This window comes from Pseudoalteromonas sp. Z1A2, assembly GCF_011378755.1.
Taxonomy (GTDB): Bacteria; Pseudomonadota; Gammaproteobacteria; order Enterobacterales; family Alteromonadaceae; genus Pseudoalteromonas; species Pseudoalteromonas distincta.
Genome location: NZ_WTKX01000005.1, coordinates 1 through 57,671, shown reverse-complemented (window position 1 = coordinate 57,671; position 57,671 = coordinate 1). Strand labels below are relative to the sequence as shown.

Genomic DNA, 57,671 nt, shown 5'->3' with positions numbered 1-57,671 from the left:
CGGTGATGGAGTGGCGACAGTGGACTTTAATACTGAACGAATTGCTAATATAACACACTATAAAATAGCCGTAAGCAATCTCATAGTTACTCATCCAAGCAGTTCGGATGAAGGAGTTGGTCTTGGTAGCGTAATTTGCGATGTAGTTGCTCAGTTTCATCAAGGCGAATTTGTATTAGCTATTGATGAGCTGACCCAAGTAGCGACAGCAATACTTAGCTGGAGTGCAAAGAATGATTAATGTATTGGTGCTAGAAGACTCACCTGCATTGCAAAGTTTTTTAAAAACATTACTAGGTGCCAGTGGCTATAACGTATCAATTAGTGCGAAAGGGCTTGATGGTTTTTCATTAATGAGTGAGCAAAGCTTTGACTTAGTGTTACTTGATTTGGGATTGCTTGATATGGATGGACAAGCTTGGTTACTTGAAGTACGACAATGGAGCCAAATACCAATATTAGTGCTTTCGGCTCGCGATGGCGAGGTGGAAAAGGTTACAGCCCTTGATAATGGGGCAAACGATTATATAACCAAACCTTTTAGTGCAAACGAACTTCTGGCAAGAATGCGTGCGCTACTAAGAGTAAATACACAGCCCAGTTTGGCACTGCAATGCGGTAACATCATTATAGATCCGCATAAGCACACAGTTACGCTTAACAGCAGCGATGTAAAGCTCACTAATAAAGAATATAAAATTTTGCTTATGTTATTTCAAAATAAAGATAAAGTGCTTACTCATAATGCTATTTTAAGTCAGGTATGGGGGGAGCAATACATTAATAGACCTGAGTATATTCGTGTACATGTAGCGCAACTAAGACAAAAGCTTGAGGTAAACCCTGCAAGCCCTATTCATATCTTAACTGAGCCAGCGGTAGGTTATAGATTAGTTGGGTAGGCACTAAAAAATTATCGTCCTAAATTTAGCTATTTAGGACGATAAAGTTACACGTTTTCTAGTTTCGTTCCTTTGGTTTCAGTTACTAAGTAAATAACAAAAAGTACCGATATAAATGCGAAAAATGCATAGAGCGAATACGCGAGTGCAAGCCCTCCACCGGCTAGCAATATTGGAAAGGTCATAGTAACTAAAAAGTTAGCCAGCCATTGAGCAAGCCCTGCAACCCCTAAGCCTAATCCTCTCATGCTATTTGGAAATATCTCGCCGAGCATTACCCACATTACGGGACTCCATTAAAGGTTAAAAAAGAATACATATAAGTTGGCCTTTACAAGAAAACCAAAGCAGCCAAATCTTGATTACATACAAAAAATTAGTAATAACCGCTCATGGACATAGCCGAAGTTGATATAAAAGCCAAACGTTCGGCTAACCCAATACAAAGCAGATTAAACCTGCTCTAAAAAGTAAATCACTAAGGTAAAACCTCAGTAATTAGCGAGTACTCCTTTTATTTCAGTCTGAGATACCCAAGTTAGCAATACTTATTTCTGATATACTCAGTCAGCACTTTTACTCAAAAGGTAATAGGCTTCAGCTTGCAACTCAATGCAAGTTAACTCACTGCTCTTCATTATTTATTGTCAAAATTACACCTTTGTAAAATAGAGTTGGTTCATCCGAGCCATAAATGTACAGAAAAAACACCGCCTAAGTTTATTGGCGAAGTACGATTATTCGTTGATGAACTCAAGCGTACTTACTTTATAAACAGGACTTAGCATGAGTGAATTAACTATCGGCGTTATCGGAACATCCCGCAAGACAGATGAAAGACGGTATCCTATTCACCCAGAGCACTTATTACGAATTCCCGAAAATCTTAGAAAACAAATGGTGTTTGAACAAGGCTATGGCACCGCTTTTAATGTTAGCGATGAATATATTGCGACGTTAACGGGTGGCATTGCATCTCGCAGCGAAATACTTACCCATATTGGCACTGCCATTATCGCAAAGCCTGTACTTGCTGACTTAGAAGAAATGCGCGAAGGAGGCACTATTTGGGGCTATGCCCACTGCGTTCAACAGCATGAAATAACACAAGCGGCGATAGAACGTAAACTTACCTTAATTGCTTTTGAAGATATGTATGTGTGGTCACCAAACGGAAATGTAGGGCGCCATACTTTTTATAAAAACAATGAAATGGCAGGGTATTGCGCTGTAATACATGCTTTGCAACTAAAGGGTATTGATGGTCATTATGGCGATCAACGTAAAACGATTATATTTAGTTTTGGTGCAGTGAGTAGAGGCGCTATTTACGCCCTTAAAGCGCATGGCTTTAGAGATATTATAATTTGTATTCAGCGTCCTGATCACGAAGTGCGTGAAGAAATATTAGATTGTCATTATGTTAAGGTACGAGAAGGTCTTGAAGGGGAGGCGCGCATGATGGTTGTTGAGCATGATGGGACTAATCGACCACTTGGCGATCTTATTAGCGAAGCCGATATTATCGTCAACGGGACTTATCAAGAAACAGCTCATCCGGTTAACTTTGTCATTGAATCAGAAGCCGAGTGTTTAAAACCAAACAGCTTAATTATTGATGTTAGCTGTGATGAGGGGATGGGATTCTTTTTTGCAAAGCCGACAACGTTTAAAAACCCTTTATTTCGATATAACAACACGGATTATTATGGCGTTGATCATACACCGAGTTATTTATGGGAAAGCGCGACGCGTTCAATCTCTGCGGCGCTCATAGTTTATTTACAAACGATACTTAAAGGTGCTTTGCAGTGGCAAAAAGATGAAACCATTCGCCGTGCAATAAACATTGAGCAAGGAATAATTAAAAATACGGCTATTTTGGCATTCCAAAACCGAGAAAATATTTACCCTTATAACGTAATAACACAATGATTAAATCTATCTCTAATCTAATTTTACATTAGGGGTGTGCACTTCGTCTTAATGCTAGTAATTTTAAGGCGAAGTGTTTGTTGACTGATAGTAAAACTGGAGAACTTAAATCTTAAAAGTTTTGATAAAACGAACACCCACAATTTATAAGGCTACCTGATATGCCTAACGATTCTAAAAACATACTAAATCGTGGCTTAGACTATATGCACGACCCATTTTCTAATTTTATGCGTGCTCAAACCACCTCTAGTTTGTTTCTTCTGGTATCTACGATCATTGCACTATGGTGGGCAAATTCAGCTTATTCAGCTACCTATCTGAACTTAGTGCATACGCCTATTGGGATCTCATTAGGAAACTTTGAGCTAAAAACCTCGCTTAAACACATTATTAATGATGGTTTGATGGTGATATTTTTCTTATTGCTTGGGCTTGAAATAAAACGAGAGGTACTTGCTGGAGATTTAGCTGAGCCCAAAAATAGACACATGCTCATTTTTTGCGCCATAGGCGGAATGGTCGTGCCGGCTGGTATTTATTCGCTGTTTAACTGGGGGCAAGATTCACTGATTGGTTGGGGTATACCCATGGCAACCGACACTGCGTTTGCATTAGGTGTGCTTACAATTGTAAGAAAACATATACCAACAAGCTTGTTGGCTTTTATTGTAGGTCTTGCGATTGTTGACGATGTGGGGGCAATACTCGTTATTGCCGTGTTTTATACCCAAGAAATATCGGTGATGTATTTGTCATGCGCCGTTGTTCTATTTGCTTTTTTAGTAGCCGCCAATTATGCCGGAATAAGGCAGCCGCTTTTTTACATTATCATTGGTCTTGCCACCTGGTGGATGATGTTACAGTCAGGTGTGCATCCTACTGTAGCAGGTGTTGCTATTGCTTTAACGGCTCCTGCACGCTCAATGTTGGGCTCAGGAAGGTCGCTTGAAAAGGCAAAAACAACCATTACCTCTATGCAAAAAGAAATTGAGAAAGTAGATGTTCTGGCTAGCAGACAGGATCATAAACAGGTACTCGAAATTCGTGATTTAGCCGAAAATGCAGGTACACCTTTGCGTCGGTGGGAAGATGTGCTGCACCTGCCTGTCGCACTGTTTATTTTACCGCTATTTGCTTTAGTTAATGCGGGTGTGGTTTTTAACTTTAGTTCATTTGTTGAGAGTCTCAGTGATCCCGTTGGCTTAGGTATTATTAGTGGTCTTGTTGTTGGTAAGTTTATTGGTATTTCGGGTGCGTGTTGGCTTGCTTTACGCTACAAAATAGGTTGCTTGCCAGAAGGTATCAATCTTCAGCATGTTATCGGTGCTTCACTTATCGCCGGGATTGGATTCACCATGTCTACTTTTATTGCTACGTTGGGGTTTGATGGGCAAGCCGAGCACCTTCATAACGCAAAAACATCGGTTTTAGTGGCTTCGGTTCTTTCTGCAATACTTGGGGTTTTATATATTCGAGTGGTTGCCTCAAAAAAGAGCAATAAATCAATTAATTCAACGCCAAAATAGGGCGTGAAGGGGCTAATTGGTATTCAATAATGTGTACTCATTAGTTGTACTTAACCCTTTATTTATCAATTAAACCTATTGTTTAAAACACGCTATGTGTTGTAGCGAACAGACCAATTAAAATAAATACGCTAATGTCTTACTAAGGTTTTTTGGCTTTAAATTAATCTATAAATATATGAATTTAAATCTTAAAACTATTCCTTAAAGCATTACCCCTAAATTATTACCCTTAAATTATACAGAGGAAGTTATCACCTAGATTGCGAAGCACGCTAGGGCTTATGAGAATCTAAAGTAGTAATAAGGCTCCATATTTTTGGTTTCTTAAAAAGGAGAATATTATTTCTACACAAAACGAAAATAATCCAAATTCTAAAAGTAAAAGCGGTCCGCCAGATATCGATAAAGTGATGAGCGGTGCGTTTAAAAAGTATAAGAAGTTGCTGAGTGGAAAATTTAGCACTAGTTTAACCATAGTACTGTTTTTGGGATTGATTGCTACAGGCTATAGCGCAGTCTATACCGTTCCCAGTGATTCAGTTGCTTTGGTATTAAGGTTTGGTAAGTTTCAAGAAATTCTGCCTGCGGGCTTACATGTAAAAATCCCATTAGGTGTTGATCACGTCACAATAGTGCCTACTAAGCGGCAATTAAAGCAGGAGTTTGGTTTTTCTACTCCTGGAGCCTCCGACCCAGATCAAAATATTAATCCTGAAAATAATATTCGCTCATTTGCGCCAAAAATTTCACCTGCAACAAATCAACGCGAAGAAACCCAAATGGTAACTGGCGATTTAAACACTGCGCTGATTGAATGGGTAATTCAATATCGGATAGCCGATCCCCAAAAGTACTTATTTGAGGTGCGCGACCCGGCAGGCACTTTACGATATGTGTCTGAATCAGTTATGCGTGAAGTTGTAGGCGATAGAACTGTAGATGAAGTAATTACCATTGGCAGGCAAGGGATTGAAATTGAGGCATTACAAAAAATGCAGGCATTGGCAACCAAATATGTAATGGGGATTAGTATTGATCAGGTTCAACTAAAAAACATTAATCCACCCGTACCAGTACAAGGGTCGTTCAATGAAGTTAATCAGGCTCAACAAGAAAAAGAAAAGTTGATTAACGAAGCGCGTCGCGAATATAACCGCGTTATTCCGCTTGCTGAGGGGGGGCGCGACCAACGAATAAGAGAAGCCGACGGTTATCGCCTTAAGCGAGTTAATGAAGCTGAAGGCGACGCTCTGCGTTTTAATGCGCTGTTTGCACAGTACCAACTGGCACCTGAGGTAACACGCAGACGAATATATATAGAAACAATGACTGATGTTATGCCAACGATAAAAAATAAAATTATTATCGATAGCGAAGCACGCGGTGTATTACCTTTACTCAATTTAACGTCACTAAAAGGACAGCAGCCATGAAATCTTATTTAATCTTTGGCAGCAGTATTTTAGCTGCACTTGTAGGGGTTACTTTATATAGCGCTTTATATACGGTTAACGAAGTAGAGCAGGTTGTTATTACTCAGTTTGGTAAACCGGTTGGTGAGCCAATTAGAGAGGCGGGTATTCAACTCAAAATGCCATTTGTTCAGCAAGTTAATTTTATTGATAAGCGCGTGCTGGAATGGGAAGGAACACCTTCTGATATGCCGACCAAAGATAAGCTTTATATTTCTGTAAGTCTTTACGCGCGGTGGCAGGTTACCGATCCGTTGCAGTATTTTTTACGCTTAGGTGATGAGCGAAGCGCACAGTCTAGGCTCGATGATATTTTTGGCAGTGAAACGCGTAATGCAGTAGCCACACACGAATTAATCGAAATTATTCGTACAACGAAAGATCGCCAACCTTTGCGTGACTCGTCACTCACCGAGGCTGAAAAAGAGCAAAATATTGGTAGTTTAGTGCCTATAAGCATGGGACGCTTAGTTGTCGAGCAAGATATATTTAATGAGGCGGCAAAAAAAGTAAAAGTATTTGGTATTGAGCTTATGGATATTCGCTTTAAACGTATTAATTATAATGAAAGTGTACGCCCTAAAATCTATGAACGTATGATCAGCGAACGTCGTCAAATAGCAGAACGCTTTTTGTCAGAAGGAAAAGGCGAAGCTGCCCGTATACAAGGTAACAGAGAGCGAGACTTAGATAAAATTCAATCTGAAGCCTACCGAGCAGTAACAGAAATTAGAGGTAAAGCTGATGCTAAAGCAGCCGCTATTTACGCCTCAGCCTATAACAAAAATGATCAAGCAGTCGCATTTTATGCATTTACCCGTTCGTTGCAGGCGCTTGAACTTGCCCTTAGCCAAAACACAACATTGGTATTATCGACCGACAGTGAGCTATTTCAGTATTTACAACACACTCAGGCGAGTGAGCCTAATCCCAAAAATTAGCATGCTTCATATTTAAATATTGTATAGATATCATCAAACTTAGGAGCAATAAATGCAAATTGAAACAATTAGAGATGTACTCAATTGGACCGTTTTATTTCACAAAAACTTAAAAGATAGCCTAAACCAGAGCTCTGAACAAAATAAGGAAGAGGGAGCACGAATGATGCTTCGCTACCTATCTGAGCATGAGGAGAGTTTAGAGAATATTGTACAAGGATTTGAAAATACGGCAGACGTAAAAGCCCTAAACACCTGGTGTTTTGATTACATCGAAAAGCACTCAATTATTGAGCGCGTTGATTGCAACTCACTCTTTGAAGAGCTAGATATCTCAGACATTATGGATAAAATAGTAAACCATCATGAACAAGTTATTGAGTTATACATTCATATATATTCTCGTGTAGATATCGAAAGCGCAAAAACGTTGCTTGATACAATAAAAGATATTGAAGAAAATGAGATAAAAAGAATTGTGCAATCGGCTAACCGATTTTCAGATATGTAATCGACTGATTGAACTGGCAATATTTCTGCAAAATGTCAGTTTGACCAAAAATATGCTTAGCTAATTTTTTGTACTATAGCGCAACCAGCTAAATTTATTTTTTTACTGGAATATCATTTAATAGCTTTATGATAGCGCTGTTATTACCGAGTTTAGCTAAGTCTAACAGGTAGCTTTTTTCTAGCTCTTGCATTGACTGATCTGCTAATAATTCTTTTACCGATTGTTCTTCCCCATTTGCTATTGAAGTTTCTAAGGCTGCAAAGTTTGCGATTGAGTGTTTAATTTCATTAGTCATAATAAGTCCCGTTTGTTGTGATGCAAGGTGCAGCGAGTAATTGGATTAATTTATCATCGCTATCGACTAAATGCTGGTACCAAGACGACATTGTTTGCTTAGAGCGCTCATTGTTAGCTGGACCAACTTTACACCTACTGAATCAATAGCGCACCATTAAAAATGTTCATAAAGTTTATCTTATTGCTGAATACATACACCAACATATATCAAGCAACGTTAAGGGTCGGTTCGTCAACCCACATAGTCTAATTGTAGAGTTCGATTTTTTTATAACAGGGAGTTATCGCTATATTGTGGTGTAGATTATCTTTAACCCCCATCAATCATTATGGATATATATCAACTAAAGGCAGATAAATTTAAACTATGTGTGTTAGCGTACATATTCGCCTTGTTGTATTGAACATTTTATTATTTCAGTGAAGTACAGCGGGAGTGTCGGCTTATATTAAAAGTGAATAAGCGTAAAAAGGCACCTTAAAATTCTTTAATAAAAATAGAACAATTTTTATTATCAAAAAGCAACGACCTTTCATTTCTAGCGCCCAATAACTGTATAAAAAAATCCGAGTTTATTATTAAAACATCCTGACTTACATGCTTTTAAGCCATTACTTTGAGGTTTTATTAGTTATAAGTTGGGCATATAAAAAGGAAATTCACACTCGATGGGTCAATTGAAGAACACACTGCTTAATGCTTTAACTACTGATGCACAACACCGCATGTTTCCGCTTTTACAGCGAGTCAATTTATCCCTTGGAGAAGTTATTTATGAAACAAGTGAAAAGCTTGATTACGTTTATTTTCCAATAGATAGTATTGTTTCATTATTGTATGTGATGATTGATGGCTCATCTGCTGAAATATCAGTTATCGGTAATGAAGGGGTTGTAGGTATAGCTGTATTTATGGGGGGAGAGAGCACCCCTAATCGGGCTATTGTGCAAAGTGCTGGGACCGCTTATCGCTTACCCGCTTGTGAATTACGCAGGCAGTTTAACAGCGAGCCTGATATGCGTATGCTCATGTTACGTTACACGCAATCATTGATTACCCAAACGGCGCAAACCGCAGTTTGTAATCGTCATCATAGTATAGTACAGCAACTAAGCCGCTGGCTTTTGCTATCGATTGACCGTTTACCGAGTAACAATTTAATAATGACTCAAGAGCTAATAGCAAATATGTTAGGCGTAAGACGTGAAGGGGTAACTGAGGCCGCTGGTAAACTACAAAAACTGGGTATTATCACTTATAAACGTGGTCATATTAGTGTGATAGACCGACCTCAGTTAGAGTGCCAGTCTTGCGAGTGTTATGAGGTTGTAAAAAGAGAAGCAGACAGGTTGGAGTCTTATATGGAAAAAAAACCTAACACGAAAGAACCATCAATTATCAGTTAATATATTCTGGTATCTAATAAGTTTATTTATATAAAAATAAAATTCAGTAATAGCTTCAAAAAACACAGCCTAGCAAGTTGTTCACTGAGTCTGGGCTCTAAAATAAATTTATTAAATGACACGAACAAGTTTAGGTTACTGGTCACTTAATCTTCAATTGCAAAGTGGTAAATTTGTAAGGTAGAAGTTGAGTTTTTAGTGAGATTAAAGGCTAAAAATATGGTTTGGACGTTTTAGGTAAATCGATAAAACTATAATTTTTACAATGATCTTTTAGGTCTTAGCTTTAGTTTCTTTTGTGAAAAGTAAACGAGTAGATTGGAGGCGTTTTAACTATCTGAAATGTAAACTTTAATTGGTACGCCTGAGTGAATTCGAACTGCTGACCTTTGGATCGAGTGATCAAGAGTAGGGAGTGCTTTTTCTTTGATTTTTTTATTACTTTGAAGTGGTACGACTGAGTGGATTCGAACTGCTGACCCTTGGACCGGGTGATCAAGAGTGGGTAGTGCTTTTTCTTAGGTTTTTTTCATTACTTTGAAGTGGTACGACTGAGTGGATTCGAACCACCGACCCCTACCATGTCAAGGTAGTGCTCTAACCAACTGAGCTACAGTCGTACAATTTTTTGAGTTCTTAAATAGATTTACTCTTTAAGTTAAGAATAAATGTTGGTACGACTGAGTGGATTCGAACCACCGACCCCTACCATGTCAAGGTAGTGCTCTAACCAACTGAGCTACAGTCGTATTACTTTATTTAAGTAGGTGTTAATTGCTTAACAACGGCGGCTAATATATAGCGTGGCGGTTGGTGAATCAAGCAAGTTTGTTGTTTTTGAGTTTATTTGCCGTTTTTTTATTCATATTGGGCTTATTTCACACGTTTTATAAAATACTTGCCACCAAACCACATGTTTTTTAGCTGAGCTTTTTAGTAAGTTCAGTAAGTTACTTGCTGAGTCCGTTTTGACTAAGTTATTAATTTGAGGGCTTGAGATACTTTCGTTAAACCAAAGCTCATTATAAAGCGGTTGTAGTACCTCTAGATAACCAGTTAATTGCGCTTGATAGGGCTGAATTTCTTTTAGGTAAAACTTTTGAAATACGTTGCTTATGATTTTTGCGTTTTTATTATTTTTATCCTCTGGGCACAGCGTATTAAAGTTTAGTGTTTTTACAAACTGTGTAGCGTTGTTATTTAATACGACCTGCATGCGGACTGATTGAATGAGTGCTTGGTTAAATTGAAATTTATTAAGCTGCTCGAGTGCACTAAAAATAGAGTCGCTATTAATTTCACTAAATTCTTTAGCCTTAATTTGCTGCTTAATGAGTGCAAGTTGCTTTAGCGCAAATACGGTATCGCGAAAACCAGCGGGTTCAGTAGTGAGCTCGTTTGAGGTGAGTTGCCAGGTACGATTTAACTCAGGTTCTTTAAATAACATGGTATTAAAAAAGTACATTAGGTGTGTTTCTTTATAGTTTTTGGCTGCGAGTATTTTTGTGTAACTAGGGCTATTTTTATCAAGCGTATTTAAGCAAACCTGTGCACTTTTAATAAAGTTTATTTGATATTTTAATTGCCCAGCAGCACTGGCTGTTTTCCCTAATTGGTTGTTGTGCTCACTTATAAGTACGTTAAGCTTACATTGGCTAATGCCTGCAAGCTCAACAATACTCAGTGTTAAGTCACTTTGTGCTATTGGGGGAGGCTGCAGTAAAGGGAGTTGCTTGAGTGGCGTAGGCTGTGTTGGGCTTGCATTAACTGTGCTACTTAAGCGTTCAATATAAGTAGCGTTTACAGTACTTTGTGGCTTGTTGCAGCCAGTAAGCATTAAAAAACACATTACCAGCAAAGTAACTGGTAATGATTTAAGGCTGAGTTTATTAGTTTTGATTGAATGCATCACTGTTAGCAAATTCATATTTTAGACGCTTTCTTACTGTTAGCATTAATAAAATAGCAGCGACACTAAGGCCTACTATTATTCCAACCCAAAAGCCATGCGGTCCCATAGCTGGCACAATTATGTCTGTTCTTGCCAATACGTAACCTAAACAAAAGCCGATTAACCAATACGATATAAACGTAATATACGATATAGGCGTGGTGTATTTTAACCCACGAAGCATGCCATTTGCAGCAACCTGTAATGCATCGGGTAACTGGTAGACACACGCTAGTATCATAATTGATGAAGCCAGAGCCATTACAGCGGGGCTGTCGGTATACAGTTGGCTAATTAAATCACGACCTGTAAAAGTCATAAGTGCCAAAAATAGTGCAATTACAATAGCTAATATGTAACTAGTCGATACGGCAACTTTTAACTGCTGTAAATTATTTTGACCATATAGATTACCAATACGAATACTTATAGCGATAGAGAGGCTCAGCGGCATCATAAACAGCAATGTAGTTACACTCGCTGCTATTTGATGCCCGGATACAGCCACTGCACCTAAATGCGCAATAAATAGCGGTATACACGCAAATAAAGTGACTTCAAAAAAGGTGGCAAGTGAAATTGGTATACCTAGCTTAATAATAATACCAATGGTAGTGAAATTAGGTTTTTCGAATGATGAAAGCAGGCCTTTAGCATCTACCTTTTTACTCATTTGGCAGTAAGTAACTTGTGCTATTGCCATAACAGTTAAAACAATTGCTGTGGCAATGCCACAGCCTGCGCCGCCATAAGCAGGAAAACCAAATAAGCCATTTATGAAAATATAATTTACCGGAATATTAACAGCTAAACCTAATAGGCTTATGTAAAAAGCGGGTTTGGTCATCCCCATGCCTTCGGTAACGTTTCTGTATACCGTAAAAATTAAAAATCCAAATACACCCCATTTCACAAAGTGAATGTAGTCAATGGCAAGGTTTGCAATTGCAGGCGTTGTATCGAGCTTAAAAATAATAGCATCTGCTAAATGGGCAATTCCAAAGCCTGTAAAGCTCAAAATAGCGGTTAAATAAAGCGCTTGTTGAAAATAGTGGCTAATGCCTTTGCGGTCATCGCTGCCCGAAAACTGCGCAATAATACCAGTAAGCGCTAATAAAATACCTTGCAGAGCAAGTAATAATGGGTTCCATATTCCTGTTGCAATAGAAAGTGCAGCTAAGTCAGTAGGGCTAACTTGGCCGGCCATAATTGTGTCGACTACCGACATTAAAATAAGTGTAACTTGTGCTAAAAAAACAGGTAAAGCTAGGGAAAGTAAACGCTTGGCTTCCCAATTGCAAAAGGTCATAAAAAAAGCTATTAAATAAAACAGGCGGCAATTGTAATCTATTGCGTTTCAAATAAAAATCACAGTAGTGAATGATTTTATGAGTTGATACGTTAAACTAGCACTTTGTAATAATTTTAAGTGATTTTATGTTTACAGGAATAGTGCAAACACAAGCAACAGTGGTCTCTAAAACTCAAGCTGATGGTGTGTTACGCTTAGTTGTATCGGTGAGCGATGAGTACGTTAAGCATTTAGATTTAGGCGCAAGTATTGCTATTAATGGCTGTTGTTTAACGGTTGTGCAAGTTGAGCTAAGTAATCATGATGTGGTGGCGCAAGTGCATTTTGATGTGATTGACGAAACCCTAAAGTTAACTAATTTAGGCCTGCTTGAGCTAGGTAGTTTAGTAAATTACGAACGCTCTGTTACGTTTGGTACTGAGCTGGGTGGGCATATAGTGTCTGGGCATATTCATTGTACGTCACAAATCTCTCAAATAGTGAAGCTTGAGAATAACTGCAAAATACAATTAAGCTTGCCAAAAGAGTGGCAAAAGTACGTGTTATATAAAGGCTTTGTTGCTATAAATGGCGCAAGCTTAACCGTAGGCGAAGTTGATGAACAAGGTTTTTGGATACACCTAATTCCGGAAACGCTCGCCATTACAAACATTGGTGCAGCGCAAGTGGGTGACAAGTTTAATATTGAAGTTGATCAGCAAACTTACACTATTGTAAATACGGTAGAGAAGTACTTACGCCATCAGGCTTAAGTTAAAATATTTGTTCGTCGTCACTGTCTACGTGTAGCTCCAATTTATTATTAGCATGGTCTATATGCATATTTAAATGAATTGGGTTACAGCAGGCAGTGCAATCTTCTATATAGTCTTGATCGCCGCTGCTTGCGTCTAAGTCTAGATGTATGTGGTGTCCGCAGTGTGGGCACGTTATTCGTTGTGATAAAAAATCTTTCATAATCACTCCAGTTATAAATAATTAAGTTAGGTTCAACTTAATCGCTTACAGATGAACGCCTACTTACTCATTAAATATAGTGCTGAAATGCAGCTTATGACACTTATTTTATACCTTCAAATACCAGCTTTTCTATATGTTGTTTAGCTTCAGTAAGATAGTGACCGGCAAAGATGTTAGCGTGATTTAAAATAGGGTATAGCTGGTATATTAACTTACGTTTTTCGTAATTTTGAGAAAGCGGGTAGTGCTGGTTATAGGCGCTATAAAAGTCTTTTGGAAGTGGCGAAAATAGTTCGCTCATTGCAATATCCACTTCCCGATCACCATAATAACAAGCGGGGTTAAATACCGTTGGCTCTGCTTTTAAAAAGCCCATATTTCCTCGCCAAAAATCGCCATGCAGTAATGAGGGCTCGACTTGATGACTATGCAGCTGTTCTTTAACGGCATTAATTAAGCGCTCGGGCTCAATAAAGCTAATGCCTTTTTCAGCGAGTAGTTGTAATTGCCACCCTATACGCTCTTCGGCGTAAAATACATCCCACTTTTTGTGCCAGCGGTTTGGCTGTATGGTCGTGGCTAGGTAATTGTCTACATCAAAGCCAAACATAGCTTGGTCATGTTTTTGATGCATTTTAGCGAGGTTGCGACCCATATTAGTCCACGTGTCGTGGGGTTGTTTATCTAAAACAAGCCATTGTAAAACAATAAACGAAAACTCTATATTTGCACCAGTTGTAATACATTCAGGTACTTTAAAATTACTATTTTGCGCCAAAAGCTTTAAGCCAACAAATTCACTTTCTAAACGCTCGAGCTCGCTTTTTAGTGCTATTTTAACGAAGTAGTTATGCGTACCATTGGTAATATGAAATAGTTTGTCGGTGTTTGTACTTTGTAATTGGCGTTTGTAGGTGTGCTTAAAGTCAAAATTAATGGCTTGGCTGATGTGCTCATTTACTGTTTTCCACATAACAATTGCTCGCCTTTTAAACAGATACTTAAACTATGGCAAAAAGGTATTAATTTAACAATCTAAACGTTGTAAAATTAACGGCTATATTGAATAAAATTACACTTACTGTAGTGGAGTTAAAATGAACAAAAGTTTAATAACCAATTTGCTAGCGGGTTTATGTGTTGTTGTAGGTTTTATGTTTAACCAAGCAATTGTGTTGTCTGTTGGTTTATTTGCACTTTCTGGCGCGGTAACTAATTTATTAGCTATTCATATGTTATTCGAAAAAGTCCCGTTTTTATATGGTTCAGGTGTTATAGCGCTTAAGTTTGAAAGCTTTAAAGTCGCTATACGAAACTTAATATTAACGGAGTTTTTTTCAGAGCAAAAAATTAATAATTTACTCAATAAAGCACAGCCCAATATCGACTTTGAGCCAATAATTAGCAATGTTGATTTAAACCCTGCATTCGACAATTTGTTAGAGGTAATAGAGCAGTCTCAGTTTGGTAGTATGCTTGGGATGTTTGGTGGCACAGCAGCAATAGAGCCGATGCGTGAAAAGTTTATTGAAAAAATGCAATTGTCGCTTAGTGAGATTTCTCAAACTGACGATTTTAAAGCATTAGTAAGCCAAACACTTTCACAAGGTAATAGCGCAGAAAGCCTACATGAAACGGTGCTTAAACTAGTTGATGAGCGCTTAGATGAGCTTACTCCTAAAATGGTTAAAGAGATTATTCAGACCATGATCCGCGAGCACCTAGGCTGGCTTGTAGTATGGGGCGGTGTGTTTGGTGGTTTATTTGGTTTAATAGCGGCCGTTATTTAAATCTAGCGACTAATAAAAAACATAATCATTCTATTGCATTAAATAGTGTACTTACTGCGTTAAAAATTATTTGTATAGAATAACTACACGTTGTTATTTGTGCCTGTTATTGCACTACTTTTTAGCGAAATAATAGAGCACTAATTTAATGCAATTGGTATAACTTATTTTTTCAGGCTGTTATTATCGCCTCCATAATTTAGTCGTGTTTTTTCAAGGAGCAACGGTGAGCAAAACGTTAGCCAGTTATTATCAGCAAGCATACGCGTGCGATCAGCAGCATTTTAATCAGTGTTTTTATTGTGGCTGCGAAGCGACAGAGCGCGATCATTGTCCGCCACTGCATATGCTACAAAGTATCGTTGATTTAGGTGAAGAGGCTGACTTTATCTCAATCCCTGCGTGTTATGAGTGCCACGCACTTTTACATAACGAAAGACTGATGACGATTGATGAGCGCTTTACCAAGCTTAAAAAAAAGCTCTCAAATAAATATGCTAAACCACTGCGCGTTTATAACATGTGGGAAGAAAGCGAACTTGGCGACATGAGCGACGAGTTTGCCCATAGTATTCAAGCGGGTATGAAATTAGGCAAAGAAGCCGCTGAGCGTTTAGCCTTTACGGGTTTTAGCTATGCCACAGAAGATGCCAAAGTAGCAGTGCGCGAAAAAACAAAAGAGTTTGATGTAGAAGGCATGATATTTACCGACTTTAAAGAGGCGCTAAATTACTGTATTAACGATTTAAATGTTCAAAAAAGCGACTTTTATAAAATTTTGGTTGAAGACTACCAAGGCGATTTTAATAAAGCATTGAGCCAGTATCGTCATCGTCATGACAAAGTTACTGCGGCTAAAGACGGTAATACACTTATTAAAGATTTTTCTAAGCTACACAAGCAAAACTCTGATTTTGTAACGCGTACGGTTAAGCACTTTATTAGTAAAGATCCCTCGCTTACCACCGAAGGTGCGCTTGAAAAGCTATATAACAATTATATAAAGAAATAATTACAGAAATTCATCTTAATTAACTGCGTTTTCACCTGTTTTTTTGGCTTTATCCTTTAGGTTTCGCTAAAGTAGCAAAAAAACAGGAGATCCAAACAACATGCAAAAATTTGCACCTTCTTTATTAGCGGTTGGCTTAGCTGCTGCACTTGTAGGCTGCCAAGAAAACGGCCCACAAGACGATAAAATAACAATTAACAAAAATCCTTACCCAAGTACTTATCAGCCACTTTCTACATCAAGCACGCTTATTACAAATGCAACAGTACTTACAGGTACTGGTGAACGTTTAGATGAGGCTGATGTATTACTTGTTGATGGTAAAGTACAACAAGTCGGTAAAGACTTAACAGCCACTGCTGATATTACAATTGATGCACAAGGGAAATGGGTAACACCGGGTATTATTGACGTACATTCACATTTAGGCGCATACCCAAGTCCGTCAGTCGAGTCGCATCAAGATGGTAACGAAATGACCAGCCCTAACACTGCAGAAGTGTGGGTTGAGCATTCTGTTTGGCCACAAGATCCAGGCTTTAATCGTGCACGCGAAGGCGGCATTACTTCTCTACAAATTTTACCAGGCTCAGCTAACTTATTTGGTGGACGCGGCGTTACGCTTAAAAATGTACCAGCGCACACTATGCAAGGGATGAAATTTCCAGAGGCGCCGTATGGTTTAAAAATGGCGTGTGGTGAAAACCCTAAACGTGTTTATGGTCGTCAAGGTGTATTGCCTTCAACCCGTATGGGTAATATGGCTGGTTACCGTATGGCCTGGGCTGAAGCCGCTGAGTACAAACGTGCATGGGATAAATACGATGCCGATTATGAAGCCGGTTTAAACCCAGAAGCACCAGTACGTGATATTAAACACGATACGCTACGCGGTGTGCTTGAAGGCGAAGTACGTATTCATAATCATTGTTATAAAGCAGAAGAAATGGCAATGATGATTGACCTGTCAAAAGAATTTGGTTACCACGCAGGTACTTTTCATCACGGTGTAGAAGCATATAAAATTGCTGACTTACTTGCGCAAAATGGTTCGTGTGCTGCACTTTGGCCTGACTGGTGGGGCTTTAAAATGGAAGCCTACGACATGGTTCAAGAAAACGTGGCTATTGTTGATGCGGTTAAAAACTCGTGTGCAGTTGTTCACTCAGATTCAGATACTACTATTCAGCGTTTAAACCAAGAAGCGGGCAAGGTTATGTACCGAGCTAACGAAAATGGTTTTGATATTTCTGAGCAACACGCTATTAAATGGATCACGTCTAACGCTGCTAAATCGCTAGGTATTGATGACAAAACAGGTTCACTAGAAGCGGGTAAGCAGGGCGATGTTGTTATTTGGAATCAAAGCCCATTTAGTGTCTATGCTAAAGCTGAACAAGTGTTTGTTGATGGTGCAAAAGTTTACGATAGAAACGACAGCGCGTACCAAGCAACAAGTGATTTTATGTTAGGTCAACAATAAGGAGCACCCAGAATGAAAAATTTATCACGTTCGTTTTCGCTTTCTCTGGTTGCTGCAGGATTATTAGCATCTGATGCTGTAAGCGCACAATCACTAGCAATTATTAATGCAACATTGCATACGTCTTCTGATCAAGGTGTATTAGAAGCGGCAAGCATTGTAATGACAGATGGTAAAATCACAGCGATTAACCCAACTGAAATTAAAGTAGATCAAATTATTGATGCAAAGGGGCAAATTGTAACCCCAGGCTTTATAGCAAGTATTAATCAACTTGGTTTGGTTGAAGTAAGTGCAGTTGCAGGCTCTCGCGATGCAGGGGAAGAAAAAGCCGGTATTGATTTTGATGTAAGTCTTGCTTACAACGCACATTCAAGCTTAATTCCTTACGCTCGTAAAGGCGGCGTAACACGCGATGTAATTACTCCTCATGGCGGCGATAGCATTTTTTCAGGCCTTGCGAGTGTTGTTGATTTAAGTGGTAGTTTTGACAGCGACATGCAAAAACAAGCGGCTTTAATTGTTTACTTAGGTGAGCGTAGTAAAGGCTCACGTGCTTTTACTTTGCAAACACTTATTAATAAGCTTGATGAGCACAAAACTAAAGCCGGTAAAAAAGCGAAAAAAGATGACGACAAGCCAAGTACTGAAGATAAAGTAATGGCTAAAGTACTCAGTGGTGAAATGCCATTAGTGGTTGGCGTTTCGCGTGCGGCGGATATTATTGAGCTAATTAAAGTAAAAGAGCAATTTGGTATTAACCTAGTACTTAATGGTGCGCAAGATGCTGTTGTAGTAAAAGAGCGCGTTGCTAAAGCAAATATTCCAGTGATTATTAGTGCAATGGATAGCTTACCAGGAAGCTTTGATTCACTTCATGCGAGTTTAGATAATGCTAGTGTGCTTGAAAAAGCAGGCGTTAAAGTATTATTAACGGTAGGTGGTGATGCAAGTCACAATATTTATCAGCTGCGTTTTGATGCTGGTAATGCAGTGTCGTACGGTATGAGCCAAGAAGGTGCGTTAAAAGCGCTTACATCGAACGTTGCTGATGTATTTGGCATTAATGCAGGTAGCCTTGAAGTAGGCAAAGCTGCTGATGTAGTAATATGGAGTAATGACCCGTTTGAGCTAAGCAGCCATGTGAGCAAAATGTTTATTAATGGCGTTGAGATATCTACACAATCTCGTCAAGATAAACTGCGTGACCGCTATACGACAGATTCAAAAATGCCACGTGCTTATACCAACCCGCAATAATACTTAATCAATTTGAGGGATTAAATCTGACGGTAACTGCGTTAAAAATTTCTGATATAGAGCAACTAAATAACGAAATTTTTGCCTTGTTATCGACAAGATTTTCTTGCCTCAAAGTTGATCACTTAATTAAGCGAATTGGTATGATACTAAATAATTAATTAAATAAATAAATTTAATTATTCAAAGGCCGCTATTTTATAAATAGCGGCCTTTTTTTGTAAAGTTTAGACATAAAAAAGCCGCTTACTTTTGCAAGTAAGCGGCTTTTAAATTTAAACCGATATTTATACTAATTTAGCAAGAATATCGTTAAATGTAGTGCTTGGACGCATCGCTTTAAAGGCTGCATCATCGTTAGGCTGGAAGTAACCGCCTAAATCAACTGCAGGGCCTTGCGCATCGTTAAGCTCACTTACGATTTGCTCTTTATTAGACTCAAGGTCGCTAGCGATTTGAGTAAACTGTGCTTTAAGTTCACTGTCATCATTTTGCTTAGCAAGTTCTTGTGCCCAGAATAAAGATAGGAAGAAATGAGAACCACGGTTATCAATTTCTTTCACTTTACGTGACGGCGATTTGTTTTCAGCAAGGAACGTACCTGTTGCTTTATCTAGGGTATCAGCAAGTACTTGTGCCTTGTTGTTACCAGCAGTTACGCTTAAGTGCTCAAGTGATGCAGCAAGTGCTAAAAATTCACCTAAAGAATCCCAACGTAAGTGGTTTTCTTTTTCGAATTGTTGAACGTGCTTAGGTGCAGAACCACCCGCGCCAGTTTCAAATAAGCCACCACCGTTCATAAGTGGAACAATTGAAAGCATTTTAGCACTCGTACCCAACTCTAAAATTGGGAATAAATCTGTTAGGTAATCACGTAGTACGTTACCTGTTACAGAAATCGTGTCTTTACCTTCTTTAATACGCGCTAGTGAGAACAATGTTGCTTCAAGCGGTGCTAAAATTTGAATATCTAGACCCGCTGTATCGTGCTCTGGTAGGTATTTATTTACTTTTTTGATTAGCTGCGCATCATGTGCACGGTTTTCGTCTAACCAGAAAATAGCTGGAACGCCTGTTGCGCGTGCACGATTTACTGCAAGCTTAACCCAATCTTGAATTGGTGCGTCTTTAACCTGACACATACGCCAGATATCGCCTTGCTCAACACTGTGCTCAAGTAATGTATTACCATTTGCATCAACAACACGGATAGAACCGTCCGCTTTTGCTTCAAATGTTTTGTCGTGTGAACCGTATTCTTCAGCTTTTTGAGCCATAAGGCCAACGTTTGGAACGCTACCCATTGTTGTTGGATCAAACGCGCCATTTTCTTTACAAAAATCGATAGTTGCTTGGTAAACACTTGAGTAACAGCGATCAGGAATTACAAAGCTAGTGTCTTGTAATTTACCATCGTTATTCCACATTTGACCGCTTGAACGGATTGCTGCAGGCATAGATGCATCGATGATCACGTCACTTGGTACGTGTAAATTTGTAATACCACGGTCAGAATCAACCATAGCAATAGCAGGGCGGTTAGCGTAAACAGCTTGAATGTCTGCTTCGATTTCTTCGCGCTTAGCATCGTCTAATGTTTGAATTTTAGAATATACGTCGCCTAAACCATTATTTACATCAACACCTAGCTCTTCAAAAAGCTCACCGTGTTTAGCAAATACATCTTTGTAGAATACTTTAACAGCGTGACCGAAGATGATTGGATCAGATACTTTCATCATTGTCGCTTTCATGTGAAGCGAGAACAAAACACCTTTTTCTTTAGCAGCGTCAATTTCTGCAGCTAAGAAAGCTTGAAGCTTAGAAGCGCTAATGCTTGATGCATCAATAACTTCGCCAGCTAAAAGAGGTGTGCTTTGTTTAAGAACAGTAACGTCACCGTTAGTTGCAACATGTTCAATACGCACATCAGTGGCTGTATCAACAGTTACTGATTTTTCTGAACCGAAGAAATCGCCTTCGCTCATACTTGCAACGTAAGACTGAGAATCTTTGCTCCACGCACCCATTGAATGTGGGTTGTTACGTGCATATTCTTTTACAGAGCCTGGCGCGCGACGATCTGAGTTACCTTCACGTAGTACAGGGTTTACTGCACTGCCTTTAATTTTGTCGTAAGCCGCTTGAATTGCTTTTTCTTCATCATTTTTAGGTTCAACAGGGTATTCTGGAAGAGCGTAACCTTTTGCTTGAAGCTCTTTAATTACAGCGCGAAGCTGTGGTACAGATGCACTGATGTTTGGTAATTTGATGATGTTTGCTTCTGGTGTTTTAGCAAGCTCGCCAAGTTCAGCAAGTGCATCACCGATGCGTTGTTCTTCTGTTAAATAATCAGGGAAGCTAGCAATTACACGACCTGCTAATGAAATGTCGCGAGTTTCAACTTCAACACCGGCCGCATTTGTATATGCTTGGATGATCGGTAGCAACGAATAAGTTGCTAGTGCCGGAGCTTCGTCCGTTTTTGTATAGATAATTTTTGATGTCATCATCATTCCTAGATAGTCGACCGATAAGGTCTTATTCAACAATGCAAAGAAAATCATTACTTATGAGTGAGTACATATTATTAAACAAGTTAATGAACACGTACGCTCGTAATGAATAGTTTGTTAGGTGTTGGTACTCAGCGTTGCTCTTTTATAAAAGCAGAATAGTCACACCTGACGAACTGGAATCGTATTTATAGCTAAAAAATTAACAAAAATAAATCAGCCTTTAGCCTAGTACATATAAAAGAGGCGATAAGGTGTTATGCGCAATTTTTAGCACCAAGAGTGTAACAAGCTTAAATAAAAAGGGCTAGAGTTTGAGCATGCCCAATAAGCAGTTAAACAATCAACTCTTAGAACATTGGGGTATATAAAATAAATTCAAGGAAAAGGGTTGAATTTGAATGAAAAGAGGCAATAAATAAGGGAAGAAGAGATAAGTTAGTATGCTTAAGGAATTAAGCGAGGATCTTAAAAGGTCGCTCGCTTTAGTCGAACAAAACAATCGTCACTCAATAATGTCACCATCTGGGGCAATATTTTTAGCGTGTAGGCCTTTAGGCCCTTGTTCTAATTCGAATGTTACATCTTGACCAGCTTTAAGCGTTTTATAGCCGTCCATTACAATTGTTGAGTAATGAGCGAAGATATCATTCTCGCAGCCGTCTTCTACGATGAAACCAAAACCTTTGGCGTTGTTGAACCATTTAACTTTACCACAAGCCATACTTCTACATCCTTCAATAAGTTGACTAATTTAGTTATTCTAAACCGTATAATTTGCTAGACTGACTAAGGTTTAATCAATCTATGTTTGACTGTAGTTTATTTAGCCAACCAGTCAAGTGTTTTGAGTTATTTTTTAACATTTTATTTATTTTTTATTCAAGTTTGCTTGAGTTACAAAGACAAGACTATATTTAATTATGAGTGGTATGAAAGATTCAGGTGTTATCGACACAGTTCGCGACAGTGAAAAGCAAAAGCTACAGCCGCCGCGAAAATATAAAGTTGTTTTAAATAACGACGACTACACGCCGATGGACTTCGTAATTGAAGTTTTAACGACGTTTTTTAATATGGATAGCGATAGAGCAACCGATGTGATGCTTCAGGTTCATGAAAAAGGTAAGGGTATTTGCGGTGTTTACAGCGCCGATGTTGCCCACACCAAAGTTGAACAAGTTAACCGTTACTCACGGGATAACGAGCATCCACTGCTTTGTAGTTGTGAGCAGGAATAATACCAATTTAATACAATTGGTATAAATACCAATTAGGGTGATCAAACATCCGATTGTTGTGGTATAAATTATTATCTCAGTAAGGGGTTGCCAATGCTAAACAAAGACTTAGAACTCACTTTAAATGCCGCGTTTCGTGAAGCGCGCACTCGCCGTCATGAGTTTATGACCGTAGAGCACCTTTTACTTGCGCTATTAGATAATCCTTCTGCAGGAGAAGCCTTAAACGCGTGTGGTGTTAATCTTTCAGGCTTAAAAACCGAATTATTAGAATTTATTGACGAAACAACACCCGTCATCCCAGATTTAGAAGAAGAGCGTGAAACTCAGCCAACGCTTGGTTTTCAGCGTGTATTACAACGTGCTGTGTTTCATGTGCAATCGTCAGGAAAAAACGAAGTGACGGGTGTCAATGTGCTGGTTGCTATTTTTTCTGAGCAAGAGAGCCAAGCTGTTTATTTACTTAAAAAGCATGATGTATCGCGCTTAGATATTGTTAATTTTATTTCGCACGGTATTTCAAAAGCTGATGATGAACTAGGCGACGACAGCGATGATATACATGAAGAAGTGCAAGAAGTTCAAAACGAAGAAGCAAGTAAGCTAGACAGCTTTACAACTAACTTAAACGCTCAGGCTCGTGAAGGTAATATTGACCCACTGATTGGGCGCGACAGCGAAGTAGAGCGTACGGTACAAGTATTGTGTCGTCGTAAAAAGAATAACCCATTACTTGTTGGTGAAGCGGGCGTTGGTAAAACAGCCATTGCTGAAGGTTTAGCGTACCGTATTGTGAACGAGCAAGTACCAGAAGTAATTGCAGATGCAGTTGTGTACTCACTAGATATGGGGGCATTGCTTGCAGGTACTAAATACCGTGGCGATTTTGAAAAGCGCTTTAAAAGCTTATTAAAAGAGCTTCAGGCACAACCTGGGTCTATTTTATTTATTGATGAAATACATACCATAATAGGTGCTGGCGCAGCGTCTGGTGGCGTTATGGACGCTTCAAACTTACTTAAACCACTTCTTTCAAGTGGTAAGTTACGTTGTATGGGTTCAACCACTTACAATGAGTATAAAAATATTTTTGAGAAAGACCGTGCATTAGTACGTCGTTTTCAAAAAATTGATGTACTTGAACCAAGTGTTGCTGATACCACTAAAATTTTAAATGGATTAAAAGAGCGTTACGAAGAGCACCATGGTATTCGCTACACTCAAAAAGCATTAAAAGCAGCTGCTGAACTTAGTGCTAAATACATTAATGAGCGCCACTTGCCAGATAAAGCAATTGATGTAATTGATGAAGCGGGCGCTAACCAACGTTTACAGCCTAGTTCTAAACGTAAAAAAACCATTGGTGTGGCTGATATAGAGCTAATAATATCGAAGATGGCACGTATTCCACCACAAAATGTGTCTTCAACAGATAAAGAGACGCTTAAAAATCTAGACCGTAATCTTAAAATGCTTGTGTTTGGACAAGATCAATCTATTGATGCACTTACATCGGCTATTCGTTTATCCCGCTCGGGTTTATCAAGCGAAGAAAAACCAGTGGGTTCGTTCTTGTTTGCAGGCCCAACAGGTGTTGGTAAAACAGAAGTAACTAAGCAACTTGCTAAATGTATGGGTGTTGAGTTTATTCGTTTTGATATGTCTGAGTATGTAGAGCGCCACGCAATCAGCCGATTAATTGGTGCTCCACCAGGATATGTTGGTTTTGAGCAAGGCGGGTTATTAACCGAGGCGGTTATTAAAAACCCACATGCGGTTGTACTTTTAGATGAGATTGAAAAAGCGCATCCAGATATTTACAATATTTTACTACAAGTTATGGATCACGGTACGTTAACCGATAATAACGGTCGTAAAGCTGATTTTAGAAATGTAGTGGTTGTAATGACTACCAATGCGGGCGTACAAGAAACCACGCGTAAGTCGATTGGTTTTACAGAGCAAGATCACACGCACGATGCAATGGGTGAAATTAATAAAGTATTTTCGCCAGAATTTAGAAACCGTTTAGATAACATTATTTGGTTTAACCACCTTGAACGTGAAGTTATTTTACTGGTGGTTGATAAATTTATTGTGGAACTGCAAGCTCAGCTTGATAAAAAATCGGTTAATCTTGAGCTTACGCCTAAAGCGCGTGAATGGCTCGCAGATAAAGGTTATGACAAGGCTATGGGTGCACGACCAATGGCACGTGTTATTCAAGAAGAGCTTAAAAAGCAATTAGCTAATGAAATACTGTTTGGTGAACTTGTTGATGGCGGTACAGTTAAAGTATCGGTTAAAGACAAGAAGATTCGCTTTGATTACGAGAGCAATTTAACGCCAGCGTAAAACGTTAATTACACAACTAAGTTAAATAAAAATGGCCCGCTAAATAATAGCGGGCCATTTTTTTGCCATTTTTATAGGCAACAAAAAACCCAGTAAAAACTGGGTTTTTTGTTTATTAAATGTAATTGCTAGTCAATGTCTATCAATTACATTTAATAAACGCTTAAAGCTAGTAAAACACTAGCCAAAAACTAAATCTCGTTTACGCACTTACTTAGCGAGCACGGAATACGATACGACCCTTTGATAAATCGTAAGGAGTCATTTCTACCGTTACTTTATCGCCGGTTAAAATACGGATATAGTTTTTGCGCATTTTGCCTGAAATGTGAGCCACAACTACGTGACCATTTTCTAGCTCAACTCGGAACATTGTATTTGGTAAAGTATCAAGGACTGTCCCTTGCATTTCGATTACGTCTTCTTTCGCCATGTTTAGCGTAACACCTCTTTAATAGTTAAACGCTGCAGATTTTGCCCAAAATACACCAATAAGTAAAGGCGCAGGGGCTATATTTGCAAATTAAATAGCCACCCACTCATCATTGAGCTGTTTTTGAGCTGGTAAAAACTGAGTTTTGTACTTCATTTTATCGCATTCATCAATTTGATAGCCTAAGTACACGTATTGCTTATTTTGCTCTTTTGCAAATTTAAGCTGCTCTAATATCATCACAGAGCCTAAACTATAGTGTTCAAAGTCGGGGTCAAAAAAAGTATAAATTGCAGAAATAGAGCTGTTCATACAATCAGTTACGGCAACTGCGGCTAAAGTATCTTGGTGCCATAGTTCAATAAATGTGATTTTGAGCCAACTGCAAAGTAAAAAGCTTTGAAACTGTTCTTTTTCAGGAGGATACATACTTCCATCCTGATGGCGCATCGTTATGTATTTACTATAGAGCGGATAATACTCAGGGCGTTCTTGCGTCGAGTATTTTACTTCAAACTGGTTTTTTGCTTTGTTTAGTTTACGTTTTTGCGATTTTGATGGGATAAAGTCTTGTGCTAATACACGTACAGAATTACATGCACTGCATATTGGGCAGTGTGGACGGTATATTTGGTTACCACTGCGACGAAACCCTAAGCCTAATAATGACTCAAATTTGTCTGTGCTGTAGCAACTAGGATCTAGAATAACTAAAAGTTGCTCTTGTCTGTTGGGTAAATAACTACAGTCAAACTCTTGGGTTAAACCAACACGTGCAGGAAGTTGCTCATTCATAGATTGCGTCAAGTTCTTGTGGCTCCCACATAATAGGATTAATAATATAGTTATGTGCAGCTTTTAGTTTAGTCAAAAATGTTGAGCGGGGGATTACTTGTGCACCTAAGGTCATTAAATAAGGGTTTTCTAACTGGCAATCAATAAAATGCGCATTATGACGTTTAAGCCAATTTACCAGTGCCCACATAGCAAGCTTTGAGCAATTGGTTTGATGATGAAACATCGATTCACCACAAAAAACACCACTATGCATAATACCGTATAAGCCACCTGCAAGCTCTCCGTTGCTCCACACTTCTATGCTATGGGCAATGCCAGCATTGTGTGCATTAACATAAGCGTTGAGCATGTCAGAGGTGATCCAAGTGCCATCGGTATTAAGGCGTTGATCGCGACAAGCTTCTATTACCTCCTCAAAGGCATTATTAATGGTTACTTTTACAGGGTGCTTTTTTAAATGTTTACGCAGGCTCTTACTTATATGAAAATCATCCAGTTCAAAAATCCCGCGTTCGCTCGGCGACCACCACATAATAGGCTCATCTTCGCTAAACCAAGGGAATATTCCGCTTTTGTAGGCATTACTTAGGCGAGGTAAACTTAAATCTCCGCCAATTGCTAACAAGCCATCAGGGGATTCTAATGCGTATTCCGGATTGGGGAATGCTATATCGGTTTCACTTAATTGGTATAGCTGATTTCTCATACAGTACTTATTTTATAATTGATCGTAAAAGTGTAACTATATTTTAGACATAAAAAAAGGGCTGAATAATCAGCCCTATTATAATTTATTTAATTGCTTATAAATTATCTAAGAAACGCTCTGCATCAAGGGCAGCCATACAGCCTGTACCCGCTGATGTGATTGCTTGACGGTAAATGTGGTCAGACACATCACCTGCAGCAAAAACGCCCTCTACACTTGTTTGAGTTGCGTTACCATTCAATCCAGACTCTACAACTAAGTAGCCGTCTTTCATTTCTAGTTGACCAACAAACATATCTGTATTTGGCTTATGACCAATAGCAATAAATACACCGGCTAAATCTAGCTCTTCTGTCGCATCAGAGTGTGCATCTTTAATACGAATGCCAGTTACGCCCATTTGGTCGCCTAATACTTCGTCAAGCGTACGGTTGTAATGTAAAACAACGTTACCGTTAGCTGCTTTTTCAGCAAGGCGGTCTGCAAGTATTTTTTCACTACGGAAACTATCACGGCGGTGAATAACATGTACTTCGTCAGCAATGTTAGATAAGTATAGCGCTTCTTCAACCGCTGTATTACCACCACCAACAACCGCTACTTTCTGACCTTTATAGAAAAAGCCATCACATGTAGCACAGGCTGAAACGCCACGGCCTTGGAAATTAGTTTCAGACTCTAAGCCTAAGTATTTAGCAGAAGCACCTGTTGCAATGATTAACGCATCACATGTGTAAGTACCTTGGTCGCCAGTTAGTGTGAAAGGGCGCTTAGATACATCTACTTTATTGATGTGATCGAATATGATTTCAGTTTCAAAGCGCTCAGCGTGCTCTTTCATACGATCCATTAATGCAGGGCCCGTTAAGCCGTGTGCATCACCAGGCCAGTTTTCAACTTCAGTTGTGGTTGTTAATTGACCACCTTGTTGAATGCCTGTAATTAAAACAGGGTTTAAATTTGCACGTGCGGCATATACTGCGGCAGTATAACCAGCTGGGCCAGAGCCTAAAATTAGTAGCTTACAATGTTTTGCTTCAGTCATTATTTTTTCCTAAACGTTTAATACGGTCTTTAATGCGCTCGATTCTAAGAAAATCAAGGCGGATGTAAACAAAATCCGCGATTATTTTTTTTCGCAAATCGAAAAGCTGTGCAGTATTGTGTACTAGAGCTCAGTACTTTTACAGTTAAAACACCTAAGTAGCTCAATAAATAGACTAACAGGCAACAAAACAGCGTTAATTCATGACCCCTTTGATTTTTTTTGTTATGTTTTACCTAATTTTATTTGTCACTGATAGATTATGTGACCTAAGCGAATAGGCAACTATGTTATTTTGGCAGGAAAAACCCGCATTCGGGTTGACTTCAAAAGACGTTAACGTCTTAACCAATGCGCAAGATTACCGAACGCAATTGCTACGTTTGATAGCTAATGCAAAAAAACGAATTTATATCACAGCGCTTTATTTACAGGATGACGAAGCAGGCCGCGAGATTTTAGAAGCCCTGCATCGAGTATCATTAGAGAACCCTGCGCTTGATGTAAAAGTGCTGGTGGATTTTCATCGTGCGCAACGTGGTTTAATTGGTGCAGAGAAATCTGATGGTAACGCAAGTTTATACTGTGACGATTTAGAAAAGTTTAAATCGAACGTACAAGTTTATGGCGTACCTGTAAAAGCTAAAGAATTATTTGGCGTATTACATTTAAAGGGTTTTGTCATTGACGATACTTTACTTTACAGCGGCGCAAGCTTAAACAACGTGTATTTGCAGTATAACGAGCGTTACAGACTCGATCGTTACTTTTTAATAACGCAGAGCGAGCTGTGTGATTCAGTGGTTGATTTTATTGAGACAAAGCTAATTAGCTCCGTTGCTGTGCCACGCATAGACACACGACCGCTTAAGCGTTTACACGACTTCAAACTTGATCAAAAGCAATTAATGCGTGATTTAAAAGTCGCAAGTTACAACGCAGCAGAGCAACTAAATACGCAAGCATTAGGTATTCGTTTGTTTTTAGGGCTTGGTCGTCGTAATAACGAATTAAATCGTTTAATAAAAGCGTTATTTGATACCACAGAGCAAGAGCTTGTGTTGTATACGCCATACTTTAATTTTCCGGCGCCACTTATGCGATCACTGCGCCGATTATTAAAGCAAGGTAAGCAAGTTACTATTGTGGTGGGGGATAAAACAGCCAATGACTTTTATTTACCGCCAAGTGAGCCGTTTAGTAAAATAGGGGCATTACCTTATTTATACGAAACTATTTTGCATAAGTTTGTAAAAACGCAAAAACGTCACATCGATAACGGTAATTTAAATGTGTATCTGTGGAAAGATGAAAGTAATTCGTTTCATTTAAAAGGTATTTGCTCAGATAGAACAAAACATTTACTGAGTGGGCATAACTTAAATCCGCGTGCATGGGGTCTTGATATCGAAAACGGTATTTTAATAGAAGATCCAGAGCAAACAATTATGGATGCTATTGATAACGAAAAGCAGGAAATTTTACAACACTGCCGACGTTTAACAGGCCCAGATGATTTAGAAACAATGGATGATTACCCGCAGCCAGTTAAAAAACTACTTGGCCAAGCTAAGCGCGTAAAAGTAGATTTTATAATTAAGCGTTTCATATAAATTTACTTTAAATCAGACATAAAAAAAGCAGCTAATTAGCTGCTTTTTTTATGGGTTGTAGTTAGGTAGCTACATTACTTAATACCAACCTAACTACGAAACGCTAAATTATGCGTTTTCTACCGCTGTGCGTGGGTCAACATATTCTATGTTGAACGCTTCAGCTACTTCTTTGTAAGTTACTTGGCCTTTAATTACGTTTAAGCCTTTTAAGAAGTGAGCGTCATCTAGTAGCGCCTTTTTATAGCCTTTGTTTGCAAGGTTAATGATGAAAGGCAATGTTGCATTGTTAAGTGCAAACGTAGATGTGCGTGGAACTGCACCTGGCATGTTAGCAACACAGTAGTGAACAACTTCATCAACGATGAAAGTTGGATCAGCATGCGTAGTTGCTTTAGAAGTAGCAATACAGCCACCTTGGTCGATTGCAACGTCAACAATTGCAGAACCAGGTTTCATTGCTTTAATGTGCTCAGCAGTTACTAGTTTAGGTGCAGCTGCACCAGGGATCAGTACACCACCGATTACTAAATCAGCTTCTAGTACGTGTTTTTCTAGTGCATCAGCAGTTGAGTAAATAGCTTTAACTTTATTACCAAATTGCGCGTCTAGAGCACGTAATACGTCGATGTTACGATCAAGAACGACAACTTCAGCACCAAGGCCAACAGCCATTTGAGCTGCGCTACGACCAACCATGCCGCCGCCAATGATAACAACTTTAGCAGCTTCAACGCCTGGTACGCCACCTAGTAGCATGCCACGACCGTGGTTAGATTTTTCTAGCGCTTGTGCACCAGCTTGAATAGACATACGACCAGCAACTTCGCTCATAGGAGCAAGAAGCGGTAAACCACCGCGTGAGTCAGTTACAGTTTCGTATGCAATACAAATAGCTTTGCTTTTTACAAGGTCTTCAGTTTGTGGAAGATCAGGTGCAAGGTGTAAGTAAGTGAAAAGAATTTGGTCTTCACGTAGCATTGCACGTTCAACAGCTTGCGGCTCTTTTACTTTTACAATCATATCTGCTTTAGCGAAAACATCAGCAGCAGTTGCTAAAATTTCAGCACCCGCTTGTGTGTAATCTTCGTTAGTAAAACCAATGCCCATGCCTGCATCAGTTTCTACAATCACTTGGTGACCGTGGTTTACTAATTCACGAACACTTGCAGGAACCATACCTACACGGTATTCATGGTTTTTAATTTCTTTAGGAACACCAATAATCATATCATTTGCCTTATTAAGAACGGATTAACATTTTCCACTATTATATTCATCATAAGCCCGTGTGTCTCACCTTTTTTAAAGTCAAATCTAGTGTTATCATCTAGATAATAAAAATAAACAGCATAAAAAACTAGTTGGTACTATGCATCAATTATTAGATAGAATTGACCGTAAAATTTTAATGGAATTACAACACGATGGACGCTTGTCGAACGTAGAACTGGCCAGACGAGTTGGCCTAAGCGCCACGCCCTGCTTGGAGCGAGTAAAAAAGCTAGAACGAGAAGGTTATATACTTGGCTATAAAGCGGTGGTCGATCCCGCTAAGCTTGGGCAAGGTTTATCGGTGTATGTAGAAGTAACGATTACTAAAACATCTCCCGACGTATTTGATGAGTTTAGTGCTGCGGTTAAAAAGCACGAAGAAATTATTGAATGTCATTTAGTATCGGGTAATTTTGATTTTTTACTTAAAACGCGCGTAAACGATATGTCAGAATACCGTGGCGTATTAGGCGACATACTATTGAAACTGCCAAACGTAAGTGAAAGCCGAACTTATGTAGTAATGGAAGAAGTAAAAGGTGAAGAAGGCGTAATTATTCGCCCTTATATTACTTAAGGTTATTTATATTAGCTTCGTCATTTGCTTATATAAGCTCAAATTATAAAAACTTGTTCATAATCAGGCCATCAAGGTTAAGATAAAGTGCAACAAATTGCATTTCCTGCTAAGGTATTTCACTGCTAAGTAAGTGTGAATAAAAATAGAATAATAAAGAGGAATAGGGAACTATGCGCCTAAACGGTGTGCAAAGACTATTAGAAACAGGGCTGATTATCAGCACCTTTACGGCAATATTTATTTTATGTGCCTTGATCAGCTTTGATCCAGCAGATGCTGCATGGTCGCAAACTAGTTTTAGCGAAGTAAGCAACATCACAGGAGCAGCCGGTGCATGGATAGCCGACATTTTATTACTGACCTTTGGTTGGTTGGCTTACTTAGTGCCTGCGGCCATTCAGCTATTTGGCTACTTGCTATTTAAACAACCTCACCGCATTTTACAGCTTGATTACACTACCTTAGCGCTGCGTGTTATTGGTTTTGCTTTATTTATTACCTCAGCTACCGCTATTAGTAGTATTAATTTCGACGATATTTATAACTTTTCATCGGGTGGAGTAGTGGGCGATGTTATTGCATCAGCCATGATGCCTGCGTTTAACTTTACCGGTACATCTATATTATTGCTGTGTTTCTTTTTCGCAGGGCTTACCTTATTGACGGGAGTATCGTGGGTTGATTTTGTAGATTACCTTGGCGATTTAATGGTTAGGCTTTATCGCTATGTTGTATCGTATGCAAAAGGCTGGATGCACCGAGAACATACTGCAGGTAAAGTAAATAATAACGATGAAGCAGACGCCCATTTTGAAGACTATATAAAAGAGCAAATAGAGCTGCCTACATCAGCTAAAAAAGCAGATAAACAAAAAGCGATAGATAAGCCTCAAACACCGTTTAGTGAACCACAAATGAGTGATGACTTTATGCCGTTTGATGAACTTGACGATATACTCGATCAAGAAATTGGCTTTAGCGCCATAGATGACGAACCAATGGACACGGCTGCTGCATTAAATGCGCTTGATCAAAGCCCAGTTGTGGAGCCTGAAAAACCAGTTACAACGGTGGTATCGCCAGCAAGACCAATGCCTAAGCCAAAAGCGCAATATCAACCACCACCAACGGCAAAAGAAAAGTTTGAGCAATTATTAACGCAAGAGCCACCACCGGGGCCATTACCATCGCTCGATTTACTCGACAGACCGGATAAAGCTAAAAACCCAATTTCGCAAGAAGAGCTTGATAGCGTATCGCGCCTAGTAGAGACAAAACTTCTCGACTTCAATGTACAAGCAACCGTAGTAGCGGTATACCCAGGCCCCGTTGTTACGCGTTTTGAGCTAGATTTAGCGCCAGGTATAAAGGTGTCTAAAATCACAGGCTTAGCTAAAGATTTAGCCCGTTCGCTTTCGGCAATTAGTGTACGTGTTGTAGAAGTTATTCCAGGTAAAACCTATGTTGGTATCGAACTTCCAAATAAACACCGTGAAATAGTTCGTTTATCAGAAGTAATAAACGCCCCTAAATTTGAGCAAAATCCGTCGCCACTTACTATGGTGCTTGGTAAAGACATTGCTGGTCAGCCGGTATGTGCTGATTTAGGTAAAATGCCACATTTATTGGTAGCCGGTACAACTGGTTCAGGTAAATCAGTGGGCGTTAATGTCATGATAGTAAGCTTGCTTTACAAATCGGGTCCTGACGATGTACGTATGATTATGATTGACCCTAAAATGCTTGAGCTTTCAGTATACGAAGGCATTCCGCATTTATTGTGTGAAGTAGTTACCGATATGAAAGAAGCTGCCAACGCACTGCGTTGGTGTGTAGGCGAAATGGAACGTCGTTATAAATTAATGTCAGCATTGGGTGTGCGTAATTTAAAAGGTTATAACCAAAAAGTGCTTGAAGCCAATGAAGCGGGTTACCCGATTCTTGATCCATTATTTAAAGACACTGATGGCATGAAAGAAGGCCCCGACGAGCTAGGTAAATTACCAAGTATTGTTGTAGTAATAGACGAATTTGCCGACATGATGATGATTGTAGGTAAAAAAGTAGAAGAACTTATTGCACGTATAGCCCAAAAGGCACGTGCGGCAGGCATTCACTTAGTGCTTGCTACGCAGCGCCCATCGGTTGATGTAATTACCGGCTTAATTAAAGCTAATATCCCAACACGTATGGCGTTTCAGGTATCGAGCAAAATAGATTCACGGACAATACTTGACCAACAAGGCGCAGAAAACTTACTAGGTATGGGCGACATGCTTTATTTACCGCCAGGCACTAGCGTACCAGAGCGTGTGCATGGCGCGTTTGTAGACGACCATGAAGTACACGCCGTAGTAAACGATTGGAAAGCACGTGCTAAACCAAATTACATTGACGAAATACTCAATGGCGATGCCACTGAAGATATTTTATTACCGGGTGAAGCTAGCGAAAATGCAGATGAAGAATCTGATCCGTTATACGACGAAGCTGTGTCGTTTGTAATTGAAACCGGCAAAGTATCGGTATCGTCAGTGCAACGTAAATTACGTGTTGGCTACAACCGCGCAGCACGTTTAGTAGAACAAATGGAAACATCGGGTATCGTGAGTTCACCAGGTCATAACGGTGCTCGCGATGTATTAGTACCTAATGGAGCAAATTCATGAAAAAAGTTAACGCCTTATTATTAGTGTTAGGCAGCGTACTTGCCGCACCAAGCTTTGCTGACGACAGCCAAGCATTACAAGACAGACTTGCTACTTTAAAAAGCTTTAAAGCGCAGTTTGCACAACAAGTAACAGACAAAGAAGGCCAAGCAGTTATGCAAGGCGAGGGCACAATAGCGCTTCAACAGCCTATGATGATTCGCTGGCAGCAAACTAATCCAGACGATACGTTATTTGTATCAAACGGTGATAAAACATATTACTTCGACAGCTTTGCTGAGCAAGTAACAATTATGAAAACCAGCAGCCTAATCGACTCAACACCATTTGTGCTACTGACATCAAAAGACCCAGCACAGTGGGAGAAATACAGCGTACTTGCAACAAATACTGGCTTTAGCGTAACGCCAAATAAAGGCGTAGAAAGTCAAGTAGAACAACTTGATATAGCATTTGCGGGTAACGAGCAAGGGCTTGCTAAACTAGTGGTTACCGACAACTCAGGGCAGCTATCGTCATTTACGTTTAACAATGCCCAAGTTAATACACCGCTTGATCAAAGCACTTTTGAATTTACGCCTCCTGAAGGTGTTGAAATAGACGATCAGAGTAACGGTGAGTAATTTAGGTTTTAATTTTGGGCCCGATGTACGCCCACTTGCCGCGCGTATGCGCCCTACAACACTTGATGAATACATTGGTCAGCAGCACTTATTAAGTGCTGATAAACCACTGCATCAAGCCATTGTCGCGGGGCGATGCCATAGTTTAATTTTATGGGGTCCGCCTGGTGTGGGTAAAACAACACTTGCGCAAATTATTGCCAACCATGCTGATGCCTCACTTATTCAAATGTCGGCGGTAACTGCAGGTGTAAAAGATATACGCGACAGCGTAACGCAAGCGCGGGACAACCTAGAAAGCCGTGGCCAACGCACCCTTATGTTTGTTGACGAAGTTCATCGCTTTAATAAATCCCAACAAGATGCATTTTTACCGCACATAGAAGACGGTACCTTTATATTTGTAGGTGCAACCACCGAAAACCCATCGTTTGCCCTTAACAACGCTATATTGTCGCGTGCGCGCGTGTATGTTTTAAAATCGCTTGCCGATACCGACTTATACACCGTAATAGATCGCGCACTTAAACAAGACGAGCAGCTAAGCCAAAAACACATCACTATTGCCGACAACGCTAAAAAGGCACTGTGCCAAGCAAGTGGCGGCGATGCGCGTAAAGTACTTAATTTACTTGAACAAGCAGTTGACTTAACAACCGAGAAAAACGGTCAATACAACGTAGATGAGCACGTACTTAGCCAAGTGCTACCAACGCATTTAGCTAAATATGATAAAGGCGGAGATGAGTTTTACGATTTAATATCGGCCTTTCATAAATCAGTACGAGGTAGCTCCCCCGACGGTGCACTGTATTGGTATTGCCGAATTTTAGCCGGTGGCGGCGACCCTTTGTATGTAGCAAGGCGTTTACTTGCCATAGCTACAGAAGACATAGGTAACGCCGATCCGCGTGCGATGGAAGTGGCCTTAAATGCGTGGGATATATTTCAACGTGTTGGCCCAAGCGAGGGTGAGCGTGCAATTGCACAAGCCACACTGTATTTAGCCAGCGCACCTAAAAGTAATGCGGTGTATATGGCGTTTAATCAAGCAAAAGCAGATGCCAAAAACGAGCCAAGTTATCCCGTACCAGAGCATTTACGCAATGCCCCAACTAACTTAATGAAAGACTTAGGGTATGGCGCTGAGTATCGTTATGCGCACAATGAAGAAGGCGCATTTGCCGCAGGTGAAAAATACTTACCACCAGAGATGGACGGCAAAGAATATTACTTACCGAGCGAGCGCGGACTTGAGCAAAAAATTAAACAAAAACTCGATTACCTAAAAGAGCGCGATGCGCAAAGCCCACTTAGACGATACGAAAATGATTAAACTTTATATGATGATCGCCCTTGGCGGAGCCTCAGGTGCGTGTTTACGGTTTTTTATTAGCGAAAGCATGCTAAAACTCCTCGGTAGGGGATTCCCTTTTGGCACGTTGACGGTTAATATTCTGGGTTCATTGTTAATGGGCATTTTGTACGGTTTGATAGATAAAGAAATTATCACCGCAAGCCCCGCCAAAACCCTTATCGGTATTGGCTTTTTAGGTGCATTAACCACCTTTTCAACATTCTCAATGGACTCGTTGTTGTTATTACAACAAGGTCACTTTATTAAAATGGCCCTCAATATCATCTTAAACGTGATGGTGTGTATTTTTATGGCTTGGCTGGGCCTTCAGCTAGTAATGCAAAAAGGTTAAAAAACTAACATGTTAGATTCTAAATTTTTACGTCAAGACATCGAACAAACTGCAGCACGTTTAGCGGCTCGCGGTTACGAACTCGATGTAGCGACGGTAACGGCACTTGAAGAAAAACGCAAAACATTACAAGTAAAAACGCAAGAACTTCAAAGTCAACGTAATGCAAGCGCAAAAGCAATTGGTCAAGCCAAAGCTAAAGGCGAAGACGCACAGCTATTACTTGATGCAGTGGCTAACTTAGGCAGTGAGCTAGACGCCGCTAAAACAGAGCAAGATGAAGTATTAGCCGCTATTAACGACATAGCTTTAGCAATTCCAAACTTGCCGGACGAGTCAGTACCTGCAGGTAAAGACGAAGACGACAACGTTGAAATTTTAACGTGGGGCACACCTAAAAAATTCGATTTTGAAGTTAAAGACCACGTAGATGTAGGCCAAGACCTAAACGGTTTAGACTTTGAAATGGGCGTTAAAATTAGTGGCGCACGCTTTACTGTAATGCGTGGCCAAGTAGCGCGTATGCACCGTGCACTAACGCAATTTATGCTAGATACACATGCTGATAAAAACGGCTATACAGAAATGTATGTACCGTACCTAGTAAATAGCGCCAGCCTTTACGGCACGAGCCAACTACCTAAATTTGCGGGCGATTTGTTCCACACATTAGGCCTTGTAAACGACGACGGCGAACAACAAGCCGGCTTTAGCTTAATTCCTACAGCAGAAGTACCGCTTACAAATAGCGCCCGCGACGAAATTTACGATGAAAGCGATTTACCAATTCGTTTAGTTGCCCACACTCCGTGTTTTAGAAGCGAAGCAGGCAGCTATGGTCGCGATACACGTGGCTTAATTCGTCAACACCAGTTTGATAAAGTTGAACTTGTACAACTTGTAAAACCAGAAGACTCAATGGCAACGCTTGAAGAGTTAACAGGTCACGCAGAGCAAATACTACAAGCGCTTGAACTTCCGTACCGTAAAGTAATTTTATGTATGGGCGACATGGGCTTTGGCTCAGCTAAAACATACGATTTAGAAGTATGGTTACCTGCGCAAGATACATACCGCGAAATTTCATCATGTTCAAACATGGCTGACTTTCAGGCGCGTAGAATGCAAGCACGTTTTCGTCGTGAAGGTGTTAAAAAGCCAGAGTTACTACATACACTAAATGGTTCAGGCTTAGCCGTTGGCCGTACACTAGTAGCGATACTAGAAAACTACCAACAAGCCGATGGCACAGTAGTAGTACCAGAAGTATTACGCCCATACATGGGTGGACTTGAAGTGATTGGTAAACAATAAAAATCAAGTTTAAGTTAAGCAAGCTTTAAGCTTGTAAATCTTAAGACGAAAGCCGCTGTTTGCAATGAACAGCGGCTTTTTTTAGGTTAAAGGCAAAAGCTTAGAGAAAAATTTAAGTTATCTTATTAATAATATCGCTTACACCTATTTTATGGCTCATTACTTTTTTGTCCGATATTACTGATCTCTACCATTTTGGGCTATTTCTACATCAAGGAAACTTAAATATCGGCTAACTAGTTGTTTACAAGTCCTTATTAGCTGGTTAAATTAGAATCTTTGTAATATTTGGACATTTGTCGGTTTATAAAGCGACAAATGTCGGATACAAAGTTGTTAGAATTCATCTGTATGTATAGCAAGCTAATAGGTAAAATTTTAGAAAATACTCGGCCAGAATTTTTGGGTGCGGCACTCGTAGTAATCTACGGTGGAACTTATCTCGCTGGGTATTACGCACTTCAGCTCTTTGCACAATTAATTAAGTGGGATATTAGTATCAACTTTTACATGCTAAATATATTTATTGGCTGTATTGGGGTTGGGGAGCTATCGCGAGGGATGCTGAAGTTAGCCATGCGGAGCAATGGATGGAAGTATAGTATTATTAGTACAGCTGTGGCGGGTGCTTCTTGTGTTGGGGTGTTTTGGGTGTTAATGGTTTTTAAGTGGAGCCATAACACCTTTTCACAAGTACCATTGGCTGCGTTAGCTGGAGCTGTATTCTATTTGGTGTTGGCTGGGGCGATGGCTCTAGAAAGCCGTAAAAAATTCTAACAAGTGTAGCCACCTGACAAAAATTGTTACGCGCCTTTTTGTGTTTTCGCTACGCTCAATTTTACACAAAAATGCACTCCACAATTTTTGCAGGTGCTACAGGCGTTATATGGCAAAGGAAGCTATGCGATTCATCCTCACAATTTCACTCTTATTTCTAGCTGGTTGCGCCAACCTTAAATACCAGCCTGAAGATGGGCTTGTAAAAATAGAGGTTCAGAAATTAGTACCTACAGAAAATTGCAGTGGCAAAGGCATTCGTGCATATTCGGTAAAAGGCTCTAACAAACGTCATTTGCTAGACAAAGAGGTGTTTTATGTATCTCCCGGCAACTGGGAAATCGCTTATTATCCAACCTATGAAGAATTGCAAAATGGTATGTGTGAAGAAATGGAGAGGCTAATAATTCATGGAGAATACACTATTTCTCATGAGTTTAAACAAGGCTTTAGTTACTTCATCTACCTAAACAAAGAACGTGAAGCTGGCATTAAGCAAAATGCCATATAACAAGCTAATAAATAAGGACAAAAAACAGTTGGCTGTTTTCGTTCCTCAACATTTTAGCCAACAATTTTTTGCCCATTATTAGGGCGTTAGGTAACCTTATGATACTTCGCGATGTTCAATTAGTTAACGGTGGTAAATCGAGTAAAGAGAAGCTTGAACAAAATAAGTACTTGATGAACTATTGGAACTTAGTTGAAGATATTTTTTGTATATATCTGCCTGATAAGTTTGATTTTGCAGGGTTGGCAAAGCTGAATGTATATCTGGGAAGATATTCAGGTGAGGATTACATCCCACCACGATCTGATGGAATAGCGGCTTATAAAAGAGATGACTTTATATTCGATGATTTTTGCGAACTTTCCGACCATAGTAAATGTGTTAAGTCTCTTTATTATCTAACTGATTCTCTTAAAATTATAGGAAATAGGCTCAACGTACCTTTTGAGATTTTAAACACCATTGATCTAATTGCTGAAAAGGTCTTAGGTTGTGATTTCCAGTTGGAACGAATACATAAAAAAACCAGCAAATGGAATAAGTCTAGGAATATTCGAGCTACTACGACCCTAACTTATAAAATTGGCGGGATAGATATCAACTTTGCATTGATTGATAAGAGTGGTAGTGTTTTATACTCAAAGCAATTATTTTCGAACCAATTCAGGGACTCAACTTGGTTTATTCTTTTCCACGGAGCATGGCGTGACTCAATTTTCACAATTACTAATAGAGTTGAGAAACCTATATTTTCAATTGATAGCTCGGAGTTACCGGTTACCTAACAAAACCATTAACCGGATTTGTGGAAGAACGCCACAAACCGGTTATGGAAGGTGTTATGTGTATTGGGAAAGTTGTGAGTATGACTCGATTTTGGGATATTCAATTAGTATTAGATAGCACGTACACCGAAGAAGAAAAAAAAACTGTGATTGTGAATTCTAGATCTATGGTTCATTTCATTGAAAGGCTTTTATACCCACTTAACTTTCGTAGCAAATTTTCAAGACTAGTTATAAGTTGCTCTAAGTTACCAGTAGAAACTGAGTTTAGCCTGGGAAAAGATCCTGCAATTGCCCATGTTAATATCTCACAAGATTTAGGGTGTTTCATTCACTCAGATGATGAAAAGTATTTAGCTTTCGAGAAAATTCTAAAACATGGTTTTGAGGTTGCTGAAAAATATGCTGAGTTGCCGAAATCAGAAGTGTTTGATGCCATAGAACAGTTTAAATCCACTGGCTTCAAAAACGAATGGGTTCATATTGAAAAAACTTGGAAGCGAAAAGGAGTCACTTGCATAATTGAGTGTCATCATAAATTGAATACTTTCCAACTAGTTCAAAAACTTTATAAATGTGACGCATTGGTTCATTCCTCAATTATTGCTGAATCTATGCCTAGGGAGTGGTTGTTCAATCAGTTACTGGGTAAAGTCGTGCTCAAAGAGGGGGCAAACTTATTTATTCAGTTAAATCTGAGGTTTTATCAATTTTTGTTCTTGATACCAATAAACTAGAAATATTTGGTTCAGTTTAAAATACACATAACAAGCGCCTCAATTCGCTCTTAAGTTCGCTCGGACAATTAACAATGGGCTATTGTCGCTGCGCTCAATATTTTAGCCCATTATTAAATTGCCGCTTAGGCGGGCGTAATGTGTATAAATCTATATGGTGCAATATTCCAGTGTTTGAACAATTTAAGAAAATAATTGCTAGTATTTTCCTTTTATTTTTCCTTTCGGGTTGCACTGTCGGTCATAAGGACTATCAGAGATATCTGAATATGAATATTGGTGAGAATATAAATAATCAAAAGCTTTCTAAATCACCTGATGCTGGTGAGTTGATAAGATCGGATTATTTAATCGCAGGCGAAGGGTTAACCAATATTACAACATTAGATACTGGTTTTTTGAGATACCATTTTAGCAGGCAAGAAGTATTACCGAATTACAGTATTAAAGACTTTGTCGGTAAATGTCTTATTTATTACGATGTTGATCCTAAAACGGAAATCATAATTGCTTGGGGTTTTGATAAAGGTGGTAACTCTTTAAGTTGTAGAACTTGGCCTTGAGTGCAATATACACATAACAAGTGACTATGGTGTCAATTCCTAATTTCAAACGATTTTAGGATCCCGCATGACACTATCTCGCACCATTGAATTTATGATCACTACCAGCTTTCGTTAGACTTCCTAGCTTTCACTAGACGTTTTAAAATTTGAATTGGCATGCCAGTTGTATGAAAGTACACAGTTTTTATCACTAAACCGAGACCATGTAAAGGCTGCTGGTGGTGGCAATACAATATATGGATTATTAGGCTCTCCATTTTTTAGAAAATACCAAGCTATATTAAATTTTGGTACTCATACACTCACAATTAGTGAGCCATTGTCTGATTGTGAGTGATTAAAGCGGTTCCCTAAAGCCGCTATTATCCTCTAAAAGCGAAGCGCCTTAACTCTCTTTGTGAACTAATTTGGCTTCACTAACATCAGCTCTGCATTTTTTCCATCCATTAATACCGCGACGTTACCCTTATCAGTTATAAACACATCTCTTAACCTGCCTGCGGCATTAGGAAATACGTGAGACTGTGTAAATTCACCACTTAGCAGATTAACGCTGTAGAGCTTTTTATCAACAAGGGTAGTGATAAGCACATGTTGCTGTAACGAAGGAAAAGCTGCATGTTTAGAGCCGTAATACGCCATGCCTGATGGCGCTATTGATGGAGTCCAATTAACACTTGGTTTTTGCATGCCTTTATATTCGGTAAAGGGTGAAATACGCGCTTGCGAGTAATCTTTGCCATAGGTGATTACCGGCCAGCCATAATTAGTGCTAGCGGTTAAGTAGTTTAGCTCGTCACCGCCTGCAGGGCCGTGCTCGTGGCTAACAATTTGCTGCGTATCGTAATCATAAACTAAGCCTTGAGGGTTACGATGACCAAGTGAGTAGACAGCATGTGCATTTAGGTTTTTATGATAAATAAATGGGTTATCTGTTGGAATGGTGCCATCTAGGTTTATACGTAATATTTTACCAAGTTGGCTGGTGATAACTTGTGCTTGCTCTCTAAAGTCAAACCCATCGCCCGTTGAAACTAATAATGTATTGTCGGGTAAGACAAGGGCGCGTCCTGCGTAATGTTGCGGTGTGTTTTTATCAGTCGCTACTTTATAAATAACGTTAGGCTTTGAAAAGTCAGTGCCATTAAACGTGGCTTTGGCAACAACCAGCCTGTTTGCGCTTGCATCACCTTGGGCATAAGTAAAAATAACTTCTTTTGAGTCGTTATAATCTGGTGATAAAACAATGTCGAGTAAACCACCTTGGCCCGCAACGTATAAGCCCTCAAGGTTTAATTTTACTCTTGATTGCACGTTGTTCTTAACTATAACTACATGACCATCACGCTCTGTAATTAACCATGTGCCGTTTGGTAGTTCAACCATGCTCCACGGAGACTGTAATTGCGTAGCCAGTGTTTGTGTACTGTATTGCTCCTTTGGTAGCGCAGCGCTTGCATTAACAGAAAACGCACAAAGCGAAAGCAGAGTAAAAAAAGAGATACATTGTTTACCGGGCAAGCCTTTGCTAGCATGGCCAGTATAAGAAAAAAGCTTTATTTTAAGTTGAGATAACCATGTCGTTTTTAACACGTGTATTGCCTTCATTTTTAGTTTCTTGGTTACTTACATTCACACTAGCTAGCTTGTTTCATAGCCAATACGTTGTCAATCAATTAGTTAATGTAGGTGTAGTGGTGGGCTTTAGTGATCGTGCTAGTTTAACGCTTGATGATTGGTTAGGCCTATTACCTACCTACGGCGCTATTATTGCCGTAGCACTTGCCATCGCTTTTTTTGTTACCGCAAAGCTTAATAAAAAGGTTCAAAAATACAGTACTCAGTTATTTGTTATTGCTGGCATTGTGGCATTTGCTATTGTGTTAATTGCCATTGAATCAATTATGAATATTCATATTATAGCGGGCGCAAGAGGCTGGGGTTTTTATGCTCAACTGCTTGCAGGCGCGGTAGGTGGTTTTACATTTTCGCAATTATTTAAAGTAACTAAAAACCAAAAAGCGTGTTAGATGTGTGAATATAAGTACGGTTTATACGTTATATAGTGATTAATAAATAAAGCCCGCTGTTTATTATAAACAGCGGGCTTTAAATATGGCCTTTAGAAATTAATTAAAAAATTAAACTAATCAGTTTGTAGCTACTTAACCCAAAAATTAGGATTAAAACGGGTAGGGTTACCAGGTTTAACAGCAAAGAATTTGTGTAGTTTCCCATAACCCCTTTTTGATTAACCAGCCATACAAGGTAGGTGCTAACAATAGGGAGTAATAACCCGTTAGCCGCTTGCGCGAATATAATTACCGCGACAGGGTCTAAACCGAGTGACGCCACCGCAGCACCAAACAATAAAATAACAATAGCGACGCCTTTAAAGCGCGTGTTGCTCATATTGTTAGACCAGCCTAACATGCCACACACAGCATAAGCACCGGCAAGCGGCGCTGTAATAGCACTTGTTAAACCTGCAGCAAATAAGCCAATAGCAAAAAAGTAATGAGCGGCGTCGCCAAGCAATGGCTCTAGTTGCACGGCCATGTTAGCCGCACTAATTTGCCCCGCATCGGTGCCATAAAATGCAACTGAAGCTGTAGATAAAATAGCTAAAGTGATCACACCGCCCAAAGTGATTGATAGGCCTGTATCAACATTTGTTTGTTTAATCATTTTTTGCATGTCGCTGTTACTGTCGTGTCTAGCAGCGAGTACGCCGGAGTGCAAAAATAAGTTATACGGCACAATGGTAGTGCCAACTAAAGCTAGTATGGTTGTAATAGAGCCTTCAGGCATACTAGGAATAAAACCAGCAAATACATCACCCAGTGAAGGCGCTGCCATTACAAGTGTTGAGATAAACACTAAGCTCATTAAAATAACGAGTAAAATTAGCGCGTTTTCAACCACTTTATGTTTGCCGCTATACAGTAAAGCTGCACTAAAAAAAGCAATAAGTGGTGTCCATAGTTGGGAGCTAACTTGAGGGAATATTTCAATTAATCCCATGCTAGCGCCACTTAAATTACCCGCTTCATAAGCTGCACTGCCCACACCAATGGCGCTGATGACTAAAAATATAGCTAAAGATTTAAATAAAGGCGTTTGAATATGTGCTCTGAGCGCTTGAGCTAAATCTTGCCCGGTGGCAACGCCAAGGCGCGCCGCCATAGATTGTAATAATATAGTGGCAATTACTGAAAACAGTAATGTCCATATAAGTGCAAAACCAAAGTTTGCACCTGCCACGCTGGCGGTAGTAATGGTCCCTGGTCCAATGAAGGCAGCGGTGACGAGTAGTCCTGGTCCTAATCGCATAATTGACCTTAATAGTGCTATTGCATGTTGCTATTTAAAGTTACATCTTACGTTTAAAACCAATATTTATACGCGATGCCGATTGTGTTAAAGCTGTCACTTACAGTAAGTGCCTTGCAGCAGTATTCGCTCCTTGACGATTTCTTTTTTATAAGCATATATTAAAAAAGGGCGCGTAGGATACCAACTTGTATATAGATTTAAAGGGGATACAGTGCATTTGCATGAATTTTAAACGAATATATAAGCGAGTTAAATGAATGATGCCGATATTTATATCGGCATCAGTATATTTACTTTATTAGGCTTCTAATCGCTTCTAAGCCTTTTTTTAGGGTGTCTGCATCGGTAGCATAGTTAATACGAATACACTCGTGCTTGTGCGCCCAATCATCGTCAATGCCGATAAAAAAGTTGTGACCTGGGATCACAAACACGTCTTGCTCTTTAAGTTGTTGATACAACACCTCGCTTGTTATTTTTGTATCTTTAAACCACAGCCACATAAAAAATGCACCTTCAACTTTGTGCAAATAAACAGGCAGTTCGGCAAATACTTCGTCAAACAACTCAATCGCTATGTGTGCTTTATTACGATAAAAAGGCAGTACAACGTTGCGGCACAGTGGCAGTAGTTCGTTGTCGTTAATTAAGCGTGTCACTAAGCTTGGGCCAATACTATTTGGCGATAACACCATGCTGCCGTTTACGCGGCCAATTGCTTTAATAATCTCATTGTTTGCAACTACAATACCGCTGCGTAAACCCGGTAGGCCCAGTTTTGAAAGTGACATACATAAAATTATATTTGAGTTCCACGTTAGGTTTGCATCGGTGTAAATACAACCTGGAAACGGATCGCCATATGCGTTATCAATAATGAGTGGAATACCATATTGCTTAGCAAGCAAATCAAGGTGTTTTACTTCATCGTCAGTAATTACATTACCTGTTGGGTTGGTTGGGCGTGATACGCACAGCGCGCTTATACTGCTGTCGTTTGCTAGTGTTTTCTCAACTGCTTTAAAATCAATGACGTATTTAAACTGTTTTGATGTGCTGCCTGTATTTAAAATTTCGATATCAGGCTTTATGGCAACAAACATATCAGCCGATAAACCTTGATCGGCATAACCTATGTACTCTGGCGCGAGGGGGAATAAAATCTTTTTTTGGCTGCCATCCGGCATTTCGCCTGCCAACATATTAAACAGCACAAAAAAGTTAGCTTGACTGCCATTACCGAGTGCTACGTTATCAGCGCTAATATCCCATGCGTACTCTTTACTTAGCTGGCCAGCTAATGCAGCTCTAAACTCGTCGTTACCGGTTGGGCCATCGTAAAGCCCAAATACTTGCGATACTTTATTGCTGGCAACAAGTTTTTGTAATTCACTTAAAAAAACCTCATTTACTTGTGGTACTAATGCGGGATTACCGCCACCCAGCATAACAATATTAGGATTGTTACTGTTTTTAGCCCCGCCTAAGTCTTCCATTAATTGGGTAATGCCGTTGGGTTGTGTAAATTTAGTGCCAAAGTTTGAGTAGTTCATAATGCATAGCGTTTGTTAATAATGGGGAGGGCAGTATAGCGTAAATATAGGGCTTAAATCCGATGATGAGAATAATTCAATGCTGAGATTTACAGCTAGTTAAAGTAATGTAATTCCTTATAAAACAAAGGCTAAGTTAAGACTTTTTAACGCCGTATAAAAACTCTTCGCCGCAGTCCATATACAAATCAAATTTGGCCATGACTTTGGTGAAAATAGGGGCGTGTAAAAACTCGTTTAACCATGCACGAACATGCGTATATTCACTTTGTAAGTACCAGTGTTTATCTACGCGGGCAAACTGTCTAATAAATGGCAGCAGGGCATAATCGGCTAGACTTTTTTCATCGCCTATTAAGTATTTATGCGTGGTTAGTTTTACTTCAAATTGCTTAATAAACTCTTCGCAGGCTTTTTGATAATAAATTTGTGCCATGTCTTTTGTACGAGCATAAAATTTGTACTTTTCGAGCACCGGTTTAAATTGCGTGTCGTTTAGCTTAATTAACTCAAGCATGCGCTCAAGTGCTAATGGGTCTTGAGTATGCAGTAAATTATGCGGATCGTTTTGCTTTAAAGCCCACAGCATTATATCGAGGCTTTCATCTATAACTTGGTTATTAGGCAGTAATAAAACAGGCACAGTGCCTTTAGGCGATATTTGCAACAGATGCGGCGGTTTATTTTTAGTTTTTATAGCGCGTAGAAGTACTTGTTGCTCTGCCATTAAAATACCCATTCGTGCACGCATTGCGTATGGGCAGTGTTGTAATGAATATAATAATGGCAATGTCATGTTAGTTACCTTAGCTGTTTAGGCCTTCAACATACTGCTGGCGGGTTTGTACTTTAACCAAGCTATTTAAGTGTTCAACCGCTTGTGTTTGCCCGTTAATTAAATCTTGAAAATGCGCAAGTAACACGGCTTTATCCAGTTTTTCTTTATCGCCTGAGCCAATGTCGGTTAAATCAATCATAAATTCGTCAAATTTGTCGGCAAAGTCACTCACAATATCCATGTTTAAAAATTGCTCATGGTTGTAAATACTTGGGTAGCCGCCTTTTTGTTTATCAATAGCAAAGCTAATACCTTTAACATTGGTAACGGTGGTTTCTTTTTTACAGCTCAGCATACAGCTTGCGTCAATACGTGGTTTTTTACATCCTACTGTTTGCTGGAAAAAACATTGTCGGCTAGTCATCATTAGTATTGGATGATAAATGCTGTACATCATTTTAAAATTGTTAGGGCGTTTAATATTACGCATTTGTGGTTTGTTTATTTCGTTTGAAATAAACGCGCCTTTTGCGTTTAAATCTTCTTGTAGTGTTAGTAACGCATAAGAGTTTGTGGTGTTTAACAACGGGCCTGCAATCCAGTCAATACCCATTTGTACTGCTTTAAATGCAACGCCTGTGTTGTTACTAATAATAAGCTTAGGTTTTACAACCTCGAGCAAACGTACCGCTTCTTCAAAATCTTTACCAATTAACACCGCCGGAAACCACGGAATTAAATGTGGGTGCTCTAAAAATACATTAATGTATTTATCGTTATCGGTTCTAAAGCTCTCTGGTAATTTAAAGTAAACATCGCCATCTGTTAAATCACATAGATGAACGTCTTTTATGTCCGATATTAAAATAGAGAGTGTTGTTTTGTTATCGGCTTTAGGGTGGTTTACTAGTTTTGGCAGTTCAACAGGGGCGAGGACGTCTTTGCCTTCGTTTAATAAAAACGCGACTTGCTTTTTAATACGGGCAAGCTCTTTAAACGGAATGCTTAAGTTGTTGCCTAAGTTTGAGTAATCCATATTTTTAATTTCAAAATTGGCATTACTAAAGGTTTTAAAGCGTTTATCAATAGCTGCAATGTCCACAATCGATTTATCGGCGGTTTGCATAGGCATTTGCGATTGAACTTCAAAGCGTAGAGGTTGCAGAGCGCTTTGCTCTGCTAGGGTGTTGTCGTGTTTATCGTTTATTGTCAGTGTTACTGTAAATGGCTGGTTTAATTGGCCGCTAAACTCAAAGCGTAGTTCTCGCTTTGAAATATCTAAAAACTCAATTTTCTTTTTAACTAACGTATCAATGTCATTTTTTTCTGCGGCGAGCTCTTGTTGTGCATCGTAAATTTGCACAACCGAAATCGCGTTACTCTTTTCGTTAGCGTGATTAAAGCTATGGTCGCGCGGGTTGTCGGTAAACATGTTTTTTGTCATGTCACCTTGCAAAAACTTATTAGTAAAATTACGGTTAAATACTTTGTATAAGCTTGAATCGTCTTCAATTAAGTTACCTGTTTGTACAAAGGTATCTATTTGTTTGCGCCAGCTATCAATAACGGTATGAACGTAGTTAGCACCTTTAATGCGACCTTCTACTTTTAACGAGTCAACACCTGCGGCTACCAGCTCTGGTAAATCAAAATAGGCTGAATTGTCTTTTAAGTTTAACGGATGTTTGTTACCCATAGCCGTTGGCTCGTATTCATCACGACATGCTTGTGAGCAACGACCACGGTTACCTGAGTTACCCACACTTACTGAGCTTGAATAACATTGCCCCGAAAACGCAATACACAATGCACCATGTACAAACACCTCGGTTAATACATCACATTTGTGCGCTACGTCGGTCAATATTTTAATTTCAGTTAGGTTAAGCTCGCGCGATAAATTTACACGTGTAGCGCCAATGCGCGCTAAAAACTCAACCTGTGATTCGTTATGGGTGGTTAACTGAGTTGATGCGTGAATATGCAAAGTAGGAAAGTGCTTTTTAACTATATTGAATAACCCTAAATCTTGCACAATAATGCCATCGAGCGTGGTATTTACGAGTTGGTTAAGTAGCTTAAATAGCGCTCCCATTTCGTGCTCTAATATAACTACGTTTAGCGTTAAAAATATTTCACAGCCGTATTCATGGGCTAGGCGAAGTGCGCCGTTAAGCTCATCAAACGAAAGATTAGACGCTCGGTTACGTGCATTAAAGGTATCTAATCCACAATAAACCGCATTAGCACCGGCTACAATGGCGGCTTTTACCGCGTTAACATCACCGCCTGGGGCTAATAGTTCAATCTTTCTACTCATTACAATGTCGCTTCGCTCATATTTAATTGCCGCGAATTTTATATGGTTAAGCACGTTAATGCTATTTATTGAGGGATATAATAAAGACTAATACCAATTCGCTTAATTAAGTGATCTATTTTGAGGCTGGAAAAACGGGTTGATAGCTAGGCAAAAAATTCGCTATTTAGTTGTTCTAAATGAGAATTTTTTAACACAGGTAGCGACACGTTTAGCCCAGCAAAATGATTAAGTATTATTGCGGATTGGTATAAAGTAAAAGAGTGTATAAAATTACAATTAAGCTGGCTGATTTATTACGTAAACATGTAATAAAATGATAGTTTATAAGCCAGCAACACTTTCAACTTTACTTAGGCGAACCCCATCAGCAATCAAGATCTTAAACAGTTAGATACAGATTTAAAAAGTGATGAATCTGGAATTATTAACACCCAACTAAAAATAGCCACATTTAACCTGTTTAACTATCTTGAGCCGCCCAATGCATACTATGAGTTTGAGAAAATTTATACCGCGCAGCAGTGGGCTAAAAAGCAGCGTTGGATTGTTGATTACTTAACAGAACATGCCCCTGATGTGATTGGTTTTCAGGAAGTGTTTAGCATTGACTCATTAAAAGAGCTAGTAGGCGAGCAAGGTTATAATTACTTTGCTGTAGTTGATACGCCAGAGGTGATTGATGACTTTATTTATAAACGCCCTGTAGTGGCAATCGCCTCTAAATACCCCATAGTTGAAGTAGCAGCGGTTGAGCACGATAGTGAGCTTGCATATGCGCTTGGCCTTAATAGTGAGTTTACTTTTAGTCGTAAAGTACTAAGAGCAACTATAACGCTGCCGCATATAGGCAATACTGATTGTTACGTGGTGCATTTTAAATCTAAGCGCCCAATGATTAATGTCGATGAGCATAATAAAGAGCTTACACCCGAGCAAAACATAATTGAAATTTTAAAAGCGAATGTAGCGGGTGGGTGGGGCTCAACTATTCAGCGTGGCAGTGAAGCTACATTACTAATGATACAAATGATTGCCCGTCGCGAAGCTACGCAACAACCCATGCTATTAATGGGGGACTTTAATAATGAACTAGCGGATGGCGTATTAAGCCATTTACTGACAAGTACGCTACGCTTTGCGCCTGCATTTGATGCTAAAACCTACCTCGCTAAATATTGTTTAAATGATTCATGGGATTTGTTTGTTAAGTCGCAGCTAAGCGAAGATGAACTGTCTAATGGTGAGGCAATGACTAGCGATGAAATAAGCGATAGTGAAAGCAATAGCATTTTTGATTTAGCTGATGAAAACGAAGCAAAAAATGTTAATGCAACTAAGCTTATGCCCTTAAGAGCACCAACACATTATTATGGCGCGAGCAGCTCCGTGCTTGATTATATTTTATTATCTTGTGAGTTTGATGCCAGCTACCTTGGCAGTTTTTTTGAGGTGATTGAGTATAATACTTATGATCGTCACTTAATTAACCCCGAATTTGAGCGTGATGATTTAAGTACCGATCATGGTATTGTGTTAGTTACACTAAAACTAAGAAGCTAGGCTTGCTATATGCATAATTATGCTAAAATTATAAATTAAAAGTATTCATATAGCAGCAATACTTGATGTATTGCGCCGGTTTGTATATTTTATCATCAGCCTTTTGAATTGTATTAATAATAAATTACTAAAATGGTAAATATGGAATTTTATACCTACTTGAATCATAAGCGAAATATGGATTTACCTTCGCAAATACATAGTTTCATTGTAAAGCGAATTTATAATTTTACATTTTTAGTGAAAGCTTTGCTTTTTGCTTTGTTTGTTAGCTTAAACAGCGCTTACGCACAAGAAACCACCTCATACAGTTTAACTAATGAATCTAATGCAGGGCTGCTAAAAAGAGCTGAATTACTTATAGATACTGACGTTATAACAAGTATTGAACTAAGTAAGTCGTTGTTGTCACAAGCGCAAAGTGCTGATGACACGTTACTCAGCGCAAAGCTACATAACTTGCTAGGTAGGGCGAATAAAAAAAATAACAATATTAATGAATCACTCGAGCACTTTTTACAATCCTCTGTTTACTACAGCAAATTAAATGATTCACGAAACCAAATAAAGGCATCTATTAATTATATAAATATATTATTAGAAGAAAAACGTTATGACGAACTTACTACCCGCATTGAAACTTTATTACCAACAACCCTTGTATATGGCGATGACTTTTTTATAGCGCAAGTGCTCCTTACTAAGGGGGATTCGCTTTATGAACAAAAAAAGTACAATAACGCGAACGCGCAATATACATCTGCTTTAAAATACCTTGTTGACGAAGACGAATTAATACAAAGACAGTTAGGTGAAACGTATAAAAAATTAGCTCAGTCGTATAAACGCCTCAAAAATAGAGAGCAAACGGCTCACTTTTATACAAAAGCTTTAGAGGTATATTCTAATTTAGGTGATTTAAAGCTAATGGCGCGTACTTTAAATACACTAGCAGAAGCACATCGTTATTTAGATAACTTAGTTTTAGCCCTTGATTACTCCACTCGCGCATTAGAAATACATAAAGACATTGACGACCCTGTTGGCTTTGCTAAGGCATTACTAGGGGCGGGTATTATTTATCGTCATATTAACCTTTATGAAAAATCACTTGAACATATAAATGAGGCATATTTATATTATAAAAAAGTAAATAACATGCTTGGGATTGCTAAAACATCAAATCAAATGGGACTGGTATATACACGATTAAGGCAGTTTGATCAGGCCGAATTTTTCTATCAAATAACTATCGATTTGCCAAAAGGTATGGTCGAGGAAAAAACGCTCGCTTCAGCTTTAAGAGAAATGGCTGTTATTAACCTCGAATCTGGCGACTTAGCATCAGCAATGCAATATGCTAAAAAAGCTTATATCACTTATAAAAACAAAAACCTTACATCGTACATTTCTACAACCGCACGTATTATTGGTAATATTTATCGTGCCCAAGGAAATAACAACAAGGCTATAGAGTATTACAAAGAGTCATTGTCGTTTGCCAGAGAAGCAGGTGGTAAACTTTATGAGATAAAGTCGCTTACTGCGCTTGCGGGCATTTTAATTGGTATTGATACAAATGAGGCGATTTCTTTACTAAAAAGGTCACTCGCTTTATCAACCGAAATAGATGATAAGTTACATATGCTATATGCCTATCGTGAAATTCGAATAGCAGAAAAATTGCGTGGTCGTATAGAAGAGTCACTTCGTTATGCAGAAGAAGAAATAGCCCTAACCGATATCATTCAAAATGAAAGAAATGAAGATAAATTGGCGCTTGAAAAAGCACATTTACATTCGCACAAAATGGAAATAGAGCTTGAGACGTTAAGAGAAAAAGAAAAACGCCATAAGCTTGAGCTTGAAAAGAAAAATAATCAAATTGAAATCGCCGCCCAAGCTAGAGTTATATCAGAGCTAGAGCTTTCAAAGAATAAATACGCCAGTATTGCGCTAGCATTTTTATTAGCCGCTTGTTTAGCTATTGTATTACTGGTTTATAGAAGTTTTATTGCCTCTAAAAAACGTAATGAAGAGTTAGACTATTTGGCAGCAAGAGACCCTTTGACCAATTGTTATAACCGTCGTATTTTATTTGAGGTTATGAATCGCGACTTTATGGATTTACCTCAGATTGAAGAGTACTGTATTTTAATGGTCGATATTGATCATTTTAAAAGCGTTAACGACACCTATGGGCATAGCATTGGTGACACAGTACTTTGTGGCGTAGCCGAACTTTTACAAGCTAATATACGTAAAAGTGATAGCGTGGCCCGTTTTGGTGGCGAAGAATTTTGTATTATTTTGCCCAACACAACTCAAGAGCAAGCAATACGTATAGCTGAGGCTATTCGTATTAAAGTTGAAAAAGCGACATTTGAAGATATTCCTGTTACGTGTAGCTTTGGGGTTACGTCTATTAAATTTAAAGCCAGAACACCTTCTGAGTTGATTGAACAGGCTGATTTAGCTCTTTATGAGGCTAAGTCCTTGGGGCGTAATCAGGTAGCGTTATGGGATGCTTCGCTTGAAGAGTTTAAACTTTATAGATCGGAGTAAATCCAGCAGTATACAGTTTAGTTTTGATGTTATTTTTTAAAATTATAACAAGTAAATTTTATACAATGCTGTGTGTTACTTACATATGTAATTCGGTCTATTAGATTAACCCTTTGAATATCAGTGTGTTAGCTTAGGCTTCAAAATTGCAATCAATACTAAGTTAAAAACAAAACAAGGGATTTAATAATGACTGAAGTTGCACTTTCGGCCTATTTGGCATTTTACCTCTATTTAATTATGTTGCTTGTACAGTGGGCTGTGGCTACTTTTAGCAAAGCTAAAGAACCAAATGCTGTACCAGGTAAAATTGACGAGGATTTATCGCACGACAGCTTTATATTTAGAGCACATCGTACGTTTCATAATACGCTTGAAAACAGTGCATTATTTATAGGTACGGTGTTATTTGCGTTTGTAATTAATTATCAAAGCCCGATTTTTGCAATGTGTATTTGGGTGTATTTAATTGCGCGTTTAATTCACATGGCGCTGTACTACGCTATAGCAACGGAGAAAAACCCAAGCCCACGTAGTTACTTTTTTTTAATCGGCGTACTTGCTAATGTGGTTATGCTGATAATGATAGGGTTAAGGCTAATCTCTTAATTTATAAAAAAGTTATAAAATTTATTTATAACGATAAAAAAAGCGAAGAGCCTTTAAGGCATCTTCGCTTTTTTGTTTAAAGTAGAAGCAGAATAAAACTACCTCTACCGTAATGTAATATTAATGGCTAATCGACGCCTATAAACCCGCCTGTTTGGTGTGTCCATAGGGCTGCGTACATTCCACCCTTAGCGATTAATTGTTCATGAGTGCCTTGCTCAACTACGCCGCCGTCATCAAGTACAATTAATCTATCCATTTGTGCAATGGTTGATAGCCTGTGCGCTATGGCAATAACTGTTTTACCTGTCATTAAATCATCAAGACTTGCCTGAATTGCGGCTTCTACTTCTGAGTCGAGTGCGCTGGTGGCTTCGTCGAGTATAAGTATGGGGGCATTTTTAAGTAGTACACGTGCAATAGCAATACGTTGGCGTTGACCGCCTGAAAGCGTAACACCGCGTTCGCCCACTTGTGCATCAAAGCCTTTATTGCCTTTGCTGTCGACCAAGTCGTTTATAAACTCAAGCGCCTTAGCTTGTTTGGTCGCGTTGATCATCTCATCGTGGGTTGCATCGGGGCGACCGTACAAAATATTGTCTTTTACTGAGCGATGAAGCAAGGAGGTATCTTGCGTTACCATTGCTATGTAGCGGCGTAGGCTTTCTTGGCTAACGTCTGTGATGTTTTGCCCATCAATTTTTATTGTTCCAGAGTCGGTATCGTAAAAGCGCAGTAATAAGTTAACAAGTGTTGATTTACCCGCGCCAGAGCGACCGACTAAACCAATTTTTTCGCCAGGTTTAATATTTAAGTTTAAACCGTTCATTACAGGGCTGCGATTAGTCTCTTTTGCAGCTTTGCCGTAGTTAAAGTGTACGTTGTTAAACTCAATAGCACCTTGGCTTACGTTAAGCGTATCAGCATTTGGTTTATCGGCAACTTCGATAGGGTTCGACAGTGTTTTCATACCATCGGCTACGGTGCCAATGTTTTCGAACAAGCTGCTTATTTCCCACATGATCCACTGCGCCATACCGTTTAATCTAAGCGCTAAGCTAACAGCAACAGCAATAGCTCCGGCGCTAATTACGCTAAGCGACCATAAATAAAGTGATACAGCGGCAACAGAAAATACTAATAGGTAATTTAAGCTTTGAATAACAAAGTTTAAACTGGTTACTAAGCGCATTTGCTTGTACACAGGCTGTAAAAATACATCCATGCTTTGTTTTGCGTATTGCTCTTCACGCTGGGTATACGAAAACAATTTAATAGTTGAAATGTTAGTATAACTATCAACAATACGACCAGTCATTTCTGAGCGCGCATCGGCTTGTGAGCTGGCAATTTTTTTAAGGCGCGGTACAAAGTAAAGTTGCACGCAAATGTATAAAACCAACCAAACTAATAAAGGGATCATTAAGCGCCAATCAGCTTCGGCAACTAAAAATACCATTGAGCCAAAATAAACCACGATATACATTAATACATCGAGTAGTTTGGTCACTGTTTCGCGAACGGCTAAAGAAGTTTGCAGTACTTTAGTGGCTATTCTTCCTGCAAATTCATTTTGATAAAAGCTAACACTTTGGCGCAGTAAATAACGATGTGCTAACCAACGAATTGACATAGGATAATTGCCAAGCAATGCTTGGTGCAAAATAGCAGAATGGAAAAAGACAACAATGGGCAATACTAATAACAGCATGACAGCCATTTTAATAAGTTCAGACTTTTGCTCTATAAACAAAGTTTCGGGCGTGTAGGCGGTTAACCAATCAACAAGTTGGCCCATGTAGCTAAATAAAGAAACCTCTAAAATAGCGAGCATGGCGGCACTGATTGACATAAGCAGCAACGACAGTTCCATTCCTTTGGTGTAGTGGCGACAAAAAGCAAATAAAGTAGAAGGCGGCTGAGTGGGTTGGTCCTCAGGAAATGCTTTTGTCATTTTTTCAAATAATCGATACATTTTAAAAACTTAAATGGCAAATAATGACGAGTATCATACCATTTAAGTATTTTTAAATGCAGGTTTGTAGGGCACTAATTATGAGTATTATTCTTATTTATTGCGTTGGGTTACTTAGGTTTATTCCTTCGCTCATGTATAAATCGTCATATCTGAGACCACCATTTCCGTAAGGCTTTTTAATTGGGCCTGTATTACAGTTTGCTAAAAAGTATATAAGAGGTTGTTCGCGCTTCATTCTAAATTGTGCATTTTTATATACCAGCGTTTGACTGTTAAACTCACCACCTTTTACGTAAACATCATATTGCTGACCTTGCTCTGAGGCTGCTGCGTTATTAACAACGTACCATACGTCGTACCAAGTATTTGTTTGCAGAGGTTTAGCTGACTGTTTTGTAGTGTAGTTTTGAATGTTGCTATATCCGCTGTCGGTTTTAACCATTAAAGCGCCATCGTTTACAAACCCGTTTGATTCTGTTTTATCGGTTACGCGAAGTGTTGGCTCAAACGCATCGTACGCATGTTTATTTATTAGCGCTGGAGAAAGGTTACTCAATCCAAAAGCATGGTTATTAGGAAACGCAGCCACGTTTATACGCATATAAAATGTGTAGGTGGCGCCAACTTCAACCGCTTGTGGAAGTTTTGTATAAGAAAGCGCTTTACGATTTCCAACAATGCCATCGCGTGCAGGCTTTTTTAGTAAATAATGATTTATTGATGAGTTTGTTTGTTCTGGTTGTATAACCGTGATTTGAGGGTTTTTGACCTGTGGCTTAGTTTCATTTTGGGTATCGACACTTTGCCAGTCGCTAAGAGAGTTTTCAAAATTATCAATAAGTAGCCAATCGCTCGATGTATTTTTTTGAATGGTTGAACACGACGCTAACGCGCTTAACAAACATAAAAGTGACATGTGTTTAAAATGCATAATTGGGTCTCAGTAAGTTTAGATGTTTTTGGTTAACCAATTATTGTTTTGGCTATAACTTTAAAGCAAAGGTTATGTAACCAATTTAATGTTTTTATGTCAATCACTAAAATAAAAGTTATGGTTTAATAGAGCTTGAGAAATATAATGTTGTTATTGTATTTATAAAATCAACTCAGCAAATTTTAACTGAGTATAAAAATAATTTAATAGTTAGGATGTTATATGTATACGGGTTCGTGTTTGTGTGGTGAAGTAAACGTTGAAGTGTCGGGCAGTATAACTAGGGCGTGTTGATCTTTATGGATTGAAATTTGTTCAATCTAGGGGCGATTTAATCGCGGCGCAAGGTTTGTAACCTAGTGGGCTAAGTAAAAACCGAGCAACAAAGAGTCAATCGTCCCTAGAAAGAACCCAAAGGGCAGCGCATGTTTGGCATCTATGCTGCGTTATCGCCTATGTATGGGGAACAACCACATATCATAGGCTCTGCCTTGCCTAAATACCAAACACACTGCTGCAAATTCAACCACCAAAGAACAACACGCCCTACTATTATTCATTGTCATTGTTCACTGTGCAGAAAAAACAGCAGGACTGCATTTGCAACCAATGGCTTTGTAAATACAAGTGACTTTACAATAACAAAAGGGCAAGAACGACTCAGTGAATATAGTTTTAAAGCAGGGCGCACACGTTATTTTTGTAGATGTTGTGGCTCGCCTGTTTACAGTAGCAATAATGATGACAAAAGCAGAATACGAATTCGTTTAGGAATATTCGATACCGATATTACTGAGCAGGTTTTATCGCATAATTTTGTTACGTCTAAAGCTAACTGGGAGAAGTTAGAAACAAGCTTACCGTGCTATGAAAAACATGAACCTGGGCGGTAAAGCGTTTCATTCAATGTGGTAAATGCTGTTATGAATCGCCCCGTGTTTGCCAGAGACTCAATAACTTGAGAAACTGGAACTATGAAAAAATCAAATCGCTATACATCAGAATTTCGTG

The 57,671-nt window shown here is 39.1% G+C and carries 51 protein-coding genes, 2 tRNA genes and 1 pseudogene (1 of these 54 running past the window's edge); 32 read left to right on the top strand and 22 right to left on the bottom strand.

Annotated features, from left to right (window positions below):
• A protein-coding gene (locus GQR47_RS05740) for a DUF4118 domain-containing protein (protein WP_165723642.1) crosses the window boundary here: on the top strand, positions 1-241 show its final stretch. The gene continues 1,064 nt to the left of window position 1, outside the view; the window shows 241 of its 1,305 coding nt (coding positions 1,065-1,305); the start codon falls outside the window, past its left edge; its stop codon occupies positions 239-241.
• Positions 234-902 carry a response regulator transcription factor gene (locus GQR47_RS05735; protein ID WP_165723641.1) on the top strand — a complete coding sequence of 223 codons (669 nt, stop codon included), beginning with the start codon at positions 234-236 and terminating at the stop codon, positions 900-902. Before GQR47_RS05740 ends, GQR47_RS05735 begins: the two co-directional genes overlap by 8 nt.
• A 47-nt stretch (positions 903-949) precedes the next feature.
• Here GQR47_RS05735 and GQR47_RS05730 read toward each other — a convergent pair.
• Positions 950-1,240 (bottom strand): annotated as a pseudogene (locus tag GQR47_RS05730) (MFS transporter); the annotation flags it as partial.
• A gap of 448 nt (positions 1,241-1,688) precedes the next feature.
• On the opposite strand from GQR47_RS05730, the gene GQR47_RS05725 reads away from it, so the two are divergent.
• The 5 genes from GQR47_RS05725 (at position 1,689) to GQR47_RS05705 (ending at position 7,293) form a co-directional block, all read left to right on the top strand.
• Positions 1,689-2,837: a N(5)-(carboxyethyl)ornithine synthase gene (locus GQR47_RS05725; RefSeq protein ID WP_165723640.1), complete on the top strand. Its 1,149-nt coding sequence runs from the start codon at positions 1,689-1,691 to the stop codon at positions 2,835-2,837.
• A 161-nt stretch (positions 2,838-2,998) separates the two neighbouring features.
• A complete protein-coding gene (nhaA, locus tag GQR47_RS05720; protein ID WP_165723639.1) occupies positions 2,999-4,366 on the top strand; it encodes a Na+/H+ antiporter NhaA in 1,368 nt (455 codons plus the stop codon).
• A gap of 494 nt (positions 4,367-4,860) precedes the next feature.
• Entirely contained in the window at positions 4,861-5,802 is a 942-nt protein-coding gene (hflK, locus tag GQR47_RS05715; protein WP_206016018.1) for an FtsH protease activity modulator HflK, read from the top strand.
• Positions 5,799-6,782 (top strand): protease modulator HflC, encoded by a 984-nt coding sequence (hflC, locus tag GQR47_RS05710; RefSeq protein ID WP_165723637.1) that lies wholly within the window; start codon positions 5,799-5,801, stop codon positions 6,780-6,782. The genes hflK and hflC overlap by 4 nt, the downstream gene beginning before the upstream one ends.
• A gap of 52 nt (positions 6,783-6,834) precedes the next feature.
• The gene (locus tag GQR47_RS05705; RefSeq protein ID WP_165723636.1) at positions 6,835-7,293 is read left to right on the top strand and encodes an ATPase; all 459 of its coding nucleotides are present in this window, start codon (positions 6,835-6,837) and stop codon (positions 7,291-7,293) included.
• Positions 7,294-7,387: 94 nt separating this feature from the next.
• On the opposite strand, the gene GQR47_RS05700 is transcribed toward GQR47_RS05705, so the two are convergent.
• A complete protein-coding gene (locus GQR47_RS05700; RefSeq protein WP_024590352.1) occupies positions 7,388-7,591 on the bottom strand; it encodes a hypothetical protein in 204 nt (67 codons plus the stop codon).
• Between the two features lie 671 nt (positions 7,592-8,262).
• Here GQR47_RS05700 and GQR47_RS05695 point away from each other — a divergent pair.
• Positions 8,263-9,000 (top strand): Crp/Fnr family transcriptional regulator, encoded by a 738-nt coding sequence (locus tag GQR47_RS05695; protein ID WP_002962617.1) that lies wholly within the window; start codon positions 8,263-8,265, stop codon positions 8,998-9,000.
• Between the two features lie 543 nt (positions 9,001-9,543).
• Here the strand turns inward: GQR47_RS05695 and GQR47_RS05690 are convergent.
• The 4 genes from GQR47_RS05690 to GQR47_RS05675 form a co-directional block, all read right to left on the bottom strand.
• A tRNA-Val gene (locus GQR47_RS05690) sits at positions 9,544-9,620 on the bottom strand.
• Between the two features lie 52 nt (positions 9,621-9,672).
• Positions 9,673-9,749 (bottom strand) — tRNA-Val (locus tag GQR47_RS05685).
• Positions 9,750-9,862: 113 nt separating this feature from the next.
• Complete coding sequence (locus GQR47_RS05680; protein WP_165723635.1) at positions 9,863-10,927, bottom strand: DUF3080 family protein; 1,065 nt, start codon at positions 10,925-10,927, stop codon at positions 9,863-9,865.
• On the bottom strand, positions 10,890-12,260 hold the full coding sequence (locus GQR47_RS05675; RefSeq protein WP_165723634.1) for an MATE family efflux transporter: 1,371 nt from the start codon (positions 12,258-12,260) through the stop codon (positions 10,890-10,892). Before GQR47_RS05675 ends, GQR47_RS05680 begins: the two co-directional genes overlap by 38 nt.
• Before the next feature lie 128 nt (positions 12,261-12,388).
• Here GQR47_RS05675 and GQR47_RS05670 point away from each other — a divergent pair, with 128 nt between their 5' ends.
• Entirely contained in the window at positions 12,389-13,015 is a 627-nt protein-coding gene (locus GQR47_RS05670) for a riboflavin synthase subunit alpha (protein WP_165723633.1), read from the top strand.
• A 1-nt stretch (position 13,016) separates the two neighbouring features.
• Here GQR47_RS05670 and GQR47_RS05665 read toward each other — a convergent pair whose 3' ends face one another.
• Positions 13,017-13,220, bottom strand: a complete 204-nt coding sequence (locus GQR47_RS05665; protein WP_002962509.1) for a CPXCG motif-containing cysteine-rich protein — start codon at positions 13,218-13,220, stop codon at positions 13,017-13,019.
• A gap of 103 nt (positions 13,221-13,323) precedes the next feature.
• Positions 13,324-14,196: a fructosamine kinase family protein gene (locus GQR47_RS05660; protein ID WP_165723632.1), complete on the bottom strand. Its 873-nt coding sequence runs from the start codon at positions 14,194-14,196 to the stop codon at positions 13,324-13,326.
• A 124-nt stretch (positions 14,197-14,320) separates the two neighbouring features.
• Between GQR47_RS05660 and GQR47_RS05655 the strand changes: the two genes are divergently transcribed.
• The 4 genes from GQR47_RS05655 to GQR47_RS05640 all read left to right on the top strand — a co-directional run bounded on the left by GQR47_RS05655 (position 14,321) and on the right by GQR47_RS05640 (position 18,768).
• Entirely contained in the window at positions 14,321-15,013 is a 693-nt protein-coding gene (locus tag GQR47_RS05655; protein ID WP_002962506.1) for a hypothetical protein, read from the top strand.
• Between the two features lie 226 nt (positions 15,014-15,239).
• Entirely contained in the window at positions 15,240-16,025 is a 786-nt protein-coding gene (locus GQR47_RS05650; RefSeq protein ID WP_002962505.1) for a hypothetical protein, read from the top strand.
• Positions 16,026-16,125: 100 nt separating this feature from the next.
• Positions 16,126-17,508: an amidohydrolase gene (locus GQR47_RS05645; RefSeq protein WP_002962503.1), complete on the top strand. Its 1,383-nt coding sequence runs from the start codon at positions 16,126-16,128 to the stop codon at positions 17,506-17,508.
• A gap of 12 nt (positions 17,509-17,520) precedes the next feature.
• Complete coding sequence (locus GQR47_RS05640; protein ID WP_165723631.1) at positions 17,521-18,768, top strand: amidohydrolase family protein; 1,248 nt, start codon at positions 17,521-17,523, stop codon at positions 18,766-18,768.
• 287 nt (positions 18,769-19,055) lie between these two features.
• Here GQR47_RS05640 and GQR47_RS05635 read toward each other — a convergent pair whose 3' ends face one another.
• Complete coding sequence (locus GQR47_RS05635; protein ID WP_165723630.1) at positions 19,056-21,278, bottom strand: NADP-dependent isocitrate dehydrogenase; 2,223 nt, start codon at positions 21,276-21,278, stop codon at positions 19,056-19,058.
• A gap of 511 nt (positions 21,279-21,789) precedes the next feature.
• Positions 21,790-22,008, bottom strand: a complete 219-nt coding sequence (gene cspD, locus GQR47_RS05630; protein WP_002962500.1) for a cold shock domain-containing protein CspD — start codon at positions 22,006-22,008, stop codon at positions 21,790-21,792.
• Positions 22,009-22,216: 208 nt separating this feature from the next.
• Between cspD and clpS the strand changes: the two genes are divergently transcribed.
• Both clpS and clpA read left to right on the top strand, forming a co-directional pair.
• Entirely contained in the window at positions 22,217-22,525 is a 309-nt protein-coding gene (clpS, locus tag GQR47_RS05625; protein ID WP_002962498.1) for an ATP-dependent Clp protease adapter ClpS, read from the top strand.
• 93 nt (positions 22,526-22,618) lie between these two features.
• Positions 22,619-24,880: an ATP-dependent Clp protease ATP-binding subunit ClpA gene (gene clpA, locus GQR47_RS05620; RefSeq protein ID WP_024595509.1), complete on the top strand. Its 2,262-nt coding sequence runs from the start codon at positions 22,619-22,621 to the stop codon at positions 24,878-24,880.
• A 214-nt stretch (positions 24,881-25,094) separates the two neighbouring features.
• On the opposite strand, the gene infA is transcribed toward clpA, so the two are convergent.
• The 4 genes from infA to trxB all read right to left on the bottom strand — a co-directional run bounded on the left by infA (position 25,095) and on the right by trxB (position 27,865).
• Positions 25,095-25,313 (bottom strand): translation initiation factor IF-1, encoded by a 219-nt coding sequence (gene infA, locus GQR47_RS05615; protein ID WP_002962494.1) that lies wholly within the window; start codon positions 25,311-25,313, stop codon positions 25,095-25,097.
• 90 nt (positions 25,314-25,403) lie between these two features.
• Positions 25,404-26,108, bottom strand: coding sequence for an arginyltransferase (locus GQR47_RS05610; protein ID WP_024606094.1), 705 nt, complete (start codon positions 26,106-26,108; stop codon positions 25,404-25,406).
• Positions 26,101-26,817 carry a leucyl/phenylalanyl-tRNA--protein transferase gene (gene aat / locus GQR47_RS05605; RefSeq protein WP_165723629.1) on the bottom strand — a complete coding sequence of 239 codons (717 nt, stop codon included), beginning with the start codon at positions 26,815-26,817 and terminating at the stop codon, positions 26,101-26,103. The genes GQR47_RS05610 and aat overlap by 8 nt, the downstream gene beginning before the upstream one ends.
• 97 nt (positions 26,818-26,914) lie before the next feature.
• On the bottom strand, positions 26,915-27,865 hold the full coding sequence (trxB, locus tag GQR47_RS05600) for a thioredoxin-disulfide reductase (protein WP_165723628.1): 951 nt from the start codon (positions 27,863-27,865) through the stop codon (positions 26,915-26,917).
• A gap of 287 nt (positions 27,866-28,152) precedes the next feature.
• Here trxB and pssA point away from each other — a divergent pair, with 287 nt between their 5' ends.
• Entirely contained in the window at positions 28,153-29,478 is a 1,326-nt protein-coding gene (gene pssA, locus GQR47_RS05595; protein ID WP_002962483.1) for a CDP-diacylglycerol--serine O-phosphatidyltransferase, read from the top strand.
• Positions 29,479-29,586: 108 nt separating this feature from the next.
• Here pssA and ald read toward each other — a convergent pair whose 3' ends face one another.
• Positions 29,587-30,708, bottom strand: coding sequence for an alanine dehydrogenase (gene ald / locus GQR47_RS05590; RefSeq protein WP_165723627.1), 1,122 nt, complete (start codon positions 30,706-30,708; stop codon positions 29,587-29,589).
• Between the two features lie 142 nt (positions 30,709-30,850).
• On the opposite strand from ald, the gene lrp reads away from it, so the two are divergent.
• The 11 genes from lrp (at position 30,851) to GQR47_RS05535 (ending at position 41,021) form a co-directional block, all read left to right on the top strand.
• On the top strand, positions 30,851-31,330 hold the full coding sequence (gene lrp, locus GQR47_RS05585; protein ID WP_007582985.1) for a leucine-responsive transcriptional regulator Lrp: 480 nt from the start codon (positions 30,851-30,853) through the stop codon (positions 31,328-31,330).
• A 173-nt stretch (positions 31,331-31,503) separates the two neighbouring features.
• Complete coding sequence (locus tag GQR47_RS05580; protein ID WP_165723626.1) at positions 31,504-34,002, top strand: DNA translocase FtsK 4TM domain-containing protein; 2,499 nt, start codon at positions 31,504-31,506, stop codon at positions 34,000-34,002.
• Positions 33,999-34,625: an outer membrane lipoprotein chaperone LolA gene (gene lolA, locus GQR47_RS05575; RefSeq protein WP_024595503.1), complete on the top strand. Its 627-nt coding sequence runs from the start codon at positions 33,999-34,001 to the stop codon at positions 34,623-34,625. Before GQR47_RS05580 ends, lolA begins: the two co-directional genes overlap by 4 nt.
• Positions 34,618-35,961 carry a replication-associated recombination protein A gene (locus tag GQR47_RS05570; RefSeq protein ID WP_165723625.1) on the top strand — a complete coding sequence of 448 codons (1,344 nt, stop codon included), beginning with the start codon at positions 34,618-34,620 and terminating at the stop codon, positions 35,959-35,961. The genes lolA and GQR47_RS05570 overlap by 8 nt, the downstream gene beginning before the upstream one ends.
• Positions 35,954-36,334 (top strand): fluoride efflux transporter CrcB, encoded by a 381-nt coding sequence (crcB, locus tag GQR47_RS05565; RefSeq protein ID WP_021032117.1) that lies wholly within the window; start codon positions 35,954-35,956, stop codon positions 36,332-36,334. Before GQR47_RS05570 ends, crcB begins: the two co-directional genes overlap by 8 nt.
• 9 nt (positions 36,335-36,343) lie before the next feature.
• Positions 36,344-37,648 (top strand): serine--tRNA ligase, encoded by a 1,305-nt coding sequence (gene serS / locus GQR47_RS05560; protein ID WP_165723624.1) that lies wholly within the window; start codon positions 36,344-36,346, stop codon positions 37,646-37,648.
• A 318-nt stretch (positions 37,649-37,966) separates the two neighbouring features.
• Complete coding sequence (locus tag GQR47_RS05555) at positions 37,967-38,425, top strand: hypothetical protein (RefSeq protein WP_154903013.1); 459 nt, start codon at positions 37,967-37,969, stop codon at positions 38,423-38,425.
• A gap of 109 nt (positions 38,426-38,534) precedes the next feature.
• Positions 38,535-38,936: a hypothetical protein gene (locus GQR47_RS05550; RefSeq protein ID WP_154903014.1), complete on the top strand. Its 402-nt coding sequence runs from the start codon at positions 38,535-38,537 to the stop codon at positions 38,934-38,936.
• 98 nt (positions 38,937-39,034) lie between these two features.
• The gene (locus GQR47_RS05545) at positions 39,035-39,721 is read left to right on the top strand and encodes a hypothetical protein (protein WP_154903015.1); all 687 of its coding nucleotides are present in this window, start codon (positions 39,035-39,037) and stop codon (positions 39,719-39,721) included.
• Between the two features lie 20 nt (positions 39,722-39,741).
• Entirely contained in the window at positions 39,742-40,458 is a 717-nt protein-coding gene (locus tag GQR47_RS05540) for a hypothetical protein (RefSeq protein ID WP_154903016.1), read from the top strand.
• Between the two features lie 170 nt (positions 40,459-40,628).
• On the top strand, positions 40,629-41,021 hold the full coding sequence (locus GQR47_RS05535; RefSeq protein WP_154903017.1) for a hypothetical protein: 393 nt from the start codon (positions 40,629-40,631) through the stop codon (positions 41,019-41,021).
• Between the two features lie 405 nt (positions 41,022-41,426).
• Here the strand turns inward: GQR47_RS05535 and GQR47_RS05530 are convergent, their stop codons facing one another.
• Complete coding sequence (locus GQR47_RS05530) at positions 41,427-42,617, bottom strand: PQQ-dependent sugar dehydrogenase (RefSeq protein ID WP_154903018.1); 1,191 nt, start codon at positions 42,615-42,617, stop codon at positions 41,427-41,429.
• Between GQR47_RS05530 and GQR47_RS05525 the strand changes: the two genes are divergently transcribed.
• Entirely contained in the window at positions 42,602-43,054 is a 453-nt protein-coding gene (locus tag GQR47_RS05525; protein ID WP_154903019.1) for a hypothetical protein, read from the top strand. The genes GQR47_RS05530 and GQR47_RS05525 overlap by 16 nt on opposite strands.
• A gap of 103 nt (positions 43,055-43,157) precedes the next feature.
• Here the strand turns inward: GQR47_RS05525 and GQR47_RS05520 are convergent, their stop codons facing one another.
• From GQR47_RS05520 to GQR47_RS05505, 4 genes are all read right to left on the bottom strand, one after another.
• Complete coding sequence (locus tag GQR47_RS05520; RefSeq protein WP_154903020.1) at positions 43,158-44,357, bottom strand: Nramp family divalent metal transporter; 1,200 nt, start codon at positions 44,355-44,357, stop codon at positions 43,158-43,160.
• 293 nt (positions 44,358-44,650) lie between these two features.
• Positions 44,651-45,913 (bottom strand): valine--pyruvate transaminase, encoded by a 1,263-nt coding sequence (locus tag GQR47_RS05515; protein ID WP_154903021.1) that lies wholly within the window; start codon positions 45,911-45,913, stop codon positions 44,651-44,653.
• A gap of 136 nt (positions 45,914-46,049) precedes the next feature.
• Positions 46,050-46,709, bottom strand: a complete 660-nt coding sequence (locus tag GQR47_RS05510) for a glutathione S-transferase (RefSeq protein WP_154903022.1) — start codon at positions 46,707-46,709, stop codon at positions 46,050-46,052.
• Positions 46,710-46,719: 10 nt separating this feature from the next.
• Entirely contained in the window at positions 46,720-49,011 is a 2,292-nt protein-coding gene (locus GQR47_RS05505) for a peptidase U32 family protein (protein WP_154903023.1), read from the bottom strand.
• A 459-nt stretch (positions 49,012-49,470) separates the two neighbouring features.
• Between GQR47_RS05505 and GQR47_RS05500 the strand changes: the two genes are divergently transcribed.
• The 3 genes from GQR47_RS05500 (at position 49,471) to GQR47_RS05490 (ending at position 53,748) form a co-directional block, all read left to right on the top strand.
• Entirely contained in the window at positions 49,471-50,574 is a 1,104-nt protein-coding gene (locus tag GQR47_RS05500; protein WP_024595515.1) for an endonuclease/exonuclease/phosphatase family protein, read from the top strand.
• Positions 50,575-50,751: 177 nt separating this feature from the next.
• Complete coding sequence (locus GQR47_RS05495) at positions 50,752-53,139, top strand: GGDEF domain-containing protein (RefSeq protein WP_024595514.1); 2,388 nt, start codon at positions 50,752-50,754, stop codon at positions 53,137-53,139.
• 189 nt (positions 53,140-53,328) lie between these two features.
• Positions 53,329-53,748: an MAPEG family protein gene (locus GQR47_RS05490; RefSeq protein ID WP_002963227.1), complete on the top strand. Its 420-nt coding sequence runs from the start codon at positions 53,329-53,331 to the stop codon at positions 53,746-53,748.
• A gap of 127 nt (positions 53,749-53,875) precedes the next feature.
• On the opposite strand, the gene GQR47_RS05485 is transcribed toward GQR47_RS05490, so the two are convergent.
• Together GQR47_RS05485 and GQR47_RS05480 are read right to left on the bottom strand one after the other, a co-directional pair.
• Positions 53,876-55,723, bottom strand: coding sequence for an ABC transporter ATP-binding protein (locus GQR47_RS05485; protein WP_165723623.1), 1,848 nt, complete (start codon positions 55,721-55,723; stop codon positions 53,876-53,878).
• Between the two features lie 97 nt (positions 55,724-55,820).
• Positions 55,821-56,657 (bottom strand): hypothetical protein, encoded by an 837-nt coding sequence (locus GQR47_RS05480; RefSeq protein ID WP_024594956.1) that lies wholly within the window; start codon positions 56,655-56,657, stop codon positions 55,821-55,823.
• A gap of 428 nt (positions 56,658-57,085) precedes the next feature.
• Here GQR47_RS05480 and GQR47_RS05475 point away from each other — a divergent pair, with 428 nt between their 5' ends.
• Positions 57,086-57,553 (top strand): GFA family protein, encoded by a 468-nt coding sequence (locus GQR47_RS05475; protein WP_024594955.1) that lies wholly within the window; start codon positions 57,086-57,088, stop codon positions 57,551-57,553.
• Positions 57,554-57,671 lie beyond the last annotated feature (118 nt).

What these genes read in the sequence shown, in the direction of transcription:
- GQR47_RS05735 (WP_165723641.1), top strand. Translation starts at nt 234, where the DNA reads ATGATTAATGTATTGGTGCTAGAAGACTCACCTGCATTGCAAAGTTTT.
- GQR47_RS05725 (WP_165723640.1), top strand. Translation starts at nt 1,689, where the DNA reads ATGAGTGAATTAACTATCGGCGTTATCGGAACATCCCGCAAGACAGAT.
- nhaA (WP_165723639.1), top strand. Translation starts at nt 2,999, where the DNA reads ATGCCTAACGATTCTAAAAACATACTAAATCGTGGCTTAGACTATATG.
- hflC (WP_165723637.1), top strand. Translation starts at nt 5,799, where the DNA reads ATGAAATCTTATTTAATCTTTGGCAGCAGTATTTTAGCTGCACTTGTA.
- GQR47_RS05705 (WP_165723636.1), top strand. Translation starts at nt 6,835, where the DNA reads ATGCAAATTGAAACAATTAGAGATGTACTCAATTGGACCGTTTTATTT.
- GQR47_RS05700 (WP_024590352.1), bottom strand. Translation starts at nt 7,591, where the DNA reads ATGACTAATGAAATTAAACACTCAATCGCAAACTTTGCAGCCTTAGAA.
- GQR47_RS05695 (WP_002962617.1), top strand. Translation starts at nt 8,263, where the DNA reads ATGGGTCAATTGAAGAACACACTGCTTAATGCTTTAACTACTGATGCA.
- GQR47_RS05680 (WP_165723635.1), bottom strand. Translation starts at nt 10,927, where the DNA reads ATGAATTTGCTAACAGTGATGCATTCAATCAAAACTAATAAACTCAGC.
- GQR47_RS05675 (WP_165723634.1), bottom strand. Translation starts at nt 12,260, where the DNA reads ATGACCTTTTGCAATTGGGAAGCCAAGCGTTTACTTTCCCTAGCTTTA.
- GQR47_RS05670 (WP_165723633.1), top strand. Translation starts at nt 12,389, where the DNA reads ATGTTTACAGGAATAGTGCAAACACAAGCAACAGTGGTCTCTAAAACT.
- GQR47_RS05665 (WP_002962509.1), bottom strand. Translation starts at nt 13,220, where the DNA reads ATGAAAGATTTTTTATCACAACGAATAACGTGCCCACACTGCGGACAC.
- GQR47_RS05660 (WP_165723632.1), bottom strand. Translation starts at nt 14,196, where the DNA reads ATGTGGAAAACAGTAAATGAGCACATCAGCCAAGCCATTAATTTTGAC.
- GQR47_RS05655 (WP_002962506.1), top strand. Translation starts at nt 14,321, where the DNA reads ATGAACAAAAGTTTAATAACCAATTTGCTAGCGGGTTTATGTGTTGTT.
- GQR47_RS05645 (WP_002962503.1), top strand. Translation starts at nt 16,126, where the DNA reads ATGCAAAAATTTGCACCTTCTTTATTAGCGGTTGGCTTAGCTGCTGCA.
- GQR47_RS05640 (WP_165723631.1), top strand. Translation starts at nt 17,521, where the DNA reads ATGAAAAATTTATCACGTTCGTTTTCGCTTTCTCTGGTTGCTGCAGGA.
- GQR47_RS05635 (WP_165723630.1), bottom strand. Translation starts at nt 21,278, where the DNA reads ATGACATCAAAAATTATCTATACAAAAACGGACGAAGCTCCGGCACTA.
- cspD (WP_002962500.1), bottom strand. Translation starts at nt 22,008, where the DNA reads ATGGCTTGTGGTAAAGTTAAATGGTTCAACAACGCCAAAGGTTTTGGT.
- clpS (WP_002962498.1), top strand. Translation starts at nt 22,217, where the DNA reads ATGAAAGATTCAGGTGTTATCGACACAGTTCGCGACAGTGAAAAGCAA.
- clpA (WP_024595509.1), top strand. Translation starts at nt 22,619, where the DNA reads ATGCTAAACAAAGACTTAGAACTCACTTTAAATGCCGCGTTTCGTGAA.
- infA (WP_002962494.1), bottom strand. Translation starts at nt 25,313, where the DNA reads ATGGCGAAAGAAGACGTAATCGAAATGCAAGGGACAGTCCTTGATACT.
- GQR47_RS05610 (WP_024606094.1), bottom strand. Translation starts at nt 26,108, where the DNA reads ATGAATGAGCAACTTCCTGCACGTGTTGGTTTAACCCAAGAGTTTGAC.
- aat (WP_165723629.1), bottom strand. Translation starts at nt 26,817, where the DNA reads ATGAGAAATCAGCTATACCAATTAAGTGAAACCGATATAGCATTCCCC.
- trxB (WP_165723628.1), bottom strand. Translation starts at nt 27,865, where the DNA reads ATGACTGAAGCAAAACATTGTAAGCTACTAATTTTAGGCTCTGGCCCA.
- pssA (WP_002962483.1), top strand. Translation starts at nt 28,153, where the DNA reads ATGTTATTTTGGCAGGAAAAACCCGCATTCGGGTTGACTTCAAAAGAC.
- ald (WP_165723627.1), bottom strand. Translation starts at nt 30,708, where the DNA reads ATGATTATTGGTGTTCCTAAAGAAATTAAAAACCATGAATACCGTGTA.
- lrp (WP_007582985.1), top strand. Translation starts at nt 30,851, where the DNA reads ATGCATCAATTATTAGATAGAATTGACCGTAAAATTTTAATGGAATTA.
- GQR47_RS05580 (WP_165723626.1), top strand. Translation starts at nt 31,504, where the DNA reads ATGCGCCTAAACGGTGTGCAAAGACTATTAGAAACAGGGCTGATTATC.
- lolA (WP_024595503.1), top strand. Translation starts at nt 33,999, where the DNA reads ATGAAAAAAGTTAACGCCTTATTATTAGTGTTAGGCAGCGTACTTGCC.
- crcB (WP_021032117.1), top strand. Translation starts at nt 35,954, where the DNA reads ATGATTAAACTTTATATGATGATCGCCCTTGGCGGAGCCTCAGGTGCG.
- serS (WP_165723624.1), top strand. Translation starts at nt 36,344, where the DNA reads ATGTTAGATTCTAAATTTTTACGTCAAGACATCGAACAAACTGCAGCA.
- GQR47_RS05555 (WP_154903013.1), top strand. Translation starts at nt 37,967, where the DNA reads ATGTCGGATACAAAGTTGTTAGAATTCATCTGTATGTATAGCAAGCTA.
- GQR47_RS05550 (WP_154903014.1), top strand. Translation starts at nt 38,535, where the DNA reads ATGGCAAAGGAAGCTATGCGATTCATCCTCACAATTTCACTCTTATTT.
- GQR47_RS05545 (WP_154903015.1), top strand. Translation starts at nt 39,035, where the DNA reads ATGATACTTCGCGATGTTCAATTAGTTAACGGTGGTAAATCGAGTAAA.
- GQR47_RS05525 (WP_154903019.1), top strand. Translation starts at nt 42,602, where the DNA reads ATGTCGTTTTTAACACGTGTATTGCCTTCATTTTTAGTTTCTTGGTTA.
- GQR47_RS05520 (WP_154903020.1), bottom strand. Translation starts at nt 44,357, where the DNA reads ATGCGATTAGGACCAGGACTACTCGTCACCGCTGCCTTCATTGGACCA.
- GQR47_RS05515 (WP_154903021.1), bottom strand. Translation starts at nt 45,913, where the DNA reads ATGAACTACTCAAACTTTGGCACTAAATTTACACAACCCAACGGCATT.
- GQR47_RS05510 (WP_154903022.1), bottom strand. Translation starts at nt 46,709, where the DNA reads ATGACATTGCCATTATTATATTCATTACAACACTGCCCATACGCAATG.
- GQR47_RS05505 (WP_154903023.1), bottom strand. Translation starts at nt 49,011, where the DNA reads ATGAGTAGAAAGATTGAACTATTAGCCCCAGGCGGTGATGTTAACGCG.
- GQR47_RS05495 (WP_024595514.1), top strand. Translation starts at nt 50,752, where the DNA reads ATGGATTTACCTTCGCAAATACATAGTTTCATTGTAAAGCGAATTTAT.
- GQR47_RS05490 (WP_002963227.1), top strand. Translation starts at nt 53,329, where the DNA reads ATGACTGAAGTTGCACTTTCGGCCTATTTGGCATTTTACCTCTATTTA.
- GQR47_RS05485 (WP_165723623.1), bottom strand. Translation starts at nt 55,723, where the DNA reads ATGTATCGATTATTTGAAAAAATGACAAAAGCATTTCCTGAGGACCAA.
- GQR47_RS05480 (WP_024594956.1), bottom strand. Translation starts at nt 56,657, where the DNA reads ATGCATTTTAAACACATGTCACTTTTATGTTTGTTAAGCGCGTTAGCG.
- GQR47_RS05475 (WP_024594955.1), top strand. Translation starts at nt 57,086, where the DNA reads ATGTTTGGCATCTATGCTGCGTTATCGCCTATGTATGGGGAACAACCA.